Genomic DNA, 57,671 nt, shown 5'->3' with positions numbered 1-57,671 from the left:
ATGCCGTGATTGTGATGGGATTCAAAAAATGCCCCTGCGGACGCAAGGGCAAGTGGGTCAGAACGCCAGTCGTTTACCCAGACCGTCAAAGAGGTGCAGGTGCGACTCTTGTACGGTGAGCGTAAGCGGTGTATCCGGCATGAAGCTAAGCTGTTGAAAAGACTTCAGGCACACGGGGTGGCCGGCCAAATCCAACCACACCAGCGTGGAGTCGCCCTGTAATTCACACAGCCGGGTACGACCTTGCAATGTGAAATCCCCGGTCTGCTGGTACTGCATATGCTCCGGGCGGATGGCGACAAACAGTTTGTCCCCGTCGCTAACGCCTACGGGCTGACGGGTGAGGCGGAAGACGAGGTTATCGGCGATATGCAGTGCGCCTTCACGCCATACCGCTGGCAGAACATTGATTTTCGGCGTGCCGATAAACTCAGCGACGAACAGGTTTGCCGGGGTGTTATACAGCGCCAGCGGCGTGCCCACCTGCTCAATTTTTCCCTTGTAAAGCACCACGATGCGATCGGCCAGCGTCATCGCCTCCACCTGATCGTGCGTTACATAGATCATGGTGTTTTTCAGGGTGTTATGCAGCTGCTGGATCTCCTGGCGCATCCCGACCCGCAACGCGGCATCCAGGTTAGACAGCGGTTCATCAAACAGAAACAGTTCCGGTTGCTGGACAATAGAACGCCCGATCGCCACACGTTGGCGCTGCCCGCCGGACAGATTCTGCGGCAGCCTGTCCAGCATCTCTTCCAGCTTCAGCATGCTGGCGGCGTGAGCTACCCGCTTATCAATCTCGGCGGCGGGCGTATTGATATTACGTAAACCGAATGACAGATTTTCCCTGACGGTCATATGCGGGTAGAGGGCGTAGGACTGAAACACCATCGACAGGTTGCGTTTGCCCGCCGCAAGCCTGGTGACCTCTTTTCCCCCCATCACCAGTTTACCGCCGTCGGGGATTTCCAGTCCGGCGATGATCCGCAGCAGCGTGGATTTCCCGCATCCGGAAGGGCCAACCAGCACAATGAACTCCCCGGAGGCGATCTCCAGCGACAGATTTTCAATGATGGTGTTCTTGCCCCATGCTTTATGAATATTGCTCAGGCTTAGCGTGGTCATAACCTCTCCTTGTCAGAATCCCAGGCTGCAATCAGCGTTAAAAGTTCATCGGTTTTGCGCGTCAGCAGTGCCGTATCCGCGCGGGTTTCCACGTTCAGGCGCAGCAGCGGCTCGGTGTTGGAGGCGCGTAAGTTGAAGCGCCAGTCAACGAAGTCGATGCTCAACCCGTCGCAATCGTCACGCAGGCCGCCGGCTTGCATATAGTGAGAGGCGATGGATTGCATGACCGATTGCGGATCGGCCACCGTCAGATTGATTTCGCCGGAAACCGGAAAGCGTACCTGGGCGTGTTCGATATACGCCGACAGCGGACGGCTGTCGCTGCCGATAATTTGCAGCAGCAATACCAGTGGGATCATCCCGCTGTCGCAATAGCCAAAATCGCGGAAGTAGTGGTGGCCGCTCATTTCTCCACCGTAGACCGCGTCCTCTTCGCGCATCCGCGCTTTGATAAAGGCGTGCCCGGTTTTGCTGATGACCGGGATTCCGCCGCAGCGAGTTACAACGTCCAGCGTATTCCACGTCAGCCGCGGGTCCAGAATGATGTGACTGCCTGCGGAGCGTTGCAGGAAGTGCTCGGCGAACAGGCCAACCAGGTAGTAGCTCTCAATAAAGCGGCCACACTCATCAAAGAAGAAGCAGCGATCGAAATCGCCGTCCCAGGCGATGCCGAAATCAGCCTGATTCTCGATAACCGCCTGCTGGGTGATGAGGCGGTTTTCCGTCAGCATCGGATTGGGCACGCCTGCGGGGAAATGACCGTCCGGCTGATGGTGCAGGCGAATAAACTCAATCTGAACCCCCGCACGGGCCAGTCCGTCGGCGATCGCGTCAAGCGCAGGCCCGACGGTGCCATGTCCGGCGTTGGTCACAATACGTAGCGGGCGAGTCGGCGGATGCTGAAGGAAGCGCAGCAGGCAGGCAATCCAGGCGGGGCGATTATCATAAGGGATGAGGCTGCCACGATGGACAATCGGAGCAAAGTCATTGCGCTCCGCCAGCGCTTTTATCTCCAGCAGGCCGTTGTCGTTACTGATCGGACGCGCCTCTTCGCGCACCAGTTTCATACCATTGTACTGCGCCGGGTTATGGCTGGCGGTAATCTGAATGCCGCCGTCGGCACGCAGTTCCCGGGTGGCGAAATAGATCTCTTCGGTGCCTGACAGACCAATGTCGATAACATCCACGCCGCTGGAAATCAGCCCGTCGGTCACGGCGGATTTTAACGATTCCGAGCTAAGGCGAATGTCGGCGCCGATCACTACCCGGCGCGGATGGCGCCAGGCGGCGTAAGCGCGACCGATGCGAAAGGCGATATCCGGCGTCAGGTTGACGCCAACCTCACCGCGAATGTCGTAGGCTTTAAAACAGGTTAGTTCATCCATAATCTACTCTTCTGTAATTAATGAGTCAGGCTGACTCCCGAATGATGAGCTGGTAAGGCAATTCATAGTGGGTCACCGGTCCTCTGGTGAGCAGCAATTTGACGGCCATTTCCCCTTTCTTTTCCGCGTCTTGCGCGATGGTGGTCAGGCGTATTCCCGCCACCTCAACGGCGAGATTATCGAAACCGGTAACGGCAACCCGCTGCGGAACCGCCAGCTGCTGCCGTTGGCAGTAGTGGATCGCGCCGACGGCGAAGCGATCGGAAAGGCAGATAAGCGCAGTGATCTCCGGATGGGTTTCCAGTAACGCTTTGGCCGCCTGTTCGCCGTGTTCTTCATCGTGTCGGGTTTGATACAGCCAGCACGTATCAAGGGCGAAGCCGCGCTGCTGGAAAACCTCCCGGCAGGCATTCACGCGGGAGAGCATCAGCAGGTTGTCGCCGGTGACGGGGGCGGTCAGATCGCACATTCCCTGCGCCGAGGGCTGTGACGGAAAGGCGATGATGCCGAAATGTCGATGACCTTTATCGGCCAGATAGCGGGCAATATCGCGCATGGCGCAGGCGTTATCGATGGAGACGCTGCTGTGGTCGGGAAACTGAAAATCGAGCGTGACCACCGGACGCCCATGAGCCAGCGCGTGCTGGATCATGGCCGCATTGTTATGCGTGGCGTTGAGAATATAGCCATCAACTAGGGTGTTGAGCGGCGTCTGTTGCCGCTTACGCAAAGGGATCAAGACCAGATTGACGTTTTGTTCTTCACACTGGACGGCGATCCCCCGCATCAGCGCAATGTCGTGGGGATCGATAAACACGTAACTCATAGAGTCGTTGAATATCACGCCGATGGTGTCAGATTTGCCGGTACGCAGCGCGCGCGCCAGCTTGTCCGGTCCCTGAAAGCCAAGCTCGCTGGCATATTGCAAAATTCGCTGGCGCAGCTCCGGAGATAATTTTTCCGGATTATTCCATGCGTTCGACACCGTGGTATGGGAAATACCCATAATCTTGGCCAATGATTTTATCGTAATACGTTTCTTATCTTTATTATCATTAACGTTTATTTTCATGTTTAATATATTTGCTGGGTTTATATATTGACGTGAATTATTTATTTCTATCGTCCATTGCGTTGAACGTTGATGCAAAGTTTAACGTTAAACAAAAATCGTTTTGTGATTTGTTTAACGTTAAACATAAAAAGGGGGTGTTAATTTACGCTCCATTCAATAGCAGGGTAGCGGTAAATCAATACTTATTGAAAGTAAATGGAGAGTTATCGTGAGAGTTGTAAAATTAGCTAAATTAACAGCCTGTGTACTATTCGCATTTTGTATTTCTGGCTGCGGTCCGGATGATAAAAAATCCGCAGAGACAGCAAAAACGCCAATTAAAATGTGGGTGGCACCAAACGAAAATGAAGAAGCCTTCTGGAATACTATGGTTAAAGAATGGAATAAAGACCCGGCGCATACCCCGGTCGAATTTACGCCCATTCCTGCCGCCAGCAGTTCTGAAGAGGCAATAATGAACGCGCTGGCTTCCGGCACGGAACCCGATATTTCCAGTAATATTTTTATCGGTTTTGCCAGCCAGTTGGTGGAAATTGGTCAGCTTGAAGACCTGTCTAAAATGAGCGGTTTTAATGAACTCGTTAATAACCGACAGATGGGCAAAATTATTCCTGCCTGGCAATTAAACGGCGAGCAACATGTTCTGCCAATCTATATTAATCCTATCGTCTGGTGGTGGCGGGGCGATTTACTCAAGCAGTATGGTTTTGACCATGTTCCGACCCGTTATGATGAGCTTTATCAGCTGGCAGAGCGCCGGGCGGCGGATAATAACGGCTATGTTATCCAGATGACAGCCGGGAAAAACTGGTGGGAACGCTGGTTCGATTTTATTCCGCTTTATTATGCGCAAAACGGCGGTAAACCTTACCTCGCGGGTCATCAGGCGACGTTTGCCGATCCTGCCGGACAGGCGGTACTGACCTTTATGGGGAAAGTCTTTAACAGCAAGTGGAGCAGCTACGACTTCACCGCCGCCGACGATCCGTTAGCGACTGGACAGGTGCTGGCGTCCGCGCGCGGTCCGTGGGATATCGCTCGCTATCACAAGCAGTATCCGGAGATCCTCAAAACGCTGCAAATTGGGCCGATGCTCACCGAGAAAGGCGACGCTCACCCGTATACGTTCGGCGACAGCAAAGGGGTGGTGATCTTCAGTTCCAGCAAGCGCAAAGCGCAGGCGTGGGCGTTTATTCAGTGGGTCTTTAACAACGCCGAGCACGACCGGAGCTGGCTGGAGTTGACCGGTATGCCGCCAGCACGCAGTGATTTAATGAGTAATCCGCTGTTTGTGAATTACTTTGAGAAAAACCCGCTGGAGAAGGCGATCGCATCTTACGTGGACGTCGCGCTGCCGCCAGCGGCCACTACGCAAACCACGGAGATTCAGCGCAGCATGACGCAGATGCTGGAGCAGGTCATTTTCAACCACGCCGATCCGGCAGCCACCCTCGATAAATCCGCGCAGGAAATTAACACATTGCTGGCGAAATAAGGGGAAAAAATGGCTGGATATGAATCCCGCACCGGAGGCCTGTTGGCCTCCACGTGGATCGGTTATTCGTTGCTGTTCTGGTTTTATCCGCTGTGCTGGCTGGTCGTGCTCAGCGTGACGAACTGGCAATTTATTGGCACGCCGACGTTTAGCGGATTACAGAATATCATTGGCGTGTTTCATGACGCGTTATTCTGGCAATCGATGTGGAACGTGTGCCGTTTTTTAATGTGGTATATCCCGATTGTCTTTCTTGCCTCGCTGCTGTTTGCCGCGGGATTACGAAAAATTAAGTACGGGAAAAGTTTTATTGCCCTGAGCTTTTTACTGGCGAATATCTCTTCGGGGGTGGCCTATTCCATCGTCTTTGCAAAACTGTTCAGCGAATACGGGCCGGTCAATCAATTTTTACAGGCCAGTTTCGGCATCTCTGTGCCCTGGTTTACCAACCCTGACTGCGCCATGTTATCCATTGCGTTAATTGTTACCTGGAAATTCGTCGGTTATTACGGGCTGATTCTCTATTCCGGGATGGTGGCGATCCCCGCGGATATTTACAGCGCGGCGCAACTGGATAAAACCGGGAAGTTTAAGCAAAGTTGGGCGATTACCCTGCCGATGATGAACGCGCAAATCGTGATGGTGATGGTGCTGGCGATTACCGTGGCGTTCAGCATCTTTACCGAGCCGTATCTTATCACCGGCGGCGGGCCGCTCAACAGCACCACCAGTCCGATGGTGGTGATGTATGAAGTGGCGTTCCAGAAAATGAAGCCAACCTGGGCGGCGACCATGTCGATTATCGTTGCGGCATGCAGTTTCCTCGCCATCTGGGTCTTCCGCAAAGTATTCGAAAAACATATCGAGATTGTGTGAATGAAGAAACTGACTCCCTTAACGCTGCTCATTCACGCCGTGATGTTTTTGCTGGCGCTCACCTGGCTCTATCCTTTTATCTGGATGGTGATCTCCTCGTTGAAACCGACGGCGCAAATCTACACGACCGGGCTGTTTTCCGGTCATCTGACGCTGGAGAATTACGCTTTTCTGTTCGATAACAGCAACCGGGCGGACAAACCTTTTTTGCGCACCCTGGTTAACTCGCTGTTCGTGTCGCTCACCATTACCGTCTGCGTCACGCTGACCTCAATGCTGGTGGGATATGCCGTCGCGAAAACCGAGTTTCGCGGCAAAAATGCGTTTCGCAACCTGTTGATTGTGCAGATGGTTTTCCCGGTCTTTATGTTCATCATTCCACAGTTTGTCCTGATGCGTGAACTGGGGCTGATCAACAGCTACGGGGCGATGATCCTGCCGTATGCGATGAGCGCCTGGGGCATTTTTATGGTTTCGCAGAGCTTTAAAGGCACGCCGAATGATTACCTGTATGCCGCAAGGCTCGATCACGCCAGCCTGTGGGGGATCTTGCGGCATGTGATGATGCCGCTGAATAAATCCATTCTGGCGATTGTCGCACTGTTCACCTTTTCCAGCTCATGGGACAACTTCCTCTGGCCGCTGATCGTGATGCGCGAAGTGGACAAAATGCCGTTTTCGGTGCTGCTCGCCACCTTCAGCAAATCCTACGGCATCTACCTGGGACCGGTGCTGGCGGGGTCGGTGGTGCAGATGCTGCCAATCGTTGTCCTGTTTATTCTGTTCAGAAAATACTTCCTCGAAGGCATGTCGTTATCACTGAAATAAGGAACGTGACGGTGAAAAAGCAACCGTGGTGGCAGGCGTGTACCTGCTATCAAATTTATCTGCCTTCGTTTTGCGACGGCAATAACGACGGGCTGGGCGATTTTCCGGGCCTGATTTCCCGGCTGGATTATTTGCAGGCGCTGGGCATCGGCGCGGTGTGGATCACGCCGTTTTATCCCTCTCCGCTGGTGGATAACGGCTACGATATCAGCGATTACTGCGCCGTTGACGCCCGTTTCGGCACTCTCGACGATTTTCGCCGGGTGGTTGACGGCTGTCACGCCAGAGGCATTCGGGTGATTATCGATCTGGTGGTCAATCACGTCTCCTCAGAACATCCCTGGTTTTGCGATGCGTGGAATAATCCGGGCAGCCGCTATCGTGATTATTTCCTTTTTCGCCGCCAGCCGAATAACTGGCGTTCTTTCTTTTCCGGCAGCGCGTGGACCGCTGAGCCAGACACCGGCGAGTTTTATTACCATAAATTCGCGCCCGGCCAGGTGGATCTCAACTGGGCCAACCCCGCGGTGGAACAGGAAATTTACCGGGTGGTGGATTTCTGGGTTACGCAGGGGGTGGACGGTTTTCGCTTTGACGTCATCAACTTTCTTATTACCGACGGCATTGGGCCTGATAACCCGGAAGAGAACGGCGAGCAGCGCCATGAATTTGACATCAATCAGCCGCGACTCCCTGAAACGCTGCAACGGCTGTGTGCCCATGTTCGGGCGCAGGGGGACTATTTCCTGATTGGCGAAATCGGCAGCGAAGACCCTGACGTGCTCAGCCGCTATCAAAGCCCGCAGCTGATGGACGTGGTGTTTAATTTCAATATCGGTAGCCAGAAAACCTTTGATGTTTCCCGTCTTTTCAGCCAGTTAAAAACCACGCTGGCTGCGCAGTCGGGTTTACCAACGCTGTTTTTCTCCAGCCATGATATGTCGCGGATGATCAGCCGCTTTGGCGAAAACGAGCGCGATACCGGGCGGGCGCTGGCGGTGCTGGCGCTCCAGCTAACGGTGGGCGGCGTGCCGTTTATCTTCCAGGGAGAAGAGCTGGGGGTGACCGACTACCGTCCGCAAACGGCAGAGCAGCTTTTTGATATTCAGGGAAAAACCCATTACCGCACCGCCCTTGCCGCAGGCAGCAGCCCACAGCAGGCGCTGGCGCTGGCTATTGAACATTCGCGGGATGGTTCGCGCGCGCCGCTGCCCTGGCGCGACGCCCCCTTTGGCGGATTTTCCTCCGTCGCACCGTGGATGCCCGTCGGCGGCGATATCGCCCTGATTAACGCGGAGCGCCAGCAGCAGGATGAGACATCGTTCTGGCATCAGTACCGACGGCTTATCGCCCTGCGCCGCCGCGTTGCGGCGCTGCATCAGGGACAGCAGGACTCGCTCGACCTCACTGACGAATGCGTCTGGTTTACCCGTTCGACGGCGGCGGAGCAGGTCTGGGTCGCCATCAACTTTGGTGCGCCCGTTCGCAATCCGTGGCAGGAGATTGAGGCTGAAGTGCTGTACGGAGAGGACGCGCAATGGATTGGCAAGAATCAATGTTTGATCAAAAGGAGAGTACATGGACAGGCACAGTAAAAACCCGTTGATTACCCCGGCGGACGTGACGCCTTCACTGCCCGGCAGGAAGGTCGATTGTGTTTTCAATGCTGGCGTAACGGAGTGTGACGGAGAGATCGTTTTGCTGCTGCGGGTGGCGGAAAGCGTGATCAATTCCGACCCGCAGCAGCGTGTCGTACCGCTGTTGGAAAAAACCGATGCGGGCTGGGTACAGGCCACCGCGAGTTTCGATCGTCGCGATGAACGCTATGATTTCAGCGATCCGCGGGTGATCGTGCTGAAAAGCGATCCGGCGCGGGTGTGGTTGACCTCCATGTCGCATCTGCGTCTGGCGCGCAGTCGCGATGGGGTGAACTTCCGGATTGACAGCCAGCCGTTTATCATCGCCGATACGCAATATGAAGAGTTCGGCTGCGAAGATGCGCGGATCACCCGCATCGATGATACCGCGTACATCAACTACTCGGCGGTGTCGTCGCTGGGGATTTCTACCGCGCTGGCGGTGACCAAAGATTTTGTCACGGTGGAGAAAAAAGGGTTGATCCTCTGCCCGGACAACCGCGACGTCTGCTTTTTCCCGGAAAAGATCGCCGGTAAATATCACGCCCTGACCCGTCCGGCCCCGTGTCACTTCGGTCATCCGGAAATCTGGATCTGCGAGTCGCCGGATATGCTGCACTGGGGCAACCATCGCCACCTGCTGGGACGGTCCGGCGATGCCTGGGACTGCCGTAAATCAGGCGGCGGCGCGCCGGTATTAAAAACCGATCGCGGCTGGCTGGAGATCTACCACGGTGTGGATGCCGATCAGCGCTACTGCCTCGGCGCGCTGCTGCTGGATCTCAACGATCCGACCCAAATTCTGGCGAAATCACCGGTGCCGTTGCTGGAGCCAGATGCGCCCTACGAGCGCGAAGGCTTCTTCGGCAACGTGGTGTTCACCTGTGGGGCGCTGATCCGCGATGAGACGCTGCACGTCTGGTATGGCGCCGCCGATGAGTGTGTGGCGCTGGCGACAATGCCGCTGGACAAACTGTGGCGGCATCTGGGGGTTAAATAAATGCCGCAGAGCGTTCTGGGTTGCTAAACCTCCTTCTGGCAAGGGGTATCGATTCACACGTTGCGGCCGCTGGTGGACGAATCTTTTCTGCAAATAATGAAAATACGCAACAGACTTGCAGGGCAATAAATGCCCTGCAAGTCTGTATATTTAATTTCACATTGTATTTCAGGTGAGCAAGAAAACAGACAGCTCTAATCGTTATTGATATTTTAATTAATATCTGACGCGGGAGCCGCCTCAATAGCTTTTTCTTCTTTGGTTAGCCCTTTGATGTATTTACTGTATTTCCACCAGGCAAAACCGAGGAAAATAACAATCCCCCCGACGTTATAGAAAATAATGGTCATGATGTTACCACCGGTCGGGAAGGTCGAGGCAATAAACCCGATGGTGAAAAGGACAATCAGCATCGATACCACAATAATGCCGGTTTTTTGCGAACCCATACGGAAGTCGCGCGGTAAGTGGTCCAGTTTTGCGCGCAGATTCAGGTAAGCCAGCATAATAAACAGCGGCGGCAGCATCGATGCGGCGGCTGTCATGTTGATGATGGTGTTCATTAAATCCTGCACGGTATTGGAGCCGAGCGTTGGGATAATCATCAGCGGGATAACAATCAGGAACTGAATCCAGGCTGCGCGGGCCGGAACGCCATTTTCATTCAGTTCGACGGTTTTTTTACCGAAAATACCCGCCGGAATTTCAGAGAAGAAAATTTTCACCGGCGTTGCGGTCCACATCAGCAGAGAGCCGAACATCGCGGTAAAGGAGACCAGGCCAACAAAGCGGTTAACGATCAGTTCCGGCAGGCCAAAGTATGCCGCCAGACCGTGGAATACCTGTACCGAACCACCGGTAAATTTCAGCTCTTTGCTGCTCACGAAGACGTTGATCAGTACCGAGGAGATGGAATAGAGCACGCCAATAAAAATCCCGGCAATAATAATAACCTTCACGAACGATTTGGACCCGCCCTTGACGTCGTTGACGTACACTGCCACCGACTCCGCACCGCCTGCCGCCATAAAGATCCAGGTGGTGATACCGAGGAAGGCCCAGTTAAAATTCGGGATCATTGCGTCTACGGTGATAGGGTCAGCAGGCTGTACGCCGCCAACCAGCGCAGTACCCGCCAGCAGGATGTAGGACAGGGTCAGCAGCAGCATCAATGTGGAGGTGACCGAAGTAATTGGTCCTAACATTTTTGCGCCGTTGGTCGAAACCCAGGTGGAGAAGGCAAACAGCACCATACTTAACACAGTGGTTGCGAACGGCGTCAGAATGTATTCGTAGCCTAAAAAAGCATATGAGGCGTAGGCGATAACACGGGGTAACAGCGAGGTAAAAAAGAACAGGTTAACGAACCAATAGGTGTAGGCGGTAATAAATGCCCAACGTCCGCCCAGCGAACTTTTCACCCATGCATAGACACCGGCTTCGGAGTTTTTATTCAGCGAAACAAATTCAGCGATGATTAAGCAGAACGGAATAAAGTAGAAGATCGTCGCGAGGAAAAACATCGGTGCGGATGCCAGACCCAGCTCAATATTATTGTTGATAACGTTATTAAAACTATAAACCGCGGCAAAGGTGAGTGAAAGTAAGCCGAACTTGCCGATGGTATTACGTTTGGTATCAGACATAGCACATCTCCGATTCCTGATTATTATAGGGTACTGGCGGCGCAACGTCGGCGCCGCCTGTGTTTTTATTTATTATGAAAATAACCATCTTCGATGGTGACTTTGAGTACGACTTTCTTCACTGCGTTATTACAAATAAAACGATAGGCTTCATGGTTGTCACAAATAACCATTTGTCCTTCGCGCACTTCTACAGTTTTTCCACAGCCTTTCAGATATTCGCGATCGGTTTCATCGCGATAATATTCAACCACCTGGAGATCCTCTTTGGCGGCATACTCTATTTTTTGCTGTCCTTGCAGGTAGTAATGGATCTCAAAATAACGACGATGACCGGTAAACAGCGCATCGGTTGCGGAGTCTGTCTCCACGCGATAGCTCAGGGAATCACCGATAGAGTGGGCGACGCCTGGTTGAATATTATCAATATTTTCAATCGCTTCGACGCAGCGCTGCCACTTCTTCCCGGATGCGTAAATTTGTTGGAACTGCGCTAAGTTGTCGATGATCCTCATTTTGTATTCTCGCTGTGCAAATTCGTGGAAAAGAACCCGGTACCAAAGACGCGGCTGGCGGCGGTTTGAGCGCTAGATTCGCTACCGGAAACCGGCAACAACGTGAAGCCGTAGCTGAACGAACGGAACCAGACGCGCCAGGAATCAAGCACCTCGCTTCCCCAGGAGTTGGAGCCTAAGCCCAGCACCTGGTGGTCCAGATTCAGGGTGATGTCATCGCTGCGCTGCAGCGCATTACAGTGCTGTGCGGCAAAGATATTTTCTGGCGTATAGCGCCAGGCGCTCAGGTTGACAGGGCGCTGCGGAACCACCAGCAGACCGTTGCCGTGGCGGTTGGTTAGCGTTGCCCAGCGCACGTCCTGACGATTGCCGTTGTTTTGCGGGAACGGATAGTTTTCGAACATCTCATCCACGCTGCTGCGCCAGATATCGATGATGTTGGCCTGCTGGCTATCGGCATAGTTTTCACCGGGACCACGTCCGTAATACGCCACCTGCCCCAAATCGCCGTTGATGCCCATCGTGAAGCCGATGCACGGAATAATGTCCCGGTACTCGCCGTAAGGCTGGCCGGAAAGCTCCACGTTCAACTGACCGTCTGCGGCAATCCGCCAGCGGTAGGTACAGCGCATACCGAAATCAAATACCGGCGGGGCGATAATCGTCTGGCTGGTTATCAACAGCGCGTCATCGGTTTGCTCAATGGCAAAATCGCGCAGATGTTCCTGCATAATCTGTAAATGATTTGGTTGCCAAAGGCCTTCGAACTCTTGTTTGTGGTTATCAATGGTTGGTTTGAAGAAATTAATCTTCGGCTCGCGGGTAATCAGCTCCTCACCGTTAACGGTCCAGCTAATGGGCTTACCGTTCAGTTTTGAGAAGGTCAGATGGAAGTTATAACCGCGTATGGTGCAGCTCTGGCGGCTGTCTTCCAGCGTCAGAGGAATAGCGTTTTTCAGGCTAAACGGTACGGCAGCCGCCGTTCTGGCCTTCAGCGGGAACTGATAAGTCGCGATGTGGTGCCCGGATTCGCTGTATAACGTGCGGGAATCTTTCGTCACGATGACGTTGAGGAACGCTTCGCGCGCATCCAGCTCCGGCAGTGTGCATTGCACGAGGGTATCGCTGTCAGGAGGGACGTCGCGCAGTTTTATCTGCTGAGCAGAAAGCGTATCTCCCTCGGCGCGAACCTCAATATGCAAGGTGTAGTCGTCAAGCGTGGTAAACCACAGTTTGTTTTCTACCCGTAGCTCGCCGCGAGCCAGATCCTGTGCGCGTACTTTTACTGGCGCAATCACCTGCTTGTACTCCTGCAGACCCGGCCCCGGGGTTTGATCGGAGTAAATCAGGCCATCAAGGCAGAAGTTGTAGTTGTTCGGATAGTCGCCGTAGTCGCCGCCATATTTGTACCAGACGTTGCCGTCGTCATCTTTGGCCTGAATCCCGTGATCGCACCACTCCCAGACATAGTGTCCCTGAATGCAATCATGCTGATAAAAGACGTTCTGATATTCCGTCAGCCCGCCGGGACCGTTGCCCATGGCGTGAGCATATTCGCAGATGATGCGCGGCTTAGGATGTGGATATTCGCCAAACTCATTCATCAGCGGCACACGGGTGTACATGGTGGAGATGATATCCACCACTTCGGCGTCACGATCTTCTTCGTAATGGATCAGACGCGTGTCATCCAGCGCTTTCGCGGCGTGATACATGGCGCGGATGTTACAGCCGTATCCGGATTCGTTGCCGAGCGACCAGATGACGATCGACGGGTGGTTTTTTTGTGCATGGATGTGGCGCACGATGCGCTCAACGTAGACGTTTTCCCACAGCGGATCGTCGGTTATCCGGCTGATATCGCCGATATTGGCGAAGCCGTGAGATTCAACGTCGGTTTCGGCCATCACGAACAGACCGTAGATATCGCACAATTCATAGAAGCGCGGATCGTTCGGGTAATGGGCGGTACGCACGGAGTTGATGTTGTGCTGCTTCATTAACAGCAGATCTTTTTCAACGCGATCCATGCCAACCGCACGGCCTTTAAGATGATCGTTATCGTGGCGGTTAACGCCATGCAGCATCACGTAGCGGTTATTGATGTAAAACAGGCCGTCGCGAACTTTGATATCGCGGAATCCGACCCGCTGTGGCACGACCTCAAGGAGATTGCCGTTGGCATCTTTCAGCGTCATCACCAGATGATAAAGATACGGCGATTCCGCTGACCACTGCTGCGGCGCGCTAACCTTGAAATTAAAAGCGGTGCGGGTGTGTTGATCCACTGCCAGATTGTTAATCACGCCGCTATGCAGCGCCTGCTCACCGTCAAACAAGGTGTATTCGAGCGACGCCATCGCTGGCGTGGCAGCCAGGTTTTCCAGCGCAATGTCGCAGGTGAGGGTGGCGTCGCGATAGTCATCATCGAACTCGGTGCGAACGGTAAAATCCTGAATATGGGTCGCCTGTTTGCCTACCAGATAGACGTCGCGGAAAATTCCCGCCGACCACCACATGTCCTGGTCTTCAACGTAAGTGGAATCAGCCCATTGCATTACGCGAACGCACAGCAGGTTGTCACCGGTCTTCACCACCGCGCTGATATCAAATTCAGCCGTCAGGCGGCTGCCTTTGCTGAAACCAACGTACTGACCATTCACGTAAACTTCGAAGTAGGTTTCTACGCCATCAAATTTAATCAGCGTTTGTTTGCCCTGCCAGCCTTCGCTGAGGGAGAAAATGCGCTGGTAGGCTCCGGTGGGGTTATTGGTCGGAACGTAGGGGACATCAATCGGGAAAGGAAAACCTTCGTCGGTATACTGCAGTTTGCCGTGTCCTTCCATCTGCCACATGCCTGGGACGGTGATGCTGCCCCAGTCATTCATAAACTGCGACGTAAAGATTTCCGGCACCTGCAGCGGATGCTCAAAGAACTGAAAATTCCACTGACCGCTTAGCAACTGAAAGAGGCTGCTGGTTTCGCGGGCAAACGAGCGAGCCTGCGCAACGGAGTCATAAGAGAAAAAATATGCGCGTGGCGCCAGTCGATTTTCGTGGGTGAGCTGAATGTTTTCCCAGCGATTCATAAGGCCTCCCGGTGGAGAAAAATCGGAACCATTCATTGTAATGGTGAGTAAGTGTAATTGATGGTGATTTTAGTAAAAGTTTTACTAAAATATAGCGAGTGAGGTGATTTACTTTAACTGGATCACGAAAATAATGGGGGCGCAGAAAATAATGCATGACAATGCGCGCCCGGCATCAGAAGAAACCGGGCGTGTTTACTGGGGATTTTAGCGGGTGGTGCCGCGCAGTTTCAGCTTGCTGGGAACAAAAACCAGCAGAGGAAGCGCACGCCCGTCGCGGGCTTTCTCAAACAGCAGGTTGACGCCCTGACTGCCCATCATTTCTGAATGGATGCGAACGGTGGAAAGCGGAGGAAAGGTGAAGCGCGCTGTCGGGATATCATTAACGCTAATCAGCGAAATGTCCTGCGGAATGTTCAGGCCACGCTCGTGAATGGCGCGCAGAACGCCAATAGCGATCGAGTCTGAAGCCACAAACAGGGCACCGGGATAGTCGGCTTTCGCCAGCATTTTTTTTGCCAGTTCATACCCTGATGAACTGGAGAAACCGCCGCGATAGATGTCCTGTTCAGAAACGACCTGCTGCAGACGACCGTATTCGACAAACGCGGCTTCACGGATATCTGCCTTGCCGGGTTCGTCTTCACCGCCGATGAAGCCAATGCGAGTGACGCCCTGGGCGATGAAGTAGTCGATGCTCTCTTTACTGATGCGGGCCAGATCGATATCGACGGCGTCATATTCGCTGCCGGGTTCATGGAAATCGATAAAGCAGATGTTGTCAGTAAGCGCTGTTGCCGCATTACGCAAAGTCGGAGAAGGCTTGCCGACAATAAGAATGCCGGTAATGTTTTTGCTCTCCGGCAGCCCACTGTGCTCATAGCAGTTGGTCAGTTCGATCCCCAGCTTCTCACACTGGGTTTCTATTCCGTGACGGATCGCGAGATAGTAAGGATCGTTGATTTCCAAATCCTGCTGGTAGCTGTAGAGCGCCAGAATATGCTGGGGGCCGAGCGCGCTGGTCTGGTTTTTACGAGCACTGCTGGTTTTGTACTCCAGTTTTTCCGCGATCTCCAGAATGCGATGCTTGGTCTCTTCTTTTACATTCAGCGTGGGGTCATCGTTTAAAACCCGGGACACTGTCGCCAGGGACACGCCAGCTTCGATTGCGATGTCTTTAAGTGTTGCCATGTTTGCCTTTTCCCTGAGTTACCTGCGCATTGTAAATGAAGTGCTTATCTATTCATCTGTTTTCAGTAAAAAAAGTACGTTTAATTGACATGCCTGGGGTAAAACGGGGCTTTCAGAGTGTGATGACTACGTCATTTTCCCGCTTTTGAGAACCATGCCAAGAAAATACTTTGCTAGTATTTAGTAAAATTTTACCAAAGGAGAACACAATGGATACCGTCGCATTTGCTGATTTTGCCCGAATGGAAATACGTGTTGGAAAAATCGTACAGGTAAAGCGCCATGACAATGCCGATAAGCTGTATATCGTGCAGGTGGATGTGGGAGAGCGTACGCTGCAAACCGTGACCAGCCTGGTGCCTTATTACAGCGAAGAGGAGCTGATGGGGAAAACGGTGGTGGTGCTGTGTAATCTGCAAAAGGCCAAAATGCGCGGGGAAACGTCAGAATGCATGTTGCTCTGCGCTGAGACGGACGATGGCAGCGAAAGCGTGCTGCTGACGCCAGAACGCCTTATGCCTGCGGGTGTGCGGATTGTTTAAGTTGTGCTAATTGCCGGATGGCCGCTACGCTTTTATCCGACCTACATTTGATCCCGTAAGCCTGAGATGCGCAGCGCCATCCGACCTGTATTACACCTGCTCCACGCTCACCCGTAATGCTGCCAGGGCTTTGCGCGTCGATCGCAATACCAGATCGCATTGCTCGATCGTTAACGTTAACGGCGGTTCGATACGGATCGTCTTTGCATTGTTTAGCGTGCCGGCAACCAGTACCCGCTGGCGGAACATCTCACTGGCAAAGTTGTAGCCGATTTCATTATCGACAAACTCAATTGCCATCAGCATGCCTTTACCGCGTACATCATGCACCAGGTCTGGGTACTCCCGCGCAAGCTGGCGGAAACCATCCAGCAACATATCGCCTTTCTGCTCCGCCTGAGCCGGTAAATTTTGCTCCAGCAGGACGTTAATGGTGGCTAACGCAGCCGCACAAGCGAGCGGGTTGCCGCCAAACGTGGTGGTATGCAAGAAGGGATTGTCGAACAGAACGGAAAACACCTCTTCAGTGGCAATAGTTGCGCCAATTGGCATCACGCCGCCGCCCAGCGCCTTGGCCAGACACATAATGTCGGGCTGCACGTTTTCGTGCTCGCAGGCGAACATTTTGCCGGTACGACCCATGCCGGTCTGTACTTCATCAAGGATCATCAGCGCGCCAAACTCATCGCAAAGTTTACGCACGGCGGGCAAATACCCTTGCGGTGGCAGGATCACGCCCCCTTCACCCTGGATAGGTTCGAGGATCACGGCTGCGACGTCGTCACCAGTCTTTTTACACTCGCTGAGCATGGTGCGCATCGCGTTAATATCGCCAAACGGTACATGGCGGAAACCTGGCAGCAGCGGCATAAAGGGTTTGCGGAAGGTTGATTTAGCCGTGGCGGACAGTGCTCCCAATGATTTGCCGTGGAATGCGCCGCTGGTGGCAATGAACGTAAATTTACCGCGCGGCGATTGATACGCTTTCGCCAGCTTCAGAGCGGCTTCAACCGACTCGGTCCCGCTGTTACAGAAAAAACTGTATTTCAGTTTACCTGGTGCCAGCGCGGCGAGGGTTTTTGCCAGCATGGCCCGCAGAGGGTCAAGTAGCTCCTGGCTGTGCAGAGGTTGTTTCGCGAGTTGACTCTGTACGGCGGAAACCACGACTGGATTACGGTGCCCCACGTTGAAAATTCCAAATCCACCCAGGCAATCGACGAACTCCTGCCCCTGGGTGTCGACAAGCGTATTCAGGCTTCCCGCTTGCCACTCTACGGCTCCGTAATCCCCGCCTGCAGTTACAGATTTTCGATACTCTAAGAACCCCGGATTGACATGCTCCTTGAAGTATTCAATCACCTCTCGGTTTAATGATTTCATTTCCTCATGATCAAGCGTGCGCTTTTCGATGAGATTCAGTGCGTGTGCGCTGCAGGCCAGGGCCGATGCGCTGGAAGGTAACCTGTTCAAAATATGCTCCCGGAGCTCGCGTATCACATGATACTGATTTAAGTATTGCAGTGATTGCGCCATTCCGGCGCGCTTAGCAAAAATCGGGATAAACACCAGGAAACATCTCATTCACGCAACATTTAATGCTGATGTTTAACATTTGCTGGCATTTTGTCCAGGTTAAGACCGCGAAAACAGATCGGAAAAGCACTTTTCTGCGCTAAAAGTGAGCAATGTTTGCACTGTGACGGTGCGTTGGTAGAAGTGCAGTTGAATAGTTACTGAATGAAAGTATTTTAAATCAATGGATTAGAATGCGTACAGATTTTGAGGTTTAATCGCAAATTGCGATCTAAATCAAATTTAACAACTAAAGATAAAAAAATTATCGCCGAAATAACATAAGCCGAAAGAGTTAACAACCAGATAACCTGCACAGGACGCAATCATGTCTTCTCATCCCTACGTTAGTCAGCAAAATACACCGCTGGATGATGATATCACCCTCATGTCGACCACCGATTTACAAAGCTATATCACCCACGCGAACGATACTTTTGTCCAGGTCAGTGGCTATCAACTGAATGAATTGCTCGATAAGCCGCACAATCTGGTTCGTCATCCGGATATGCCAAAAGCGGCGTTTGCGGATATGTGGTACACCCTGAAACAGGGCGAGCCATGGAGCGGGATTGTGAAAAACCGGCGTAAGAATGGCGATCACTACTGGGTAAGGGCCAATGCGGTGCCGATGGTACGGGAAGGTCGTGTCACCGGATATATGTCGATTCGTACCCGGGCCACTGACGAGGAGATTGCGGCGGTAGAGCCTTTATATAAAGCGCTGAATGAAGGGCGTTGCAACCGACGTATCCATAAAGGACTGGTGGTACGCAAAGGCTGGCTGGGTAAACTCCCGGCGCTGCCGATTCGCTGGCGAGTGCGCAGCGTAATGGCAATTATGTTTATCGTACTGGCGGCCGCATTACAGCAAATGGGCGCCGAATGGCCGTTACTGCTGATAAGCGCGCTGGTGATGATGTTGGGAACGGCTATTTTCGAATGGCAGATTGTGCGTCCTATTGAGAATGTCGCTCGTCAGGCGCTTAAAGTGGCGACCGGTGAACGAAACAGCGTGTCGCATCTTAACCGCAGTGATGAACTGGGCCTGATGCTGCGAGCGGTTGGGCAACTGGGGCTAATGTGCCGTTGGCTCATCCATGATGTCTCCAGTCAGGTGAGCTGTGTGCGCAGCGACAGCGAAACGCTGGCGAAAGGCAGCGATGATTTAAACAAGCATACGCAGCAGACCGTTGAGAACGTGCAGGAAACGGTGACCACCATGAATCAGATGGCGGCATCGGTGAAGCAAAACTCAGAGACCGCCGCCGCGGCCGACAAGCTCTCCATTGCAGCCAGCAGCGCGGCGACGCACGGCGGCGAGGCGATGGATACCGTCATCAAAACTATGGACGATATCGCCAACAGCACCCAGCGGATCGGCACCATTACCACGCTGATTAACGATATTGCTTTCCAGACTAATATTCTGGCCCTGAACGCCGCTGTTGAAGCCGCACGGGCGGGTGAGCAGGGGAAAGGGTTCGCCGTGGTGGCGGGAGAAGTGCGTCATCTTGCCAGCCGCAGCGCCAGTGCAGCCAATGATATCCGCAAGCTGATTGATGCCAGCGCCGATAAGGTGCAGTCCGGATCCGACCAGGTTCACGCCGCAGGGCGCACGATGGATGATATTGTGGCGCAGGTGCAAAACGTGACGCAGTTGATCGCCCAAATCAGTCACTCAACGCTGGAACAGTCAGATGGTCTTTCGAGCCTGACTCGCGCAGTGAATGAATTAAGCAACATTACGCAGAAAAACGCCGAACTGGTTGAAGAGAGCGCCCAGATTTCCGCGATGGTGAAACATCGCGCTGGTCGTCTGGAAGATGCGGTTACGGTGCTACATTAATATTAACGATAAAGGCGGAACGCAGGGCAAACGCGTTCCGCCTGCTCTGTAGATTAATCCAGTTGAGTAATATCCAGCGCAGCGCGATCGATAATACCGATGATTTTTTTGATCTGCGCATCGCTGGTATCACCATGATTGACCCGTAGGTCCAGCACGGCTTTGAAGTTCTCCAGCGCGCGTTTCATCTGCGGGTTCTTGCGTAATTCAAAACCCACGCAGCGGGCTTTAATACGTTCGTGGATATGTTCCAGATGCTCACGGTTTTCATCCAGCCACTGCTGGCCCTGGGTTGTGATCGCAATCTGTTTACGCCCGCCTTCCTCGTCGCTGATAGTGATCAGCTCTTGATCCTGCAAGAAATCCAGCGTCGGATAGACGACGCCCGGGCTCGGGGTATAGTTGCCCTGAGTCAGGGTTTCAATCGCTTTAATCAGCTCATAGCCGTGGCTGGCGTCGCGGGTCAGGATATCCAGAATGACCAGGCGTAATTCTCCGTGACCGAAGAAGCGCTGGCGACGACCGCCGCCGCGACCGTGGCGGTGTCCACAACCCTGTTCGTGGTGATGTTCTTTGTTGCAGCCTTCATGGCGATGTTCTTCACCTTTGCAGCAACCTGCATGGTGTTCGTTGTGGCGGCCTTCGTGGTGATGTCCTTCACCCTTGCAGCAGCCTTCGTGTTGGTGCTCTGTATGCTTGCAGCAACCTTCATGATGGTTTTGCATCATCGTCTCCTGATGTGTTTTAGATATATCTAATTTATATCTAAATATCATTTTTGCGCAAGGCTATAAAATATTTTTTATTTAACTTTATGATTTTTATCTTTTTTTAAAGGTGTGTGTTAACCGTTTAGTCAGAAGGCGACTATATCAAAAAAGTGCTTGCAATCTTTCTGATTAGCAATCATTATCATTTAAAAATTAATTTAGATATATCGTATTATCTTCCGAAGGCGAAAAAATGACAAAAAACACCTCACGCTACCCGCAGCGCGTTCGCAATGAACTGCGTTTTCGGGAACTTACCGTCCTGCGCGTCGAACGTATTAGCGCGGGCTTTCAGCGCATTGTACTGGGCGGTGACGCTCTGGATGGTTTTAGCTCACACGGCTTTGACGACCATACCAAGGTCTTTTTCCCTGAACCGGGCAGCCACTTTGTGCCGCCGGTTGTCACCGATGAAGGTATTGTCTGGGCTGACGGCGTGCGTCCGATATCCCGTGATTACACGCCGTTGTATGACGAAGCACGCCATGAGCTGGCACTGGATTTCTATATTCATGACGGTGGCGTGGCAAGTACGTGGGCGATGAATGCCCGCGAGGGTGACAAGCTGACGGTAGGCGGACCGCGCGGTTCTTTGGTGGTGCCAGAAGACTACGCGTATCAGCTTTACGTGTGTGATGAATCGGGAATGCCTGCGCTGCGCCGACGCCTGGAGTCGCTCAGCCGTTTAGCGGTACGTCCGAACGTCACGGCGCTGGTAAGTGTGCAGGATGCCGCGTACCAGGACTATTTTGCCCATCTCGACGGATTTACTATTCAGTGGTTTATCGGCCATGACGAACAGGCGGTGAATGAACACTTATCGCAGCTAAGCGTACCTGCAGATGATTATTACATCTGGATTACCGGCGAAGGTAAGGTGGTCAAAAACCTGAGTGCTCGCTTTGAAACCGAGGCGTTCGATCAGCAACTTGTTCGCGCAGCGGCTTACTGGCATCAGCGTCGTTAATCAGTAATTAGATGGCGGCACGCCAAACGCCTGGCGGAATGCGTAGCTAAATGCCGCGGTGCTTGAATACCCTACGTCGAGCGCCACGGCGGTCACGCTTTTATTTTTCTTCAGCATTAATACGGATTCCAGAATACGCATTTTTTGCTTCCAGACGCTGAAAGGCAATCCGGTTTCTTTTTTGAAATGGCGTGAAAAGGTACGGGCAGACATACCCAGATGCTGCGCCCAGTATTCAACCGAATGCTCCAACGCCGGGGATTCTTGTATTGTTCGACAAACTTTAGTTAATTCGCGATCCTGCGGCCAGGGTAATACAAAAGCGACTTCCGGAAGCTGCAGAATAATGTCGACCAGGACGCTAACCAGCTTGCCCTCTTTTGACTGGCTATCATAATGGCCCGAAATTAAATTCGTGGCGTAATGAATAAACTCTCTGGCGAAATCACTGATAGCCACCACTTTACATTCATTGATGCTCTCTTCAAGAAAGCTCGGTTTAATATCCAGATTCTCTAAATGCACATCATCTAATGCCCAAACCGCATGCTCCGTATGATTTGGGATCCAGATGCCATAATGCGCCGGGATTATCCAGCACTTGCCGGCAACATCAATACGCATACTGCCTTTGCGGGCGAAATGAAACTGCATAAAAGAGTGTGAATGCTGTGGAACATGATGATTGGCTTCCAGGACATACGAGCGAAAGTAAACATCCTGCGGCAGTTCCGTCATGGAGTTATCCGGGAAGGAGTTCCACTGTTTTTGCACGAGAGTTTCCATAAATAAATCGTCAATGCTCCCGATGGTGTGTCCGCTGCTCGATAGATCTTGTCCGCGGATCATAATACATACACTCTTTTTTCCATAATAATCTTGCGTAAGAATTTTTAGCCCACCTTTGGTAAATACCATGAACTCGCTTTGTTCAGATGCTGTCATCGTCAATGAAACAAATGATAACTGGACCCGAATGGGAAAAGAGCTGCTTTCGCAAGCGGATATCAGGATTAATGGCTCCCGTGCCTGGGACATTCAACTTCATCATGCCGGTTTCTTTAAACGGGTACTGCAACAAGGCTCGTTAGGGCTTGGCGAAAGCTATATGAAAGGCTGGTGGGACTGCGAGCGGCTCGATATTCTGTTCTGCAAAATCCTGAAAGCAAAACTTGACCAGCAGATGCCGGGTAACCTGAAAGACATTTTACGTATTGCCAGCGCACGCCTGTTTAATTTGCAGTCGCGGAGCCGCGCGTGGATTGTTGGCAAAGAACATTATGATATTGGTAACGATCTCTTTGCGCTGATGCTTGATCCGCATATGCAATATTCCTGCGCTTACTGGAAAGATGCGACCACATTAGACGATGCGCAAAATGCTAAATTAAAAATGATCTGTGAGAAGCTACAACTTAAACCGGGTATGCGTTTACTCGATATTGGTTGTGGCTGGGGTGGGCTGGCGGAATATGCGGCGCGTCATTATGGCGTGGCGGTGGAAGGCGTCACCATTTCTAAAGAGCAGCAAAAAATGGCGCAGCAGCGCTGTGAAGGACTGGACGTTAAGATTCTGCTGCAGGATTATCGCGACCTCGATAAACACTACGATCGCATTGTCTCGGTGGGGATGTTTGAACATGTCGGGCCAAAAAACTACGACACTTATTTCAGCATCGCCGACCGTTGTTTAAAACCGGACGGACTGTTCCTGCTACATACCATTGGTAGCAATAAAAAAGGGATGAGCGTCGATCCGTGGATCAATAAATACATTTTCCCGAACGGCTGCTTACCGGCGATCTCCCATATTGCCGAAGCCAGCGAATCACGGTTTGTGATGGAAGACTGGCATAACTTTGGCAGCGATTACGATAAAACGCTAATGGCGTGGCACGAGCGCTTTAATCAAGCATGGCCGGAGCTGTCATCACGTTATTCCGACACCTTCAGAAGAATGTTTAACTACTATTTATGCGCCTGCGCCGGGGCTTTCCGCGCCAGAGATATTGAACTTTGGCAGGTGCTGTTTAGTCGCGGCGTAGAGGGTGGGATCCGCGTGTATCGTTAACGTTCTGCCTGATAAGCGAAGCGCCATCAGGCAGTAAATACCTGAGAAGCGCTCCTTGTTACATCTTAGCCCAGCTCACTCTTCGCTAGCGCTTTAAACACCATCGCTACGGCGTGCGCGCCGGGGTCCATGTTTCCGAGCAGGCTTTCGCTGCTCAGATACGATGCGCGACCCGCATTGGCTTTGCTCGACAAACAGGTTCGTTCGGCTCCCGCTTGCGCGGCGTCGAATGCGGCCTGCAGATTTTTCGGCTGTGTGAGCAGCGAAGTCAGGGCCGGTTGCAGCGCATCAATCATCGTGCGATCGCCTTCGTCTGCGCCGCCGTAGAACTTCATCTGCGCCAGCCCCGTATTTAGCGCTTCGACAACGTTAGTGCCCTGTTCCAGTTTCTGCCCGGCGGCGGTAAAGAAGATTGACATCAGCACACCGCTGGAACCGCCCATCACCACGGTCAGACGTTCGCCAATCAGCGCGAACAGCGTGGCAAGGTTATCCAGCGGCAGCTGCTGGCGATGCAGCAGGCTGGCAATTTCACGCGCGCCGGCGGCAAAGGTCGAACCGGTATCGCCATCGCCGACTTTGGCGTCCAGCGCATTCAGATGAGTCTCCAGATCGGAAAGGGTTGCGGTGACCAGCTCCACAACCCCGGCCACCAGGACGTTTGCCGAAGGCTGGAATTCCACGCGGGCGCTACGCTGAGATGACGCTACGCAGCTGATTTCACGCGGTGGGACCGGCGTCGGCCAGTTGCTGGTTTCCACTTCGGTGAGCAGTGCTTTTTCGATGCTCTCTTCCAGCACGATGGCCGTCAGTGAGAAGCCTTTCATATCCAGCGCAGTGACCAGCGAGGCCGGGCCAATTAGCCAGTCGATACGCGAGTGCAGCGGGCTGCTGGCGAGTTCGCGGGTGATGATGGCCATTTCGGCCACGGAAACGCCGCCAAGGTTATTAATCATCACCGCCAGACGACCGGTTTCAGGCAGGGCGGCCAGCAGTTTATCCACCATCAGGTTCACCACTTGCGCACTGTTTTGGGTGTCGATAACCGATGCGCCTGGTTCGCCGTGAATGCCCATACCCAGCTCCGCATGACCCGGATGATGACGAGGGGCTGCGTTGGTTTCTTGCGGCAGATGACAGCTGGAAAGGGCTACGCCCAGGCTAAAGGTGTTGCTGGCTGCGTACTGCGCTTCACGCAGAACGGTGGCGAGGTTATAGCCGCGTTCGGCAAAATAGCCTGCGATTTTATGCACCAGGATAGTTCCCGCAATGCCACGTGGGTGTTTGTTATCCGGCAGGGAGATGTCGTCGCCGACAATCAGCATTTCAACGTTATAGCCAAGGCGACGCGCCTTCTCGGCGGCGAGACCGAAATTAAGACGGTCACCGGTGTAGTTTTTCACAATCAACAAACAGCCAGCCTCACCGGTCACCGCCTGAATAGCGGTCAGTACTGCATCCACGCTCGGGGAGGCGAAAACATCGCCGCAGACCGCAGCGGTTAGCATGCCTTTACCGATAAACCCAACGTGCGCGGGTTCGTGTCCCGAACCGCCGCCGGAAATGACCGCTACGTTATTTTTATTAAGGTCACGACGGACCACGATGCGAATGGCCGGATCGCTTTCCAGACGCGCCAGGTTATTCCATGGGCTGGCGATAATCGCCCCGTCGATGACGTCGCTCACGAGATGGGTGCGTTGGTTAAAAAAGAATTGAGACATAACGGCTCCTCGAGGTTGAGTGAAAGACAAACCCCCGAATGTAGGATCATGGTGCGGAGGCAATGAAGAGATTCTGGCGAAGTCAGCGTGGAAAAAAACAACGCTAAAATGAGTTTCATTACGGAACGCTGACGTTGTTTTTTGTTCCGAAATGAAACTTGAAAAGGCGGGGAATGATCATAATGCGAGCTCGCTCGACTTTTTTCTCCTGCGATCAGCGCCGCTCATACGGCGCAGCCAGCCTTTTTTTGCCGGTTTTAATATAACTGCATGAGTAAAAGAGGAACTGAGCTTCGTGTTTGCTGGAGATTTGGGGGTAAATGAACGGATCGGGATCGCAAACCTTATCATTTTTGTGGATAAGTGTTCCAGAATGGAACGTGCGTCGTTTTTATCTGTTTCATATCAGAACAAAATGACGAAAGATTTTTTTGTTCACGCCTCGCCATACAGTTATTGCATCGCTCCGGTACCTCCTGTTTTTGCCGACAGCAACAGGCCAAACAGGTTAACGCCAGGGCTCACCATGTAAAAACATGTACTTATTTGAGGATGAAAGGAATGCTAAAAGTTATTCAATCTCCAGCCAAATATCTCCAGGGCCCTGACGCTTCCACCTTGTTTGGTCAATACGCTAAAAATCTGGCGGACAGCTTTTTCGTGATTGCGGATGACTTCGTGATGAAGCTGGCGGGAGAGAAGGTACTCAATGGCCTGCACAGCCACGACATTAGCTGCCACGCGGAACGCTTCAACGGTGAATGCAGCCATATTGAAATTAATCGCCTGATTGCCATTCTGAAACAGCATGGTTGCCGCGGCGTGGTTGGGATTGGCGGCGGGAAAACGCTGGATACCGCCAAAGCGATTGGTTACTACCAGAAGCTACCGGTGGTGGTGATCCCGACTATCGCCTCTACCGATGCGCCAACCAGCGCGCTGTCGGTCATCTATACCGAAGCCGGTGAGTTTGAAGAGTATCTGATCTACCCGAAAAACCCGGATATGGTGGTTATGGACACCGCAATCATTGCCAAAGCGCCGGTACGCCTGCTGGTGGCCGGGATGGGCGATGCGCTCTCAACCTGGTTTGAAGCGAAAGCCTGTTATGACGCCAGAGCGACCAGCATGGCGGGCGGACAGTCCACCGTAGCGGCGCTGAGCCTGGCGCGCCTGTGCTATGATACCCTGCTGGCGGAAGGCGAAAAGGCACGCTTTGCCGCGCAGGCTGGCGTGGTGACTGATGCGCTGGAGCGTATTGTCGAAGCGAACACTTACCTCAGCGGCATCGGCTTTGAAAGCAGCGGTCTTGCAGGGGCGCATGCTATCCACAACGGTTTTACGATTCTGGAAGAGTGCCACCATTTGTACCACGGTGAAAAAGTCGCCTTTGGTACGCTGGCGCAGCTGGTGCTGCAAAACAGCCCGATGGAAGAGATCGAAACCGTGCTGAATTTCTGTCAGAAAGTAGGCCTGCCGGTAACGTTAGCGGAAATGGGCGTGAAAGACGACATTGACGGCAAGATCATGGCCGTAGCCAAAGCGACCTGCGCAGAAGGTGAAACCATCCACAATATGCCGTTCCCGGTGACGCCTGAGAGCGTACATGCCGCGATACTGACGGCAGACCTGCTGGGACAGCAGTGGCTGGCGCGTTAATCAGTCGTCGGTAAGTTTTTATCCGGCATCTTCTCCCCCCTCTGACAGTCTCTGCCGGAGGGGTTGTCTATGGTAAAACAGCGGAAAGGGATATGACGACGCACACTCAGGACATTGGGAAGGAAGTCTCTTCGGTCATTGCCCAGTCATGGCATCGTTGCAGCAAGTTTATGCAGCGGGAAACCTGGCAGGCGCCGCATCAGGCGCAGGGCCTGACCTTTGAGTCGATCTGTCGTCGCAAAACGGCGCTGCTGACGATTGCTCAGGCCGCGCTGGAAGATGCCTGGGAGTTTATGGACGGCCGTCCGTGCGCGCTGTTAATTCTGGATGAATCGGCCTGTATTCTCAGCCGTTGCGGCGATCCGCAGACGGTGGAGCAACTGGCGGAGCTCGGTTTTCGCGACGGCAGTTACTGTGCGGAAAGCATTATTGGCAGCTGCGCGTTGTCGCTGGCGACGATGCCGGGGCAACCGACAAAAACCTCTGGCGATCAGCACTTTAAACAGGCGTTGCATCCGTGGTCGTTCTGCTCTACGCCAGTATTCGATAACCATGGTCGACTGTTTGGCTCCATCTCGCTGTGCTGTCTGGTAGAGCATGAGTGCGTTTCTGATTTATCCCTGACGCTGGCGATTGCCAGAGAAGTCGGCAACTCATTGCTGACTGACAGCCTGCTGGCTGAATCCAACCGCCATCTGAACCAGATGTACGGGCTGCTGGAGAGTATGGATGATGGCGTGATGGCCTGGAACGAACAGGGCGTATTGCAGTTCCTCAATGCGCGCGCGGCTCTGCTTTTGCATCTCGACGCGCAGGCCAGCCAGGGGAAGAATATTAACGACCTGCTCAATCTCCCCATGCTGCTGCGTCGGGCGATCAAACATGCCCGCGGCCTGAATCATGTCGAAGTCACCTTTGAAAGCCAGCACCAGTTTGTTGATGCCGTCATCACCCTGAAACCGATTGTTGAAGAGCAGGGCAACAGCTTTATCCTGCTGCTGCATCCGGTGGAGCAAATGCGTCAGCTGATGACCAGCCAGCTCGGCAAGGTGAGCCACACCTTTGAGCAGATGTCGACAGACGATCCAGAAACCCGACGTTTGATCCACTTTGGTCGTCAGGCGGCGAGGGGAAGTTTCCCGATCCTGCTGTGCGGGGAAGAGGGCGTCGGTAAAGAGCTACTGAGTCAGGCCATTCACAATGAAAGCGAACGCGCCAGCGGGCCGTATATCGCCGTGAACTGCCAGCTGTATGCCAACAGCGTACTGGGGCAGGATTTTATGGGCAGTGCGCCTACTGATGATGAAAACGGTCGGCTGAGCCGTCTTGAACTGGCGAACGGCGGCACGCTGTTTCTTGAAAAAATTGAATATCTGGCGCCGGAGTTACAATCCGCGCTGCTGCAGGTGATCAAGCAGGGGGTTTTAACCCGCCTGGATGCCCGGCGGCTGATTCCGGTGGATGTCAAAGTGATCGCCACCACTACGGTTGATCTCGCTAATCTGGTGGAGCAAAACCGCTTTAGCCGTCAGTTGTATTACGCGCTGCACTCTTTTGAGATCGTAATCCCGCCGCTGCGGGCGCGGCGTAACAGTATTCCATCGCTGATTTATACGCGGTTGAATAGCCTGAAAAAACGCTTTTCATCCAGCCTGAAGATCGACGACGACGCGTTGGCACAACTGGTGGCCTATTCGTGGCCGGGTAATGATTTTGAGCTGAACAGCATTATTGAAAATATCGCCATCAGCAGTGATAACGGCCATATTCGGCTGAGCAATCTGCCGGATTATCTGTTTGCCGAACGCCCTGGTCTGGAGACGGCATCTTCACTGCTGCCCGCCAGCCTGACCTTTACCGCCATCGAGAAAGAGGCGATTATCCATGCCGCCCGCGTGACCAGTGGGCGTGTTCAGGAAATGTCGCAACTGCTGAATATTGGTCGCACCACCTTGTGGCGTAAGATGAAGCAGTACGACATTGATGCCAGCCAGTTTAAGCGCAAACATCTGGAGTAGTTTCTTCGATTCTGGCCATCGAGAACAGCGCATCCGACAGCCGGTTGATATAACGCCTGGCCTCATCGCGTAACGTCAGCGTTCTGCCCATCGCGATGAGGAGCCGCTCCAGCCGACGCGTCAGGGTTCGCGCAACGTGCAGCTGTGCCGATGCCAGATTTTTCCCCGGAATAACAAACTCTTTGAGCGGGCCGCTTTGCGCCATATTGCGGTCAATAAGCTGCTCCAGCGCCTGAATATCCTCTTCGCCAATACGCTGTTTTAAGCGTGTGAGGCCTTTCTGATCGCTGGCGAGTTCCGCCCCCAGTACGAACAGCATCTTCTGCATAGCGTGCAGTTCCTGGCGTAGCTCGGCCTGGCGCGTGCTGGCATAGCAGACGCCAAGCTGGGAAATCAGTTCATCCACCGTGCCGTAGGCCTCAACGCGGATGTCGTCTTTATCGATACGGCTGCCGCCAAACAGCGCGGTCGTGCCGTTATCGCCGGTTCGGGTATAGATGCGGTACATTTATTTTATCTCGCTGAAGGGAAGAACTTTAACCAGTTGACCGGCATTGGCGCCGAGCGTGCGGATCTGTGCTGTCCCGGCGCGGGTATGCCCGCAGACCAGCGCCCGATCCTCGGGCAACTGGGCATGGGTTAAGGCAATATCTCCGGTGGCGTTGAGACCGAGACCCACGCGCAGCGCCGAACTTTTGGCCGCCAGTTTGCCGAGAGCCAGCGCGCAGTCATGATCGTCGCAACAGATTGCCCGGCAGGGAACGCCTTGCTCTTCCAGTCCCCAGCACAGCTCATCAAGCACGCGAGTACCCTGCCAGCGTGAGTGATAAAACAGATGTACGCCCGGTGATGAAAGTGACATTGCGCCCCCTACGTTATCAGAATGCCTGACGGAAGATCTCGGCAATTTCTTTCTCGTTCCCTTTGCGCGGGTTGGAGAAGGCGTTGCCGTCCTTCAGCGCCATTTCCGCCATATACGGGAAATCGGCTTCTTTGACGCCCAGATCGCGCAGATGCTGCGGAATACCGATGTCGGCGGAGAGGCGGGCAATAGCATGAATGGCCAGCTCGGCGGCATCCATGGTGGAGAGTCCGTCAGTGTTTTCGCCCATAAACTCTGCGATGTCGGCAAATTTTTCCGGGTTAGCGATCAGGTTATAGCGTGCCACGTGCGGCAGCAGTACGGCATTCGCCACGCCGTGCGGCATGTCGTAAAGACCGCCAAGCTGATGCGCCATCGCGTGAACGTAGCCGAGGTTGGCGTTGTTGAAGGCCATACCCGCCAGCAGGGAGGCGTAGGCCATGTTCTCGCGAGCTTTCAGGTTGCTGCCCAGCGCCACGGCCTGGCGCAAGTTACGGGCGATCAGGCGGATCGCCTGGATAGCGGCAGCGTCGGTGACCGGGTTGGCATCTTTGGAAATGTAGGCTTCCACGGCGTGGGTCAGGGCGTCCATCCCGGTGGCCGCAGTCAGTGGGGCTGGCTTGCCGAGCATCAGCAGCGGATCGTTAATGGAGACCGACGGCAGGTTGCGCCAGCTGACAATCACAAACTTCACTTTGGTTTTGGTATTGGTCAGCACGCAGTGGCGGGTGACTTCGCTGGCGGTACCGGCGGTGGTATTCACCGCAACGATCGGCGGCAGCGGGTTGGTCAGGGTTTCAATCCCGGCATAGCTGTAGAGATCCCCTTTGTGAGTCGCGGCGATACCGATGCCTTTACCGCAGTCATGCGGGCTACCGCCGCCAACGGTAACGATGATGTCGCAATGCTCTTTCCGAAAGACCTCCAGGCCGTCGCGCACGTTGGTGTCTTTGGGGTTTGGCTCAACGCCGTCAAAAACCACGACGTCAATACCGGCTTCACGCAGATGTGTGAGGGTTTTATCTACCGCGCCGTCTTTAATCGCCCGCAGACCTTTATCAGTGACCAGCAGCGCTTTTTTACCGCCCAACAGTTTGCAGCGTTCGCCGACCACGGAAATAGCATTGGGGCCAAAGAAGTTCACATTTGGCACCAGGTAATCAAACATACGATAGCTCATAATATACCTTCTTAGATTTAAATTATAATTCAGAGAAACAATTCAATGCGGTTTCTGCTAATAATATGTCTTGTTCGACGGTACCGCCACTTACACCAACGGCACCGATTACTTTGCCGTTTAATATGACAGGTAAACCGCCGCCAAAAATAACAATTCGTTGTTGATTGGTGAGCTGCAAGCCATATAGAGAGGCACCTGGTTGTACCGCGTCGGTAATTTCATGGGTACCCTGTCGCAGGCAGCAGGCGGTATAAGCTTTATTAAGAGAGATATCACAGCTGGTAACAAACGCGTCGTCCATACGTTGCATTAGCAGCGTGTTCCCGCCGTGATCCACCACGGATAAAACCACCGGAACGTTGATTTCAAGCGCTTTAGCCTCGACGGCCTGCGCCATTTTCTTTGCAGCCGCCAGCGTAATGGTGGCGATTTGTTGGCTCTTATTCACAGTCTCTCCTGAAAAGGTTGTAGGGCTGAGGTCACGAAAATATCGCGCAACAGCTATTTTTATCATTGGCTTTATCTTATTTTCTCGCCCTGCGTTATTAAGTCAATAGGGTGGGAATTTCAAAAACATTACCTTCAGTTTCCTGTTGCGGCGTTTATTGATAATGATCATTTAACCTCGTCACAATTCGCGGTGAATATTCCTGAGCCGCGTTTCAATATGAAACGATGGGTTTTTATTACGTACCAAATTGGAACGAAATTAATTTTATTTTTTTATTGTCCTGCTCATTTAGAGTTCGGCTATTGCTGATGAAAGGCGAATGCCGGGTGTTGTGTCCCCGGCAATACGGCCCGGCGTCCCTATTTTTTATCTTTTGAGTCCATAAACTATGAGAAGATCAAAACGATTCGAAGTGCTTGCCCAGCGGCCTGTAAATCAGGATGGGCTAATTGGCGAATGGCCTGAAGAGGGGCTGATCGCAATGGAAAGCCCTTACGATCCGGCTTCGTCGGTGAAGGTGGAAAATGGTCGTATTGTTGAGCTGGACGGCAAGAGCCGCGCCGAGTTCGACATGATTGACCGGTTCATTGCCGATTACGCGATTAACGTGCCCGAGGCCGAGCGCGCCATGCAGCTCGACGCGCTGGAGATCGCCAGAATGCTGGTGGATATCCACGTCAGTCGGGAAGAGATCATTGCCATTACGACTGCCATCACCCCGGCGAAAGCGGTGGAGGTGATGGCGCAAATGAACGTGGTGGAGATGATGATGGCGCTGCAAAAAATGCGCGCCAGACGCACCCCCTCCAATCAGTGCCACGTGACCAACCTGAAAGATAACCCGGTACAGATTGCTGCCGACGCTGCTGAAGCGGGGATCCGTGGCTTTTCCGAACAGGAAACAACGGTCGGGATCGCCCGCTATGCGCCGTTTAACGCCCTGGCGCTGCTGGTGGGGTCCCAATGCGGTCGCCCCGGCGTGCTGACGCAATGCTCCGTTGAAGAGGCCACGGAGCTGGAACTGGGAATGCGCGGGCTAACCAGCTACGCCGAAACGGTGTCGGTATATGGCACGGAGTCGGTGTTTACCGATGGCGATGATACGCCGTGGTCAAAAGCGTTTCTTGCCTCGGCGTATGCTTCTCGTGGTCTGAAGATGCGCTACACCTCCGGCACCGGTTCGGAAGCGCTGATGGGCTATTCCGAAAGTAAATCGATGCTTTATCTGGAGTCGCGTTGCATTTTTATCACCAAAGGCGCGGGCGTACAGGGGTTACAAAACGGCGCGGTCAGCTGTATCGGCATGACCGGCGCTGTGCCGTCGGGGATTCGCGCGGTGCTGGCGGAAAACCTGATTGCCTCGATGCTCGACCTTGAAGTGGCCTCCGCCAATGACCAGACCTTTTCCCACTCCGATATTCGTCGTACTGCCCGCACCCTGATGCAGATGCTGCCGGGCACCGACTTTATCTTCTCCGGCTATAGCGCGGTACCGAACTACGACAACATGTTTGCCGGGTCGAACTTCGACGCTGAAGACTTCGATGATTACAACATTCTGCAACGCGATCTGATGGTTGACGGGGGCCTGCGCCCGGTCACGGAAGAGGAGACAATCGCCATCCGCAATAAGGCCGCGCGCGCCATTCAGGCGGTTTTCCGCGAACTGGGCCTGCCGCTGATTAGCGATGAAGAGGTGGAGGCCGCCACTTACGCTCACGGCAGCAAAGATATGCCCGCGCGCAATGTGGTGGAAGATTTGGCTGCCGTGGAAGAGATGATGAAGCGCAATATCACCGGGCTGGATATCGTCGGCGCGTTGAGTTCCAGCGGCTTCGAAGACATCGCCAGCAATATCCTCAACATGCTGAGGCAGCGTGTTACTGGTGATTACCTGCAAACGTCGGCCATTCTGGATCGTCAGTTCGACGTCGTCAGCGCCGTTAATGACATCAACGATTATCAGGGACCCGGCACCGGCTATCGCATCTCTGCCGAACGTTGGGCGGAAATTAAAAATATTGCGGGCGTGGTTCAGCCCGGCTCGATCGAATAAGGCGGTACACAGTGGAATGCACAACTGAACGTAAGCCGGTTTTCACCTTGCAGGTGAGCGAAGGCGAGGCGGCTAAAGCGGACGAACGCGTGGATGAAGTCGTGATAGGCGTCGGCCCGGCCTTTGATAAGTATCAGCACAAAACACTGATTGATATGCCGCACAAAGCGATTTTGAAAGAGCTGGTTGCCGGCATTGAAGAAGAGGGGCTGCATGCACGGGTGGTGAGGATTCTGCGCACTTCTGATGTTTCATTTATGGCATGGGATGCGGCAAATCTCAGCGGTTCTGGCATCGGGATTGGTATCCAGTCGAAAGGAACCACGGTGATTCATCAGCGCGATCTGCTGCCTCTGAGCAACCTTGAGCTGTTCTCTCAGGCTCCGCTGCTGACGCTGGAAACCTATCGCCAGATTGGTAAAAACGCCGCGCGCTATGCACGTAAAGAGTCGCCTTCGCCAGTGCCAGTGGTTAATGACCAGATGGTACGCCCCAAATTTATGGCCAAGGCCGCGCTGTTTCATATCAAAGAAACCAAACACGTGGTGCAGGATGCTGCGCCTGTCACGCTGCATATTGCACTCGTAAGGGAATGACCATGAACGACAACATCATGACCGCGCAGGATTATCCATTAGCGACTCGCTGCCCGGAGAAAATCCAGACTCCTACCGGCAAACCGCTAACCGAGATTACCCTTGAGAATGTGCTGGCGGGTCGCGTAGGTCCGCAGGATGTGCGTATTTCTCAGCAAACGCTGGAGTACCAGGCGCAGATTGCCGAACAGATGCAGCGTCACGCCGTGGCGCGTAATTTCCGTCGTGCGGCGGAGCTTATAGCAATCCCGGATGCCCGTATTCTTGAAATTTATAACGCGCTGCGGCCGTTTCGTTCTTCGTTCGCCGAGCTTCAGGCCATTGCCGATGAACTGGAACATACCTGGCATGCCACGGTGAACGCCGGGTTTGTCCGCGAGTCGGCAGAGGTGTATCAGCAGAGAAACAAGCTGCGTAAAGGCAGCCAGTGACGGAGGTTGTATGCCGTTAATTGCAGGGATTGATATCGGCAACGCCACCACCGAAGTGGCGTTGGCGCAGCATGGCCGGTTTATCGCCAGCGGGATTGTCGCCACGACCGGTATGAAAGGTACACGGGACAATATTGCCGGGGTGGTGGCCTCCCTGCAGCAGGCGCTGAATAACACCCCGTGGTCGCTTCAGGATGTGGCGAAAATCTGCATCAACGAGGCTGCACCGGTGATTGGCGATGTGGCGATGGAAACCATCACTGAAACCATCATTACCGAATCAACAATGATTGGGCATAACCCGCAAACGCCCGGCGGCGTTGGCGTGGGAATGGGAACTACCATCGCCGTGGAGAAGCTGGCGGCGTTGAGTGAAGATAGGTTTGCCCAGGGCTGGATCCCGCTGGTTGGTGAGGAGAAGGATTTCCTCGAGGCGGTTTGGTTTATCAATGAAGCGCTGGATCGCGGGGTCAACGTGGTGGCGGCGATCCTGAAAAAAGATGATGGCGTGCTGGTGAACAATCGCCTGCGTCGAACAATGCCGGTGGTAGATGAAGTTACCCTGCTGGAGAAGGTGCCGGAAGGTGTGCTGGCGGCGGTGGAAGTGGCGGCCCCAGGACAGGTGGTGCGAGTGCTGTCGAATCCTTACGGCATCGCGACCTTCTTTACCCTGACGCCCGAGGAAACGCAAACTATCGTCCCAATCGCCAGGGCGCTAATTGGCAACCGTTCCGCCGTGGTGCTGAAAACCCCGCAGGGTGATGTGCGCTCAAGGGTGATCCCGGCGGGTAAGATCTTTATCCGCGGCGAAAAGCGCGGCGGTGAAGCCGACGTAGCGCAAGGCGCACAGGCCATTATGCAGGCGATGAGCACCTGTGCGCCCGTGTGCGATATTCGTGGTGAAGCAGGTACGCATGCAGGTGGCATGCTGGAGCGGGTGCGTAAAGTGATGGCCTCGCTGACCGGTCACGACATGAACGCGGTGTATATTCAGGATCTGTTGGCGGTGGATACGTTTATTCCCCGCAAGGTGCAGGGCGGTATTGCCGGGGAGTGTTCAATGGAGAACGCCGTTGGCATTGCGGCGATGGTGAAATCCGATCGCTTACAGATGCAGGCCATCGCCAGTGAGCTGAGCGCCCGTTTAAACATCCCGGTTGAAGTCGGCGGCGTGGAGGCCAACATGGCTGTCGCCGGTGCGTTAACAACGCCCGGATGTGCTGCACCGCTGGCGATCCTCGATTTAGGCGCAGGCTCCACCGATGCCGCCATTATCAATAGCGATGGCGTAGTGAAAGCGGTCCATCTGGCTGGCGCGGGGAATATGGTCAGCTTGTTGATTCAAAGCGAGCTGGGCTTAAGCGATCCGTTTCTGGCGGAGGAAATTAAAAAATACCCGCTGGCAAAAGTGGAGAGCCTGTTCAGCATTCGCCACGAGAACGGCGCGGTGGAGTTTTTTCGCGAACCGCTCAGTCCGTCAGTGTTTGCCAAAGTCGTTTATCTTAAAGACGGCGAGCTGATCCCGGTAGATAACCAGACCTCGCTGGAAAAAATTCGGTTGGTGCGCCGACAGGCCAAAGAGAAGGTTTTTGTGACCAACTGCCTGCGCGCTTTACGCCAGGTGTCACCCGGCGGCTCTATTCGCGATATGACTTTTGTGGTGCTGGTGGGCGGCTCCTCGCTGGATTTCGAAATCCCGCAGATGATAACCGACGCGCTGGCGCATTACGGCGTGGTTGCCGGACAGGGCAACATTCGTGGTACCGAAGGGCCGCGTAATGCGGTAGCGACCGGGCTGGTTTTGGCCGGGATAGCGAATTAATCGTGCAGAAAACAGCCGCCGCAAGCGTTTAGCTGCGGGGTAAATCAAATAAAGGTGATGTTCTCTTTGATATCCCGGCGGAGTTGGGTACATAGTATAAATGTGTCTCTCACGTGGTTAATTTTAAGGATAAGAGCATGCCAACAGCAATTGAGAAAGCATTGGATTTTATTGGTGGTATGAACACTTCGGCGTCAGTACCCCATTCAATGGATGAAAGTACCGCTAAGGGAATCTTAAAGTATTTGCATGACTTAGGTGTGCCAGCAAGTCCAGAAGCTGTGATGGCACGGGGTGAGCAGGAGGGATGGAATCCCGAGTTCACGAAAAAAGTGGCCGGATGGGCAGAAAAAGTGGCCTCCGGTAACCGCATCCTTATCAAGAACCCAGAGTATTTTTCAACTTATATGCAGGAGCAGCTCAAAGAGCTAGTTTGAGCTGACTATCGAATCAAACTCTAACGGACGTTTCCATCTCTGGATGGCGACGTCCAGAGGGGGTTGCCTTTCGCATGTTCTCGCCTTATCACGTGAAACACTTTCCGTCCCTGCCTGACTTGTTTTTCTTGTTACTCATTTCACATTTCGGTGCAAACAGGTAGAGCGCTTTCAGCCTGGTTCAGTTGATTTGGTCTTAGCGAACAAGCTGGACATTATCGACGTGGCTGAAGTGGATGTTAACCACTTAATTTCATGATAAATATAATAAAAATCCAAAAGATGAACAGGTGGGCATTTTTTTATATAAAGTAATTTTTGTGATTTTTTGAGTATGGATTGTGGAGCGTTAAAAGTTACAGGTAATAAAAACGCGCCTAATAACTTCGGCGCGTTTGTGGTGTATTTCCGCTGTGGCCACCTGTCAGGTGGTCATGTTCGAATCACAAGGTAATACGTTGGCAGAGCCTGGACACGTAAACGTCATGTGTTTTCACCCTGTGATTTTTTCCACTTCCTCTGTCTGGCAGCAGCAATAAACCAGATCGCAAACGTAGTGATGGCTATAGCCAGAAAATACAGAATCAGTGAAAATCCGTCATTCCAGTGCGCTTCCTGTATGAATCCGTAGTTTTCCTCATACCACGCCATAAACTCTTCATCAGGGATGAAGTAACAAAGCAGGGTGTAAACCACTGTCAGGGCGAGCAGTTCAGAAAGCCATAAAAAAACATGTGTGGCCGGTTTCATCAGTACACCTGTATTGTGCCGAACGCTTTTAATTGAGCCGTAACCATAACTGATGGTGTGCTTAATAAAGCCTCAAGTAAGATCGCGTAATCTGCATGGCTGGGTAGCGTAATGCAGCCATCACTAATGCCCGATTTACCCGCGGGATGTAAACGGAAGTTACCCCGCTCAACACCGTCTATGAATGAGATATCATCAGTTTGGCTATCCTGGCGATAAAGCGCAAACCATAGATCGCGATCTGAGCCGCTCTCTAAGCCGTGCACCATATCCCGCCATCGGGAGTGAAGCCCGCCTCTTTGGCGCGTCACGATGTAGTAAAGACCGGGCGGCAATGGCCCTTTTTTTACTACTGTAATCGAGGCCGGGTTATTCCTGTGTGGCCCTGCATTTCCTGAGTACGCCGGGAAAAAACCCACGCCCGGGCTACTTAATGTAGATAGCTGCCCGCCATTAAGATGGAAGGTGCACCGGATCATCTTTCATTCCACGCATCAGAAAACTGAATGTTGCCATCGCAGTATTTCCAGGTAATCCGCTCATACCGCATGGCTACGTTTTCAAGATGATTATGTTTTTCGGTCGCCGGGTTTTTGATATCGAGCATATGCGGCGCGGAGCTGACGATCTTCACGTTCTCAAGCAACATGTTGAAGTATTCAACTTCTTGCCCGGCGTCGTTAATTCTGTACCATTTAAATTCTGCGCTTTTAAGTGTCTGCCCGGTGGCAATAGCCTTGTAAAGATACGGGCTGGAAGAGTCGAACTCTTTTTGAAAGTTAAGGGGGGCATGTTTCCTGGTGCCGGTGAGTTTTCCGGTTCTGCTGTCTGTCGGAATATGCAGACCATGACCAAAAGATAGCATCTCTATGCTTCCCTCTCTATCCTGGACATTAACTGAACCTTTGATATCCGCGCCGCCGTCGTCTTTTAAAAATAAATATGCAGGAATAGCCATTACATAAACGCCTTTTAGTTAATGAGGTGACTAAATCCTATAACCTAAGCCGCTAGTATGTCCAAAATAATGTTATTGTAAGCTGGTAAATAACATATGTGTGAATGTGTTATTTGGATTTATATAAAAAATAAATGAAAGGAAAGTATAATGGAGAATATTGAAATCGAGAAACATAAAAAATTCATAAATGCGATAATTTGGAATTAAAAACACTGGAAGAATATAAGTGGTCTTTAAATTCTGAAGCATTTTTCTTTGTCGATCATCATGGATTTTTATGTGGTTCACTTTCTGGTGAGATGCTGGCCGCCAATCGGGAACAGCTCAATGTAATGATAGAATATTTGAGTGGATTGCGCACCGAGATAAACCGATGAAATAATTCAGGGTAATGTAAATTATTTGTTCGATATTGTTTGTTATCTATCGGATATTGATTATCTTCATTTTAGGTTATTTTAATAATTATTAACCTGTTTTATTAATTAACGTGGCACTCAGACGTGAGCCGCCACTGATCGCCCGGTTTCATTTTCCGCTCCTGCGGTTTTCCTTCTCCCGGCGGCGGGTAATCTTCAATTTTTCGGAAGTGGCCCAACGACGCAGACGTGTGTTTGTTGTCGCAAGTGCTCGAGATGATTTCTATCCCGCAGCGGTACTTTTTGAGTTCGACGGCGTGCGCCGGGATATTGCGCCGGGTACTGAGCAAAATATTTTGCCGACGTTACCCGGAGCAGGTAAGTCAAGACGGCACGGAGAAAAAAGACGATGCCAAAGATAAACAAACTGCGAATTCGCAAAAAAAACTACGCAAAAAAACTGCGAATTCGGAGTCGGTAAAACGCGAAAAACTCATCGACGCATACCGTCTGGCGGGTGCAAATGCGAAGGGTTTGCAGCGTTTGTGACCGCCAGCCAGCCCCTAAGAATTCCTAGGGTTTTACGAGCCATTAGCTTGCGCCGGGGCAAGCCAGATGTTAAGAAATGTTAAGGTTCAAAGAGCCATTCTCATGCTTAGAAATGCCAGGGTTACACGGGCCATTCGCTGGCAGCGTGACAAACATCAGAAACGCTATTCATCAGATTGCGCAGTGAAAAACTGGGTACGCAAGGTACGCAAAAAGACGTGCGTACCTTGCGTACCTGCTAAGCTGTAAGCCGTGCCAGCCTTTTTTATATGATGCGGGCGGGCTTATGCGTGGAGTTCGTCCACCAGCTTCACACATCGTCAATGTATGCAAATGTTAACGTTTTGCGAATGGCACTAAGCAAGAAATGCTGTAGATATGGTGGGCGGTCATAAAATAACCATAAATCACCATGGTTACCTTTCTGGAATATCCCCGGCATATCCCCGGAAAAAACAAAAGGGCCGACGATTACTCGCCAGCCCTTGCTGTGTTTGGTGGCCCCTGCTGGACTTGAACCAGCGACCAAGCGATTATGAGTCATAAAATTGGCATGTTTTTAATTGTTCGCCATTGTCTCTATTTGTGTTTTTAATTGTCTATAATCAATCAGTTATGAGGTTGTTTTTGTTTCTGATTGGTTCTCTCATTTCCCCATTGTACTATCCTTACCTGACCCGTTACCTGACCCGAAATGGGCATCGGGTCAGGTAACGCTTATTCTCAGAAAGGTAAACTCATGGCCGCTAATCTTACCGAGACTGCTATACGTGGATTGAAGACAAAAAGCACGGCGTACTACGTGTGGAGCAACAGTGCTCAACGTGGTACTGGCAGGCTTGGCGTTAAGGTTCAGCCTTCGGGCAGCAAAGTTTTTTATTTCCGTTATTACATTGAGAAAGGGAAGAAAGAGAAGTTCATCCAGTTGGGCATCTGGCCTGAGATGAAACTGGTGACGGCCAATGAGCTGGCGAAAAAGTATGGTGCCTGGCTTGTTGAAGGAAAAGAGCCCCAGCAAGAGCTTGAGCAGCAGCGCCTGGCCGAACAGCACATCATGCAGTTGCATCGTTCTCAGGGATCGTTTGAAGAACTGGTGCATGGTTACGTCAATAAGATGAAGCTCGACAACAAACGGACGTGGGCTGATGTATTGAAGCGCATGGAAAGAGAGTGCTACTCGGTTATTCCTCGTGATACCAAAGCGAAGGACGTGACGCCTCTGCAGATCAAAACCATTCTCTCAGGCATTATCCAGCGTGATGCGGTGGTCCATGCGAACCGAATTCGTTCTTACCTGATGGCGGCATTTAACTACGGTCTGAAAGCTGATAACGATCCGATGAATACCAGCGTGGGTGTTACGTTCGGCCTTGAAGTTAACCCGGTATCGGCCATACCGAAACAGTCTTCGGCGGAAAAAGTTGGTGATACGTGGTTAGTGCTGGAAGAGCTTCGTTTTGTCATGGAACATTTCTCCGAGGCAACAGGAGTGGGTCCCTTGATGCAACACTTAATTCGTTTCTGTACTTACGTTGGCGGGCAACGTCCGTTCGAAATGATTGCCAGCCAGTGGAGCGCGATTGACTGGCAGCAAAAGACGTTACTGGTCATTGCCGATGTATCGAAAAACAAGCGTGAGCATCTGATCCCACTGACTGAATCGGCATTACAGGAATTAGCCTCAGTGAAAGAGCTGACTAAGGAAAGTAACAGTCCCTATATTTTCCCGCTATCAACCAACGGTGAGCGCCCGGTACGTACCGATAGCCTGGCCCGTTCCATCATGTATTTCCGTGCTTTTAATCCTGAGTTTAAAGTTTTCACGGCGCGAGATTTACGCCGGACCTGTAAAACGCTGATGGGGGAGGCGGGGATCAGTAAAGAGATCCGTGACCGTATTCAGAATCACGCTTTAAATGATGTCAGCTCGAAACACTATGACCGCTATGATTATCTGACTGAAAAGCGCAGGGCGCTTGAGATCTGGGAAGTTCGGGTTAATAACTATCAACGGCAGCAGGAAAACAACGTTGTTAACTTGTTTGGGCGGAGGTAAGAGCTTGTCAAAATATGAGCTTAATTCAGCGGAAGAACGGTATCAGCCGGGCTCTGGAGACTTGGTGCTGGCTAATAAGCTGGGAATCATTGATGAACAGGAAATGGATACACTGGAGTCTGGCTTGCTGCTGATGCTGTATGAGCAGCTATTTATTGAGAGCCAGCCGCCTGAGGCGCTGGCTTTTGAGCACATCAGTAGGTGGCATCGTCAATGGCTGGGGAATGTGTACGACTGGGCGGGGAGGTTGCGTAATGCCAACCTGACAAAAGACGGCTTCCAGTTTGCCGCTGCCGACAGGATTCCGCTTCTTCTTGATGGTTTCGAGAAGCAGTTTCTTTCCCGGTCTGGTGAACTGAAATTCTTAGCTCGTCCGGAGCTGGTTCGTTATCTGGCTGAATGCCATGTGGAATTTATTTTGATCCATCCATTCAGAGAAGGTAACGGGCGTCTGTCGAGACTGCTTTGCGATGTGTTGTCGGTTCTGGCGGGGAAGGGCTTACTGGACTACAGCCTGTGGGATGAGCACAAGCCATTTTATTTCAAGGCAATACAGGCAGGCGTATCAGGGAACTACAGCCCCATGATGCAACTGGTGAGCGATATATTGCCAGATTAACGGGCGAGGCCAACAGCTTTCGCCTGTGCCTGGTTTTGTTTGAGTTGCTGCTCAATTTTTTGCACAGAAACACCCGTTTCGATCGCGGTTGAGCTGGCAACGGAACGGTAGATTTGAGTTTTAGTGATCTGGCTGTGTGCTGTTTTTTTTGTCATTTTGAAGCCCTCGTTTTGCTGCACTGATTTTAGTTCGGATAGGGGCGCCCTACAAGCGGGCTGAAGGATAATGAACAATAGGTCAACGTTATGCCAGCATAAGCTAAGTAATCCGTGCCATTTAATTGTTGAAACTAAATAGCTGTGCGGAATAGTAATCCGCTTTCGACCAGCCCTTGCAGGGCAAGGTATTAGGGCTGTTTCCTATGTCTAACCATGTTGCATCGGGCTTGAAATATGTTTCCCATACGCAACATGTCGCCCATCATAAAACGGCAGGTGTAGCGGTATTAGGCGGACCTATTTAGGTGTTGCTTTTTTAGGTGTTGCTTTATTTGAGTTTAATTAAGTTTAAAATTTAAACAGAAAAATGAGTTCTTCACATCACCAAATCTATAAATAAGTACTTATTTTTTTATTCGGTTATGTGTAAAATGAGCATTTACACCTTGGATTTCAGGTAAGTGGTGCTATGGCAAGATCATATTATTCATTGAAAAAGTTTTCTGCACTTTTTGGTGTAGAAGTTGATGAACTTGTTCAGGCATGGCTTGATGATAAACTTCATCTGTACGTTAATTTCGGGAACGAAATTTTCCCATGCATACTTAGACGTTGCGTTTCTCCAAATATACATAAAAATACAATTCATGATATAAATTATGGTCGTGATTTCTATCAGAGCAAAGATAGTCCTGCTTATAGTACATTATCATTTATTCCAGAAATTCCATTAAATCCTCATTTAGATATACAGAAGCGGTTTGACACTGGTGGAATAGATGTTCCAGTCTCTGGGGAGTACTATGAATATAGATATCGAGGGTATGCCTATGGTTATTGGATTGCTAGACCAACTAAAGTAGCTCGTTTCAGCAGTGGAAAATACTTACTTACAGATAAAGACTCGGTGGAACAGAAAAAATCCCCACCCGGGGATGTGATGATTTTTTCCCATAATTCCTTCGATTTTCTTATTTTTCCTGAATCAACATATATAGATGAATCTTTTTTATCAATTAGAGAAGATCATGCATCTCTTTTTTTGAATGGCCTGAATATTGAAAAAACAAAAGTAAATAATATCAATGTTTCTTTCCTTGTACCTGAAGAGTATGTTGCATTATATATATTGATGCATGAATGTTGCAGAAGAACATATGGGAAGTTAGATGTTTCTAGCGTTTTTAAACCACTCAATAAACTTTATTCAGGAGACTTTAGTTTTGATACTCTAAAACGGTATGCAAAAAAACCTGAATTAAACCGTACTAAAGCATATCGTGTAAGTGAAAAACAGAAGAGGGCTTTATGTTATCTTATAACTGAGTTTTGCAAAAAATATGAAATTGAGCAGACAGTTTCTTCTGTAGTGAATAAATTAACAGCAGTTACACAATTAGAGCCTCACTCATTAAACTTTTCTTTTAGTGAGAGTAAGGTAAAGGAATGGATGGATATCTCAAAAGGAAAATGATTTTTGGTATATCGCATAATATCAGAAATCCCCGTGGTAGTAATGTGTATTACTATCCTTGTTAACTGTTTGTGTTTAAATATTTAATAATGGTATTGTAATGCACCAACGGATTTAAAAGTATATTAGCTAACAATATTCCATGTTGAATTCAGGGCATGACACAGATTTAGTGATAATGATGGATACCAGCCGATGACCAGCGTGGATTACCCTTAGGCCGCACGTAAGATAATTGTTCATCGACTTCACAGCGATGACGACCTCTGCGACCGGCTCATCGTTTTGTGCAACCTAGGATGGTGCAAGTTTTTAGATGACGGAGAACGGCATTGAGGCTTATTTTCAGTACTCTTGCCGTATCACGGCATCCAGAGCCGTTCATCTCTATATCAACAATGGTCTGATGGGTTTCGGTTTAGCGCCGTTGTAGCGATAGCTGAAAAGTTTTCAGGCAGTATTTACAGCGATAAAGTTGCGCACCTGAGCCAGAATGGCCGTTTCGGATCACCCCATTCGTTTCAGAGCAACGGGGACAAACCACATCAATATTTACCATCAGTAGACCAAAAAGACGAAAGAATACATCAACACTAATCAGCGTCACGACCTAGATTCAAAAGACTAAAACATCTAACTCTTCATTAGTATTCAATTCAACTCATTGTTGTATTGAGATTTACAAATGATACCTGATCGTTTTTTGACCTGTTTGCTTATTAAGATTTTCGAATGCTTAATAAGAACGCTTCGCATTTTTTGATTGCACAGTTTGATGCATGATGCCTTCACCGAAACAAAGGAGGCAACATGAAAACAACATTCAACTATCCAACACCACAAGAACGTTTACAGGTCCTGCGCAACTATGGCGAACCCCATGATCGCCTAGTACGTGAAAAGGAGCGTCAGTACATCACATCGGTATCTCGTTCAACGGCCTGGAAACTGGAGCAAGTCGGTCAGTTTCCGTTGCGTAAGTCTATTGGGTTGAAGTCCTGTGGCTGGTTGTTAAGCGATCTACTTTGCTGGATTAACGAACGTTAGCACCCAGAGATTTTGTGCATTTATTTTTTGTTTTTTTTCTGAGTACCCGTGTTCATCCTGCTATTTCTGCAATTAATAGCGGAATAGCAACTTGCGCGGAACTTTTTAACGTGAATTTTATTAGAGGTGTTGTATGTTTAACGGTAGTCCTTTCCCTGTAGATGCATTTCCTCAGATTATCAGAAATGCCATTTATGAAGTGGAACAGCATACGCAAGCCCCACAAGCTTTGATCGCAGCTTCTGCTCTGGGAGTTATTTCTCTTGCCTGTCAAAACCGGATTGATGTTTGCCGGCTGAAAAATCTGCGAGGCCCAGTATCACTTTTCTTACTTACACTGGCAGAATCTGGTGAACGGAAAAGTACGGTTGATAAATTGCTGATGGAGCCATTATATCAACTGGAGGAAAATTTATTTGAAAAGTACACCCATGATCTTACCGTCTGGCGAAATGATGAAGCAATTTTTAATATTGAAAAAAAATCTCTGATGTCAAAACTCAAGTCAGAAATTAGACGTAACAAAGATCATTTGCCAACAAATGAAAAGCTTAAAGCGCTGCTGGCATCGCATCCTAAATCACCGGTGAGATTCAAGCAGATATTTAGCGACGCCACACCAGCGGCCATTAAAGATTACCTCTGTGGCTACTGGCGATCTGTCGGCATTATGTCTGATGAGGCTGGCACTATTTTTAATGGTTACACGCTGAACGAACTACCTTTCATCAATAAGATGTGGGATGGTGCAATGTTTCCTGTAGAAAGGAAAAGTGAGCCTGAAAAATTAATCAGAGATGCCAGAATGACACTGTCACTGATGGTCCAGCCTGATATTTTTAAGGGTTATATTAAACGGAAAGGTGATATGGCAAAGGGAATAGGTTTCTTCGCACGATGCCTAATCTGCCAGCCTGGTTCAACACAAGGCAATAGACAAATTACTAGCCCGGTTGTTTCAACCGAATATCTACCAATATTTCATCAAAGACTTATGAAGATCGTTAACGAAAGTATTGCTGGAAATAATGAAAATGATCGTCTTTGCCTCCGATTCACTGTAGAAGCAGAAAAACGCTGGATCGCATTTTCTAATAATGTCGAGTATGAAATGGGGATTCTTGGAAGACTGTCAAACTTTAAAGATTATGCATCAAAAATGGCAGAAAATATGGCAAGAATAGCCGCACTATTGCACCATTTTAATGGTGATGAGGGTGATATCTCACTTTTAACAGTTGAGGCCGCAGTAGAGATAAGTACCTGGTATGTTCGCGAGTACGTACGCTTGTTTTCTAAACCCCAGGAATTCACGCTGGCAATCTCGGAGGCGGATGAACTTTATTGGTGGATAAATAATTATTGTATTCGACTCAAGGCATCTTGGATTACTAAAAATACAGTGCTCCAATACGGCCCTAATAAATTCAGGAATCGTAGCAAAGCAAATGAGTTGCTTAATACGCTATATTCTCAAAATAGAATACTCGCAGAAAAGAGAGGTAAGACAGTATTTATAGCCATAGCAGGCTCAATATTCTGACGCTCTACTGTTGAACAGATATTTAATTCAAGAGTAAAAATATAAACTGAGCCTATTACCAGTAAGGGCTTGTTATCTTGATAGGTAATATATCTGTAGTCCATTCAATACCTCAATATTACTTGGTAGGATACTATATGACATACGACAGTGAGTTTGGTTCACATGTAACCCTGTATAAGAATAGGATTAAACAGGTCATTGATGAAGCACTGAAAGAGCATCCTAATACAATGATTATACGTGTTGATTTACATGACCCAATAGATACGGAAAATCTGGATAATCCGTTCTTTCAACCCAGAATAGACTCTGGTGCAATATCTCGTTTTACCAGTGCATTAAAAGCAAAGCTTGAACACGATAAGCATATTAAAACTCAACGGAAAGACTGGCCTGATACTCGACATTCAATCTTACGTTACGCATGGGTCCGAGAATATACCAAAAATGGAAAGCGGCATTACCATTTGATACTGTGTTTCAATCAGGATGCTTATTATCATTTAGGTGATTACGACTTAAACCGTAACACGTTACGTACAATGATAACGACAGCTTGGTACAGTGCACTTGGCATCCCTATAGATAGCTCGGGGAAGTTAGTTAATTACCCGCCAAATGGCAAATACCTTCTCAATCGTAAAAGGGACAACTTTGAGCAGACTTATAGCGATTTGATGAACAGGGTGGATTACATGACCAAAGTAAGAACTAAAATAGTCGGTGATGGGGACCGTAATTTCGGCTGCAGTCGCGGGTAATTTATTTTTTACAACGATGGCCTTTCTTATGGATGGAAAGGCCAAACCCATCAGTTAAAGATGGTTGTTTTACTATAATCCAACGTCCTCATCCCCGATATTAGTCAAAATCATTAATTCTTTAATCTCTCGTTGTGCCAACTGTAATTCAAACTGCTCTTGAATTAACATCCACTTCGACCAACTTCCACCGACTACATGCGATAACCGGAGTGCCATAGCTTTCGTCAGTGAAACTGAACCGTTCAACAATTCAACTATCTCTTGCTCGCGACATCCCATGTAAACCGAAAATTTATTCAGTCCTATATTTGATACCGCTAGTATTTCGGCCAGTTTAATGCCGGGATGATCAGGAAGTAAGGTCATGCCGTATTCATCCTGATAAATTCCATAAATAGAACAGCCAGTTTCTCTCAGTTCTCGTAAATTCTTCCCTGCAAACTTCAGCTCGTGTGAAAGCCCGAGAAACTCACCAGTAAATTCATATTCTGCTTCAGGCCTATGGTGGCATTTGATCAATGCAAATGCCGCCCCTACTTTTTCAACTGTTACAGTAACCGACATTGAACCACCTCCGTCAAGATAATCGATGAACGTTTTAGACTGTCCAGCTGTTCGACACCACTTCTGCCTGCTTCAAAATCAGTTCCACGGCGCCCGGCGTTTTGTCCGGCGGATACTTATACTTACGCAGCGTCTGGCGCACCAGAATACGCAATCGGGCACGCACGCTTTCACGCACCTGCCAGTCCACGGTGGTGGACTGCCGCAATTTCAATGTCACTTCGATGGCCAGCTTTCTCAGCGTATCATCGCCCAGTTCACGCACTGCACTTTCATTTTCAGCCAGCGCATCATAGAAGGCGATTTCATCCGGGGTCAGCCCTAACGCATCATCACGCGCCATCGCCTCCTGGAACGCTTTCGCCATCTGGATCAGCTCTTCAATCACCTGCGCGGTCTCAATGGCGCGGTTATTGTATTTGAGCAGCACCGCTTTCAGTCGGTCGGAGTATTTCTTCTGCTGCACCACGTTATTGCCCGAACGGGCATGAATGCCGTCATTGAGCAGTTTTTCCAGCAGTTCCACTGCCAGATTACGCTGCGGCATTTCCCGCACTTCTTCCAAAAACTCATCGGACAGCAAACCTATGTTCGGTTTATCCAGCCCGGCGAGTGCGAAGACATCCTCAACCCCGGTCGCGACAACCGCGTTATCGAGGATCTTGCTCAGCAGAGAGTTTTTTTCTGACTGGCTAAACTTTGCCTTCGGATCGAGCTTGATAAGCCCCACCCTGACCGCCGAAAGAAACGCGAACTCCTCCTGTAAGGGTTTCGCCTCATCCAGCGTATTACACAGTGACCAGGCTTTACTCATCGCCAGCGAAACATCGAGGTAGCGTTTTTTACCATCATCCAGCCCCAGAATATAGTTCACCGCATCGCGTAAGAACGCTAACGGGTCGCGAGAAAAACCTGCGTAACTGAAGCCGGGTTTTCCTGCCGAGGGCGCAAACATCCCATGAATAATGTCGATTTTTTCCAGCAGAATGGCAAAGGCTTCCCGGGCATCGACCGTGGACTGCCCTTTGCCTTTTGAGTCGGTATAGGTTTTCAGCGCCTGCTTCAGCTCGTTGGCAATGCCGATGTAATCGACCACCAGCCCGCCGGGCTTATCGCGGAACACGCGGTTAACACGCGCAATGGCCTGCATCAGGTTGTGGCCACGCATCGGCTTGTCGATATACATGGTGTGGCAGCACGGCGCGTCAAACCCGGTCAGCCACATATCACGGACTATAACCAATTTGAGCGGATCGTTTAAATCTTTAAACCGAGTTTCAAGGCGCTTTTTAGTCTGCTTGTTGTAGATGTGTGGCTGGAGATGGTCTTTATCCGATGCCGAGCCGGTCATAATGACTTTAATAGCCCCTTGTTCGACATCCGTGCTGTGCCAGTCTGGGCGGATCTCGGTGATGGCATTGTAGAGCTTCACACAGATATCACGGCTCATGGCGACTATCATCGCCTTGCCATTCATCGCCGCATTGCGTGTTTCAAAGTGCTGAACCAGATCGGCCGCGACCTGTTTGATGCGTGGCTCAGAACCTACCAGCTTTTCCAGACGGCTCCAGTCACCTTTGGTTTTCTCCTGCTGGCCGGTCTCTTCATCTTCCACCAGCTCATCCACCTGATCGGAGAGCGTTTCCAGCTCCTCATGGTTCAGGTCGAGCTTTGCCAAGCGGGATTCGTAGTAAATCGGCACCGTCGCGCCGTCATCCACCGCATCCTGAATATCGTAGATCGAGACATAATCACCGAACACGGCACGGGTATCTTTATCTTCAGACGCAATCGGTGTACCGGTAAAGCCCATAAACGACGCATTCGGTAGCGCATCGCGCATATGCTTGGCGTAGCCGTATTTATAGGCCCCGGTTTGCCGGTCCAGCGTGGCGCTCAGGCCATATTGGCTGCGGTGCGCTTCATCGGAAATCACCACGATGTTGCTGCGGACGTTAAGTGCCGGATGGCTCTGTTCACTGTCCAGCGGCGCAAACTTCTGCACGGTGGTAAAGATAATGCCGCCGGATTCACGGGCGTTGAGCAGCTCGCGCAGTTCGTCGCGGTCGTTGGCCTGTAACGGCGTTTGCTTGAGTAAATCATGCGCCTGGCAAAACGTGGCGTAGAGCTGCCCGTCAAGATCGTTACGGTCGGTCACCACGACGATGGTCGGATTATTCATCTCTGTTTGTTGCAGCAGCTTTCCGGCGTAACAGCACATGGAGATACTTTTGCCGGAGCCCTGGGTATGCCACACCACGCCCGCTTTTTTACTGCCGGGGGTAATGTTGCTGCGCAGCGGAAGATGTTTACCGGTAGAGGCCACAATCGTTGCCGCAACCGCTTCACGCACCGCGTGGAACTGATGGTAAGCGGCAATCTTTTTGATAAGCCGTTTGCCATCGTTTTCAAACAGCACAAAGAAACGAATGTAATCGAGCAGCAGTTCGCTATTAAAGAAGCCCTGCACTACCGTTTTAAGCTGCCAGTGAAACTGCGGTTTATCATCTTCGTTCGCCACCGTTTTCCACGGCAGAAAACGCTCTTCATCAGCGGTCAGAGAGCCGATACGCGCATTTTGCCCGTCGCTCACCACCAGCGCTTCATTGCAGATAAACAGGTCGCTCAGTTCGTTTTTATAGGTCTGCAATTGGTTAAACGCCGCCCAGATATCGGCACTGGCATCAATCGGGCTTTTCAGCTCAAGCACCGCCACCGGCAGGCCGTTGATATAGCCAATCACATCCGGGCGACGTACCTGTTTTATGCCCTGAATCGCCACCTGATTGACCACCATAAAGCGGTTATTGGCGGTGCGGTTAAAATCCATCAGCAGCGCTTTATCGTGGATAACCTTGTCTTCCTGCTTGTACTCAACGGGCACACCGTCGAGCAGCAGATGATGGAAGGCTTTGTTGCTGACGACCAAGTCCGGGCTTTGAGCATGGACGATACGCAGTATCACCTCTTCCAGCACGACAACAGGGAGATGGGGGTTGATGGTTTGCAGCTGCTCCAGCATCACCGGGCGCAGAAACACATCATGAAAGGAGGCACGCAGCGGGTTGTCGCCATCCGGCGCTATATCTAGCCCATGCAGCACTTCCCACCCCTGTTCAGCAAACCATTGCAGGCACTGCTGTTCTAAATCGTCTTCGCTCAGCATCAGGCTTCCTCTGTCGCAGGCTCTTCCACTTCTTCCGGCGCGTTTGAAATCTCTTTCAGTGCCATATTCAGTGGGGCGATAAAAGGATCGAGCGCTTTTTCAAACGCCGTCAGGTTGACCAGCAGCCAGTCGATCATCGCTGGCCAGTTGCTTTCATCGAGGCTGGTAGCAGGTGTGGCAAAGGAGATTCGGCAGGATTTTTTGCCTGGCAGCGGTTCCCACTTCAGCGCATGACCAAATGTCTCTTCAATCGCCGCTTTACGCTCATACAGCCAGTTAAAGGCAAAGGTGTTGCTCTCCGCTGAGGATTTGGCAATCCAGAACTCAACGCGGGTTTCTTTCTTACTAAAAATCATATTGTAAGAAAGTGCGCTGATACCCGAACCGGCGCTAAGCCAGTGGTCTGTTGACGGGCTGATATTCTTGTACAGCGTGCAGGAACTGGCTTTCAGACGCTCCAGCATTTTAGTCCAGAAAGCTTTGCGCAGCAGATGGCGGGTTTTCAGCTCGCCGCTGGTGGACTGCTCTTCGGCTTCCTTCTGCGCCATGCCGATCATGAAAGATTCCGCTTCCGGCGTCGGGATCACCTGCCGGATATCAACGAACACATCGTCATTGAATTTGTATGGTTTCACCTTAAAGCACTGCACACGCAGGCCAAACTGCATCAACCATAGCGCGGTATTGGTGACCTCTTTGCGGAAGCTCGCCGCCACCATCATCACCCTCTGGGTGCGGCTCTGGTTAATTTGCACTTCATCCAGGCTTTCACACTCCAGAAACTCCGCCATCACGTCCGCCGCCGGTCGGGTCTCTTCCGGTTCGTATTTATCGAGATAGAGCTGGAAGATGTCGAGGATCTGCTCTTTACGCAGATTGGCGCAGTAACCTGCATATTTCAGCGCCTGCCATACCACATCGCGCCCGGAGTCATCGAGCTTGTTTTCGATGATCACCAGGTTGCGCTGTTTATCGATAGCCAGCAGGTCGAGCCGCTCTTTGGTGTCGTCAAAACCGGCGAATTCTTTCTGAATAATTAGCAGTTCGTCGTCATTATCGCGGGTCAGTGCTTGGGGTTTTTTTGCCAGCCACTCCTGCAGGTGATAGCGCTCGGTATAACCGAGGCTGCTAAACGACACCTCTTGCAAAGAGTGCAAGCTATTGGTCGGCTTATCGACTTTATACATTTGCCACCTCGCTTACCGCCTGCTCGGCGTCCGGCAGGGTGATTTCGCCCGAGAGGAGTTTTGGGAGCAGGGTGTCGCGGAGTTGGGTTAGGGAAGGTGCGAATAAGCAGGTCATTTCTTCCCAAGCTGACTCGCTGATTAAAATTTCGCGGATCTGGGCCGATTTTTTTCCCGCAAACACATCGAATCAGCCTATTTAGGCTATTTTTTCCACCATTTCTGGCGTTATTTCCGGTTTTTACTGAGATCTCTCCCACTGACGTATCATTTGGTCCACCCGAAACAGGTTGGCCAGGGTGAATAACATCGCCAGTTGGTTATCGTTTTTCAGCAGCCCCTTGTATCTGGCTTTCACGAAGCCGAACTGCCGCTTGATGATGCGAAACGGGTGCTCCACCCTGGCACGGATGCTGGCTTTCATGTATTCGATGTTGATGGCCGTTTTGTTCTTGCGCGGATGCTGCTTCAAGGTTTTTACCTTGCCGGGACGCTCGGCGATCAGCCAGTCCACATCCACCTCGGCCAGCTCCTCGCGCTGTGGCGCTCCTTGGTAGCCGGCATCGGCTGAGACAAATTGCTCCTCTCCATGAAGCAGATTACCCAGCTGATTGAGGTCATGCTCGTTGGCCGCGGTGGTGACTAGGCTGTGGGTCAGGCCACTCTTGGCATCGACACCAATGTGGGCCTTCATGCCAAAGTGCCACTGATTGCCTTTCTTGGTCTGATGCATCTCCGGATCGCGTTGCTGCTCTTTGTTCTTGGTAGAGCTGGGTGCCTCAATGATGGTGGCATCCACCAAAGTGCCTTGGGTCATCATGACGCCTGCTTCGGCCAGCCAGCGACTGATAGTCTTGAACAATTGACGGGCCAGTTGATGCTGCTCGAGCAGGTGGCGGAAATTCATGATGGTGGTGCGATCCGGCAGGGCGCTATCCAGGGATAATCGGGCAAACAGGCGCATGGAGGCGATTTCGTACAGGGCATCTTCCATGGCACCGTCGCTCAGGTTGTACCAATGCTGCATGCAGTGAATACGCAGCATGGTCTCCAGCGGATAGGGCCGTCGGCCATTGCCCGCCTTGGGATAAAACGGCTCGATGACAGCGGTCATATTCTGCCATGGCAAAATCTGCTCCATGCGGGAGAGGAAAATCTCTTTTCGGGTCTGACGGCGCTTAGTGCTGAATTCACTATCGGCGAAGGTGAGTTGATGGCTCATGATGTCCCTCTGGGATGCGCTCCGGATGAATATGATGATCTCATATCAGGAACTTGTTCGCACCTTCCTTAGCGACTGTGTAAAACTGGCTTGTGAGGCTCTCGCCTGGAAATCAATGTAATCACTCAATCTTGAGCTATCGCTGGCGATAATGAGCGGAACAGACGCTTCAAGATTTAGATTGAATACAGGTGAAAGGTTGTACGATGGCGCACTATTGGTACTGGTTAGGGATGATGTAGCAGAATCACGAAGCGCTCCCGCTTGCAGAGAATCACCATTCAGGCTGTATTGTTCTACCGCTGTCCCTGTATGAATGAGCCTGTTTACCATTCTGTGTAAATGCCTTTCTCAGAAGTGACCGTCAAGGCGGTCACCGAACTCGATAATAAAGCGACTCATGGCTATCCGCCAGTCCTGAAGTGGCATCGTCCATTTCTGTGAGGCTGACTGGATAGCCAGCCTCATCACTTTTTTCACCGATTCATCTATCGGGAACACTTTCCGTTTCTTTATCGCATGTCTGATGACGCTATTCAGCGATTCGATTGCGTTAGTGGTGTAGATAACCTTGCGGATCGCCTCCGAATACACGAAGAAGGTGGCAACATTCGGCCAGTTTGCCCGCCAGCTGCGACTTATCTGCGGGTACCGTGCATCCCATTCCTTCCCGAACGCATCCAGCGCCTGCAACGCGCCTTCTTCCGTGGCTGCGCGGTAAACCTGTTTCAGGTCACGGGTTACCGCTTTATAGTCTTTCCACGCCAAGAACCGCAGGCTGTTGCGTGCCATGTGTACTATGCACAACTGGATCTGCGTCTCCGGGTAGACGGCATTAATCGCTTCCGGGAAGCCTTTCAGGCCGTCCACACAGGCGATAAGGATATCGTTCAGCCCGCGATTTTTCAGTTCCGTCAGTACATTCAGCCAGAACTTTGCACCTTCATTTTCGGCCAGCCACATACCTGGCAGCTCTTTCTGACCATCAAGGTTAATACCCAGAGCCAGGAACACCGCTCTGTTGATAACCCGGCTGTCCTGCCGTACTTTCAGGACAATACATTCAAGATAAACAATGGGATAAATCGCATCCAGAGGACGGTTTTGCCATTCTACAACCTGGTCGATTGCGGCATCGGTGACTTTCGATATCAGCGCCGGAGAGACGTCTGCATCGTACATTTCTTTGAAGACTGAGGTAATTTCGCGGGTAGTCATCCCTCTGGCATACAGCGCCAGGATCTGGTTGTCCATGCCGGTAATGCGGGTCTGATTTTTCTTCACCAGTTGTGGTTCGAAGGAACCATCACGATCACGTGGAGTACGTAATTCCATCGGCCCGTCGGTAGTGGTGACGGTTTTCGTGGAATAGCCATTACGGGAGTTGGTTCCCGATTTGGGCTGATTTTTATCATGTCCCAGATGGTGAGTCAGTTCAGCGTTGAGAGCAGCCTCAACACTGATTTTCTTGAGCAGGCGATCGAACTGACTGAGATCTTCAGGGGTTTTGAGATTTTTGGCCAGTTCGTTAGCCAGAGCCTGCAATTGTTTGTCGTCCATAATTTAACCTTCATTTGATGTTGAATTGAACATATCAAAATCAGGCAATTACACAAATATATGTACAGGCTCGCACCTGGGCTTGCCTGACTGACCGCAGGCCGGCGACGACAAGGTGGAAAAGTTCGGCGTGTGGCTCTGGCGGCAACGATCCCGCGAAGGGCGGACGGTGCTTGAGCTGTTGAACGTAAGCATGCGGGCAAACCATCTTGCGCGACTATGCCGGATGCCACCTATGCGGCAGCAGCTCTGCAATCTCACTAGCTCGCTGCGTCGGCAACCGTCTCAGCACATCCTTGAGATAGGCATACGGATCGTGCCCATTATTACGGGCCGACTGGATCAAACTCATGATCGCAGCAGCGCGCTTGAGCATGCGAACCCGCGCCGAGCATTTGAGAAGGCAACGGGATGAACGCTGGCTGGATAGCCGTGGTTTTCTGGGTAAGCAGGCGAATCCATTTGTGGACGAGGTTGGCATTGAGGCTGTAGCCCAAGGCGATGTTTGCGATGGAGGCACCGGGTTCAGAACACTCCTGAATGACCTGGGCCTTGAAAGATTTGCTGTAGGTACGGCGCTGAGGGCGCATGGAAAATCCGCTTGATGGGCCATGGCCTTCGGCGGCGGTGTCGGGAAGGTGTGTTGGCCGGACGGATACTGTTGAACTACGTTGTCTGGGGCAACGGAAGTGTTTCGGCCCGACTCTGGAACGCGATCCGCAGCGACGACTGGGCAATTCCGCACGTTGGCCTGAGCAGCCTCGGGGAAATCGTCGTCTGGGCGCGCCCAGACGAGTTTCCGCCAAGGAACATGCAGACAAGCAAGGGGCTGCGGGCACTCGGCTACAACGTGAGGATCGGTGTTTGATCGAGGCACCTGTGGCACACGCAGGCTGAGGAGCCAGGCGCTGTCCATTGCCTGATCAGGCCGCCCCCCTGTGCCTTGCCTGAGCAGTTGACCTGCATCAATGGGGCGGGAGAACGCTGCACATTGACTCTTGACTCTTGAAGTTTTTCATGGTAGGCCTAGTATTACAAAGTATTGCAAGGATTTCCTTGGCCGGAACCGCAAAGCGACGCGATTGGAGAGGGTGAGATGAAAGCGCACCTACAGGTGATTTTCACGCTCGATGAATTGGCTGCGTACTTGAAAGTCGGCAAGCGGACGCTTTATCGGCTCGCCGCACACGGGGAAATTCCGGCTTTCAAGGTGGGCGGGACGTGGCGGCTTCGTCAAAGTGAAATCGATCAGTGCATCAATGATCAGACCCGAGCCGGAGCAAAGAAGGAGGTGATGCGCAAGCGTGAACAGCAGAAGTCATCCGAGCAGCCCGTGTCGCCTGGGCGCACTGCCCGTCGCAGCAGGCAAAGGGCTTGAGTAACTCGTTTTCCAATTTTTCTGGAGGTATGACATGGACATCGATTTCAAGAAGTTGGCTCCCTGGAACTGGTTCAAGAACGAGCAGCAAGAGCAGCAGACCGCCTCTTCCCTGCCGGTGCAGCGCAATGACCTGCCAGCGGCGAGCGGGCCAGTCAGCCCGATCCTGCAACTGCATCGGGAAATCGACCGGCTGTTCGATGACGCATTCCGGGGCTTCGGTTTTCCGGCGTTGAACATGCCGCAGTGGCCATCCGATTGGTCGGGCATGCTGAAGCCGGCCCTGGACATCCAGGAAACCGACAAGCAGTACAAGATTGCCCTGGAAGTGCCCGGTGTCGAGGAGAAGGACATCCAGATCACCCTCGACAACGACGTGCTGATGGTGCGTGGCGAGAAGCGCCAGGAACAGGAGAAGAAGGAAGGTGGCTTCCACCGTGTGGAGCGCTCCTACGGCAGCTTTCAGCGTGCCTTGAACCTGCCTGACGACGCCAACCAGGATTCGATCAAGGCATCGTTCAAGAACGGGGTGCTCACGGTCACGATCGACAAGCGCGAGGTCAGTGCGCCGAAGCAGGGACGCTCGATCCCGATCAACGGCTGACGTCGCCGGCTCGTTCGTCACAAGAAAAACCCGGCCCGAGACGAGGTGTCGCGGCTCGCGATGCCTCGTCGCCTCAACCTTTTCAACCTTCTAAGGAGCATCAGCATGGCCAGAAAACAATGCCAGGTCTGCGGCCAACCCGCCACCGTGCGGGTGGAAGCCAATCTCAACGGTCGTCACAGCACCATGCTGTTGTGCGACGACCATTACCGGCAATTAGTGCGCCAGCAAAAGCGCACCGTTTCGCCGCTGGAAGCCTTGTTCGGTTCGCGCAGCGGCCTGTTCGAGGACTTCCTCGGCAGTGACTTCTTCCGCATCGGCGACGACGCGACGCCAGTTGCCGCCGATACCGATGACGTGGTCGATGCCTCGTTTGGCGAGCCCGCCGCCGCAGGTTCGGGTGCACCGCGCCGTCGCGGCAGTGGGCTGGCCAGCCGCATCAGCGAACAGTCGGAAGCCTTGTTGCAGGAGGCCGCCAAACACGCTGCCGAATTTGGCCGCTCCGAGGTGGATACCGAACATCTGCTGCTGGCGCTGGCCGACAGCGACGTGGTCAAGACCATCCTGGGTCAGTTCAAGATCAAGGTCGATGACCTCAAGCGGCAGATCGAGTCTGAGGCCAAGCGCGGGGACAAGCCCTTCGAGGGCGAGATCGGCGTGTCGCCGCGCGTGAAGGATGCGCTCAGCCGCGCCTTCGTGGCCTCCAATGAACTCGGCCATTCTTATGTCGGTCCAGAGCATTTCCTGATCGGTCTGGCCGAGGAAGGCGAAGGGCTGGCCGCCAACCTGCTGCGCCGCTACGGCCTGACGCCGCAGGCGCTGCGCCAACAGGTCAGCA

At 51.7% G+C, this 57,671-nt stretch carries 51 protein-coding genes and 3 pseudogenes (1 of these 54 cut by a window edge); 26 read left to right on the top strand and 28 right to left on the bottom strand.

The window, feature by feature from the left end; translation table 11 throughout:
• Positions 1 to 57: 57 nt before the first annotated feature.
• Genes WC7_RS05255 through WC7_RS05265 form a run of 3 tightly spaced genes read right to left on the bottom strand, consistent with a single transcriptional unit; the run spans position 58 to position 3,582 of the window.
• Positions 58 to 1,125 (bottom strand): ABC transporter ATP-binding protein, encoded by a 1,068-nt coding sequence (locus WC7_RS05255; protein ID WP_016154606.1) that lies wholly within the window; start codon positions 1,123 to 1,125, stop codon positions 58 to 60.
• Positions 1,122 to 2,510, bottom strand: coding sequence for a phosphohexomutase domain-containing protein (locus tag WC7_RS05260; RefSeq protein WP_016154605.1), 1,389 nt, complete (start codon positions 2,508 to 2,510; stop codon positions 1,122 to 1,124). Before WC7_RS05260 ends, WC7_RS05255 begins: the two co-directional genes overlap by 4 nt.
• 25 nt (positions 2,511 to 2,535) lie before the next feature.
• Entirely contained in the window at positions 2,536 to 3,582 is a 1,047-nt protein-coding gene (locus WC7_RS05265) for a LacI family DNA-binding transcriptional regulator (protein WP_016154604.1), read from the bottom strand.
• 211 nt (positions 3,583 to 3,793) lie between these two features.
• On the opposite strand from WC7_RS05265, the gene WC7_RS05270 reads away from it, so the two are divergent.
• The 5 genes from WC7_RS05270 to WC7_RS05290 are packed head-to-tail and all read left to right on the top strand — an operon-like array spanning position 3,794 to position 9,421.
• Positions 3,794 to 5,080 carry an ABC transporter substrate-binding protein gene (locus WC7_RS05270; RefSeq protein ID WP_016154603.1) on the top strand — a complete coding sequence of 429 codons (1,287 nt, stop codon included), beginning with the start codon at positions 3,794 to 3,796 and terminating at the stop codon, positions 5,078 to 5,080.
• Positions 5,081 to 5,089: 9 nt separating this feature from the next.
• Positions 5,090 to 5,956, top strand: coding sequence for a carbohydrate ABC transporter permease (locus tag WC7_RS05275; protein WP_016154602.1), 867 nt, complete (start codon positions 5,090 to 5,092; stop codon positions 5,954 to 5,956).
• Complete coding sequence (locus WC7_RS05280) at positions 5,957 to 6,784, top strand: carbohydrate ABC transporter permease (protein ID WP_016154601.1); 828 nt, start codon at positions 5,957 to 5,959, stop codon at positions 6,782 to 6,784.
• Positions 6,785 to 6,795: 11 nt separating this feature from the next.
• On the top strand, positions 6,796 to 8,379 hold the full coding sequence (locus WC7_RS05285) for an alpha-glucosidase (RefSeq protein WP_016154600.1): 1,584 nt from the start codon (positions 6,796 to 6,798) through the stop codon (positions 8,377 to 8,379).
• A complete protein-coding gene (locus tag WC7_RS05290; RefSeq protein WP_016154599.1) occupies positions 8,363 to 9,421 on the top strand; it encodes a glycoside hydrolase family 130 protein in 1,059 nt (352 codons plus the stop codon). Before WC7_RS05285 ends, WC7_RS05290 begins: the two co-directional genes overlap by 17 nt.
• A 212-nt stretch (positions 9,422 to 9,633) precedes the next feature.
• Here the strand turns inward: WC7_RS05290 and WC7_RS05295 are convergent, their stop codons facing one another.
• The 4 genes from WC7_RS05295 to ebgR form a co-directional block, all read right to left on the bottom strand.
• On the bottom strand, positions 9,634 to 11,067 hold the full coding sequence (locus WC7_RS05295) for an amino acid permease (protein ID WP_016154598.1): 1,434 nt from the start codon (positions 11,065 to 11,067) through the stop codon (positions 9,634 to 9,636).
• Between the two features lie 65 nt (positions 11,068 to 11,132).
• Positions 11,133 to 11,582: a beta-galactosidase subunit beta gene (locus WC7_RS05300; RefSeq protein WP_016154597.1), complete on the bottom strand. Its 450-nt coding sequence runs from the start codon at positions 11,580 to 11,582 to the stop codon at positions 11,133 to 11,135.
• Positions 11,579 to 14,671, bottom strand: a complete 3,093-nt coding sequence (ebgA, locus tag WC7_RS05305; RefSeq protein ID WP_016154596.1) for a beta-galactosidase subunit alpha — start codon at positions 14,669 to 14,671, stop codon at positions 11,579 to 11,581. Before ebgA ends, WC7_RS05300 begins: the two co-directional genes overlap by 4 nt.
• Before the next feature lie 207 nt (positions 14,672 to 14,878).
• On the bottom strand, positions 14,879 to 15,862 hold the full coding sequence (gene ebgR / locus WC7_RS05310; protein ID WP_016154595.1) for a transcriptional regulator EbgR: 984 nt from the start codon (positions 15,860 to 15,862) through the stop codon (positions 14,879 to 14,881).
• 209 nt (positions 15,863 to 16,071) lie between these two features.
• Here ebgR and WC7_RS05315 point away from each other — a divergent pair, with 209 nt between their 5' ends.
• Positions 16,072 to 16,404: a tRNA-binding protein gene (locus WC7_RS05315; RefSeq protein WP_016154594.1), complete on the top strand. Its 333-nt coding sequence runs from the start codon at positions 16,072 to 16,074 to the stop codon at positions 16,402 to 16,404.
• A gap of 90 nt (positions 16,405 to 16,494) precedes the next feature.
• Here the strand turns inward: WC7_RS05315 and ygjG are convergent, their stop codons facing one another.
• A complete protein-coding gene (gene ygjG, locus WC7_RS05320) occupies positions 16,495 to 17,874 on the bottom strand; it encodes a putrescine aminotransferase (protein WP_196808011.1) in 1,380 nt (459 codons plus the stop codon).
• A gap of 430 nt (positions 17,875 to 18,304) precedes the next feature.
• Here ygjG and WC7_RS05325 point away from each other — a divergent pair, with 430 nt between their 5' ends.
• On the top strand, positions 18,305 to 19,825 hold the full coding sequence (locus WC7_RS05325) for a methyl-accepting chemotaxis protein (RefSeq protein WP_016154592.1): 1,521 nt from the start codon (positions 18,305 to 18,307) through the stop codon (positions 19,823 to 19,825).
• Between the two features lie 53 nt (positions 19,826 to 19,878).
• Here WC7_RS05325 and WC7_RS05330 read toward each other — a convergent pair whose 3' ends face one another.
• A complete protein-coding gene (locus WC7_RS05330; RefSeq protein ID WP_161623113.1) occupies positions 19,879 to 20,553 on the bottom strand; it encodes a PadR family transcriptional regulator in 675 nt (224 codons plus the stop codon).
• Positions 20,554 to 20,788: 235 nt separating this feature from the next.
• Here WC7_RS05330 and WC7_RS05335 point away from each other — a divergent pair, with 235 nt between their 5' ends.
• Positions 20,789 to 21,562 (top strand): siderophore-interacting protein, encoded by a 774-nt coding sequence (locus WC7_RS05335; protein ID WP_016154590.1) that lies wholly within the window; start codon positions 20,789 to 20,791, stop codon positions 21,560 to 21,562.
• Here WC7_RS05335 and WC7_RS05340 read toward each other — a convergent pair whose 3' ends face one another.
• Positions 21,563 to 22,411, bottom strand: coding sequence for a helix-turn-helix domain-containing protein (locus WC7_RS05340; RefSeq protein ID WP_016154589.1), 849 nt, complete (start codon positions 22,409 to 22,411; stop codon positions 21,563 to 21,565).
• A gap of 67 nt (positions 22,412 to 22,478) precedes the next feature.
• Between WC7_RS05340 and cfa the strand changes: the two genes are divergently transcribed.
• Entirely contained in the window at positions 22,479 to 23,633 is a 1,155-nt protein-coding gene (gene cfa, locus WC7_RS05345; protein ID WP_032947179.1) for a cyclopropane fatty acyl phospholipid synthase, read from the top strand.
• Positions 23,634 to 23,698: 65 nt separating this feature from the next.
• On the opposite strand, the gene WC7_RS05350 is transcribed toward cfa, so the two are convergent.
• Entirely contained in the window at positions 23,699 to 25,357 is a 1,659-nt protein-coding gene (locus tag WC7_RS05350) for a glycerone kinase (protein ID WP_016154587.1), read from the bottom strand.
• Positions 25,358 to 25,918: 561 nt separating this feature from the next.
• Here WC7_RS05350 and WC7_RS05355 point away from each other — a divergent pair.
• Together WC7_RS05355 and dhaR are read left to right on the top strand one after the other, a co-directional pair.
• The gene (locus WC7_RS05355) at positions 25,919 to 27,016 is read left to right on the top strand and encodes a glycerol dehydrogenase (RefSeq protein WP_016154586.1); all 1,098 of its coding nucleotides are present in this window, start codon (positions 25,919 to 25,921) and stop codon (positions 27,014 to 27,016) included.
• A gap of 92 nt (positions 27,017 to 27,108) precedes the next feature.
• Positions 27,109 to 29,034, top strand: a complete 1,926-nt coding sequence (gene dhaR, locus WC7_RS05360) for a dihydroxyacetone kinase operon transcriptional regulator DhaR (protein ID WP_016154585.1) — start codon at positions 27,109 to 27,111, stop codon at positions 29,032 to 29,034.
• Here the strand turns inward: dhaR and WC7_RS05365 are convergent.
• From WC7_RS05365 to WC7_RS05380, 4 genes are read right to left on the bottom strand one after another with little or no spacing between them, the layout of a single operon-like run.
• Positions 29,012 to 29,542, bottom strand: coding sequence for a cob(I)yrinic acid a,c-diamide adenosyltransferase (locus WC7_RS05365; protein ID WP_016154584.1), 531 nt, complete (start codon positions 29,540 to 29,542; stop codon positions 29,012 to 29,014). The two genes, dhaR and WC7_RS05365, sit on opposite strands and share 23 nt — an antisense overlap.
• Positions 29,543 to 29,896, bottom strand: coding sequence for a glycerol dehydratase reactivase beta/small subunit family protein (locus tag WC7_RS05370; RefSeq protein WP_016154583.1), 354 nt, complete (start codon positions 29,894 to 29,896; stop codon positions 29,543 to 29,545).
• A gap of 16 nt (positions 29,897 to 29,912) precedes the next feature.
• Positions 29,913 to 31,076, bottom strand: coding sequence for a 1,3-propanediol dehydrogenase (dhaT, locus tag WC7_RS05375; protein ID WP_016154582.1), 1,164 nt, complete (start codon positions 31,074 to 31,076; stop codon positions 29,913 to 29,915).
• Between the two features lie 22 nt (positions 31,077 to 31,098).
• Positions 31,099 to 31,527 (bottom strand): GlcG/HbpS family heme-binding protein, encoded by a 429-nt coding sequence (locus tag WC7_RS05380; protein WP_016154581.1) that lies wholly within the window; start codon positions 31,525 to 31,527, stop codon positions 31,099 to 31,101.
• A 391-nt stretch (positions 31,528 to 31,918) separates the two neighbouring features.
• Here WC7_RS05380 and WC7_RS05385 point away from each other — a divergent pair, with 391 nt between their 5' ends.
• The 5 genes from WC7_RS05385 (at position 31,919) to WC7_RS05405 (ending at position 36,872) form a co-directional block, all read left to right on the top strand.
• The gene (locus tag WC7_RS05385) at positions 31,919 to 33,586 is read left to right on the top strand and encodes a propanediol/glycerol family dehydratase large subunit (protein WP_016154580.1); all 1,668 of its coding nucleotides are present in this window, start codon (positions 31,919 to 31,921) and stop codon (positions 33,584 to 33,586) included.
• Positions 33,587 to 33,597: 11 nt separating this feature from the next.
• Entirely contained in the window at positions 33,598 to 34,182 is a 585-nt protein-coding gene (locus WC7_RS05390) for a propanediol/glycerol family dehydratase medium subunit (RefSeq protein WP_016154579.1), read from the top strand.
• Between the two features lie 2 nt (positions 34,183 to 34,184).
• Positions 34,185 to 34,613 carry a diol dehydratase small subunit gene (locus tag WC7_RS05395; protein WP_016154578.1) on the top strand — a complete coding sequence of 143 codons (429 nt, stop codon included), beginning with the start codon at positions 34,185 to 34,187 and terminating at the stop codon, positions 34,611 to 34,613.
• Positions 34,614 to 34,623: 10 nt separating this feature from the next.
• Entirely contained in the window at positions 34,624 to 36,435 is a 1,812-nt protein-coding gene (locus WC7_RS05400) for a diol dehydratase reactivase subunit alpha (protein ID WP_016154577.1), read from the top strand.
• 113 nt (positions 36,436 to 36,548) lie between these two features.
• Positions 36,549 to 36,872 (top strand): DUF1889 family protein, encoded by a 324-nt coding sequence (locus WC7_RS05405; RefSeq protein ID WP_071524484.1) that lies wholly within the window; start codon positions 36,549 to 36,551, stop codon positions 36,870 to 36,872.
• Between the two features lie 483 nt (positions 36,873 to 37,355).
• On the opposite strand, the gene WC7_RS05410 is transcribed toward WC7_RS05405, so the two are convergent.
• From WC7_RS05410 to WC7_RS05420, 3 genes are read right to left on the bottom strand one after another with little or no spacing between them, the layout of a single operon-like run.
• Positions 37,356 to 37,622 (bottom strand): hypothetical protein, encoded by a 267-nt coding sequence (locus WC7_RS05410; RefSeq protein ID WP_016154576.1) that lies wholly within the window; start codon positions 37,620 to 37,622, stop codon positions 37,356 to 37,358.
• Positions 37,622 to 38,101: a DUF2778 domain-containing protein gene (locus WC7_RS05415; RefSeq protein WP_016154575.1), complete on the bottom strand. Its 480-nt coding sequence runs from the start codon at positions 38,099 to 38,101 to the stop codon at positions 37,622 to 37,624. The genes WC7_RS05410 and WC7_RS05415 overlap by 1 nt, the downstream gene beginning before the upstream one ends.
• Positions 38,098 to 38,580 (bottom strand): Hcp family type VI secretion system effector, encoded by a 483-nt coding sequence (locus WC7_RS05420; RefSeq protein WP_016154574.1) that lies wholly within the window; start codon positions 38,578 to 38,580, stop codon positions 38,098 to 38,100. Before WC7_RS05420 ends, WC7_RS05415 begins: the two co-directional genes overlap by 4 nt.
• 1,650 nt (positions 38,581 to 40,230) lie before the next feature.
• Here WC7_RS05420 and WC7_RS05425 point away from each other — a divergent pair.
• Positions 40,231 to 41,547 carry a tyrosine-type recombinase/integrase gene (locus WC7_RS05425; RefSeq protein WP_016154573.1) on the top strand — a complete coding sequence of 439 codons (1,317 nt, stop codon included), beginning with the start codon at positions 40,231 to 40,233 and terminating at the stop codon, positions 41,545 to 41,547.
• Positions 41,548 to 41,551: 4 nt separating this feature from the next.
• Positions 41,552 to 42,166, top strand: coding sequence for a Fic/DOC family protein (locus tag WC7_RS05430; protein WP_024176618.1), 615 nt, complete (start codon positions 41,552 to 41,554; stop codon positions 42,164 to 42,166).
• Here WC7_RS05430 and WC7_RS26845 read toward each other — a convergent pair.
• Positions 42,163 to 42,321: a hypothetical protein gene (locus WC7_RS26845; protein ID WP_016154571.1), complete on the bottom strand. Its 159-nt coding sequence runs from the start codon at positions 42,319 to 42,321 to the stop codon at positions 42,163 to 42,165. The two genes, WC7_RS05430 and WC7_RS26845, sit on opposite strands and share 4 nt — an antisense overlap.
• 472 nt (positions 42,322 to 42,793) lie before the next feature.
• On the opposite strand from WC7_RS26845, the gene WC7_RS05435 reads away from it, so the two are divergent.
• Positions 42,794 to 43,798, top strand: a complete 1,005-nt coding sequence (locus WC7_RS05435) for a hypothetical protein (protein ID WP_016154570.1) — start codon at positions 42,794 to 42,796, stop codon at positions 43,796 to 43,798.
• 199 nt (positions 43,799 to 43,997) lie between these two features.
• Here WC7_RS05435 and WC7_RS27195 read toward each other — a convergent pair.
• Positions 43,998 to 44,357: pseudogene (locus WC7_RS27195) on the bottom strand (IS1-like element transposase); the annotation flags it as partial.
• Between the two features lie 251 nt (positions 44,358 to 44,608).
• On the opposite strand from WC7_RS27195, the gene WC7_RS05440 reads away from it, so the two are divergent.
• The 3 genes from WC7_RS05440 to WC7_RS05450 all read left to right on the top strand — a co-directional run bounded on the left by WC7_RS05440 (position 44,609) and on the right by WC7_RS05450 (position 47,152).
• Positions 44,609 to 44,845 carry a helix-turn-helix transcriptional regulator gene (locus WC7_RS05440; protein WP_006812027.1) on the top strand — a complete coding sequence of 79 codons (237 nt, stop codon included), beginning with the start codon at positions 44,609 to 44,611 and terminating at the stop codon, positions 44,843 to 44,845.
• Positions 44,846 to 44,978: 133 nt separating this feature from the next.
• Positions 44,979 to 46,388 carry a YfjI family protein gene (locus WC7_RS05445; RefSeq protein WP_016154569.1) on the top strand — a complete coding sequence of 470 codons (1,410 nt, stop codon included), beginning with the start codon at positions 44,979 to 44,981 and terminating at the stop codon, positions 46,386 to 46,388.
• A gap of 137 nt (positions 46,389 to 46,525) precedes the next feature.
• A complete protein-coding gene (locus tag WC7_RS05450) occupies positions 46,526 to 47,152 on the top strand; it encodes an inovirus Gp2 family protein (RefSeq protein ID WP_016154567.1) in 627 nt (208 codons plus the stop codon).
• Between the two features lie 72 nt (positions 47,153 to 47,224).
• On the opposite strand, the gene WC7_RS05455 is transcribed toward WC7_RS05450, so the two are convergent.
• The 8 genes and pseudogenes from WC7_RS05455 to WC7_RS26835 all read right to left on the bottom strand — a co-directional run bounded on the left by WC7_RS05455 (position 47,225) and on the right by WC7_RS26835 (position 55,441).
• Positions 47,225 to 47,719 (bottom strand): helix-turn-helix transcriptional regulator, encoded by a 495-nt coding sequence (locus tag WC7_RS05455; RefSeq protein WP_016154566.1) that lies wholly within the window; start codon positions 47,717 to 47,719, stop codon positions 47,225 to 47,227.
• 34 nt (positions 47,720 to 47,753) lie between these two features.
• A complete protein-coding gene (locus tag WC7_RS05460; RefSeq protein ID WP_016154565.1) occupies positions 47,754 to 50,885 on the bottom strand; it encodes a type I restriction endonuclease subunit R in 3,132 nt (1,043 codons plus the stop codon).
• Entirely contained in the window at positions 50,885 to 52,072 is a 1,188-nt protein-coding gene (locus tag WC7_RS05465; protein WP_016154564.1) for a DUF4268 domain-containing protein, read from the bottom strand. The genes WC7_RS05460 and WC7_RS05465 overlap by 1 nt, the downstream gene beginning before the upstream one ends.
• Positions 52,073 to 52,310: 238 nt before the next feature.
• Entirely contained in the window at positions 52,311 to 53,291 is a 981-nt protein-coding gene (locus WC7_RS05475; protein WP_016154089.1) for an IS5-like element ISKpn26 family transposase, read from the bottom strand.
• Positions 53,292 to 53,336: 45 nt separating this feature from the next.
• A pseudogene (locus WC7_RS27370) lies at positions 53,337 to 53,546 on the bottom strand (hypothetical protein); the annotation flags it as partial.
• 96 nt (positions 53,547 to 53,642) lie between these two features.
• Positions 53,643 to 54,851 (bottom strand): IS256 family transposase, encoded by a 1,209-nt coding sequence (locus WC7_RS05480; RefSeq protein WP_016154562.1) that lies wholly within the window; start codon positions 54,849 to 54,851, stop codon positions 53,643 to 53,645.
• 217 nt (positions 54,852 to 55,068) lie between these two features.
• Positions 55,069 to 55,233: pseudogene (locus WC7_RS26840) on the bottom strand (transposase domain-containing protein); the annotation flags it as partial.
• On the bottom strand, positions 55,178 to 55,441 hold the full coding sequence (locus WC7_RS26835; protein ID WP_001247776.1) for a transposase: 264 nt from the start codon (positions 55,439 to 55,441) through the stop codon (positions 55,178 to 55,180). The gene WC7_RS26835 and the pseudogene WC7_RS26840, both read right to left, overlap by 56 nt.
• A 14-nt stretch (positions 55,442 to 55,455) precedes the next feature.
• Here WC7_RS26835 and WC7_RS26830 point away from each other — a divergent pair, with 14 nt between their 5' ends.
• The 4 genes from WC7_RS26830 to clpK all read left to right on the top strand — a co-directional run.
• A complete protein-coding gene (locus WC7_RS26830; RefSeq protein WP_001295708.1) occupies positions 55,456 to 55,719 on the top strand; it encodes a hypothetical protein in 264 nt (87 codons plus the stop codon).
• A gap of 228 nt (positions 55,720 to 55,947) precedes the next feature.
• Entirely contained in the window at positions 55,948 to 56,229 is a 282-nt protein-coding gene (locus WC7_RS05490) for a helix-turn-helix domain-containing protein (RefSeq protein WP_000643630.1), read from the top strand.
• A gap of 34 nt (positions 56,230 to 56,263) precedes the next feature.
• Positions 56,264 to 56,833, top strand: coding sequence for a small heat shock protein sHSP20 (gene hsp20, locus WC7_RS05495; RefSeq protein ID WP_000350435.1), 570 nt, complete (start codon positions 56,264 to 56,266; stop codon positions 56,831 to 56,833).
• A gap of 105 nt (positions 56,834 to 56,938) precedes the next feature.
• On the top strand, positions 56,939 to 57,671 hold the beginning of the coding sequence (gene clpK / locus WC7_RS05500; RefSeq protein ID WP_016154561.1) for a heat shock survival AAA family ATPase ClpK. The gene runs 2,117 nt beyond the window's last position; the window shows 733 of its 2,850 coding nt (coding positions 1-733); it begins with the start codon at positions 56,939 to 56,941; its stop codon lies beyond the right edge, outside the window.

The sequence above is a fragment of the Citrobacter sp. KTE151 genome, assembly GCF_000398845.1.
Classification (GTDB): domain Bacteria; phylum Pseudomonadota; class Gammaproteobacteria; order Enterobacterales; family Enterobacteriaceae; genus Citrobacter; species Citrobacter braakii.
This window is presented reverse-complemented; position numbering and strand designations above follow the sequence as displayed.

Excerpts from the sequence above, each read along its gene's own strand:
- ebgA (WP_016154596.1), bottom strand. The coding sequence starts at position 14,671 with ATGAATCGCTGGGAAAACATTCAGCTCACCCACGAAAATCGACTGGCG.
- WC7_RS05330 (WP_161623113.1), bottom strand. The coding sequence starts at position 20,553 with ATGATGCAAAACCATCATGAAGGTTGCTGCAAGCATACAGAGCACCAA.
- WC7_RS05265 (WP_016154604.1), bottom strand. The coding sequence starts at position 3,582 with ATGAAAATAAACGTTAATGATAATAAAGATAAGAAACGTATTACGATA.
- ebgR (WP_016154595.1), bottom strand. The coding sequence starts at position 15,862 with ATGGCAACACTTAAAGACATCGCAATCGAAGCTGGCGTGTCCCTGGCG.
- WC7_RS05365 (WP_016154584.1), bottom strand. The coding sequence starts at position 29,542 with ATGTACCGCATCTATACCCGAACCGGCGATAACGGCACGACCGCGCTG.
- WC7_RS05465 (WP_016154564.1), bottom strand. The coding sequence starts at position 52,072 with ATGTATAAAGTCGATAAGCCGACCAATAGCTTGCACTCTTTGCAAGAG.
- WC7_RS05325 (WP_016154592.1), top strand. The coding sequence starts at position 18,305 with ATGTCTTCTCATCCCTACGTTAGTCAGCAAAATACACCGCTGGATGAT.
- hsp20 (WP_000350435.1), top strand. The coding sequence starts at position 56,264 with ATGGACATCGATTTCAAGAAGTTGGCTCCCTGGAACTGGTTCAAGAAC.
- WC7_RS05440 (WP_006812027.1), top strand. The coding sequence starts at position 44,609 with ATGAAAACAACATTCAACTATCCAACACCACAAGAACGTTTACAGGTC.
- WC7_RS05350 (WP_016154587.1), bottom strand. The coding sequence starts at position 25,357 with ATGTCTCAATTCTTTTTTAACCAACGCACCCATCTCGTGAGCGACGTC.
- WC7_RS05275 (WP_016154602.1), top strand. The coding sequence starts at position 5,090 with ATGGCTGGATATGAATCCCGCACCGGAGGCCTGTTGGCCTCCACGTGG.
- cfa (WP_032947179.1), top strand. The coding sequence starts at position 22,479 with ATGAACTCGCTTTGTTCAGATGCTGTCATCGTCAATGAAACAAATGAT.
- WC7_RS05445 (WP_016154569.1), top strand. The coding sequence starts at position 44,979 with ATGTTTAACGGTAGTCCTTTCCCTGTAGATGCATTTCCTCAGATTATC.
- WC7_RS05425 (WP_016154573.1), top strand. The coding sequence starts at position 40,231 with ATGGCCGCTAATCTTACCGAGACTGCTATACGTGGATTGAAGACAAAA.
- WC7_RS05385 (WP_016154580.1), top strand. The coding sequence starts at position 31,919 with ATGAGAAGATCAAAACGATTCGAAGTGCTTGCCCAGCGGCCTGTAAAT.
- WC7_RS05370 (WP_016154583.1), bottom strand. The coding sequence starts at position 29,896 with ATGTCACTTTCATCACCGGGCGTACATCTGTTTTATCACTCACGCTGG.
- WC7_RS05260 (WP_016154605.1), bottom strand. The coding sequence starts at position 2,510 with ATGGATGAACTAACCTGTTTTAAAGCCTACGACATTCGCGGTGAGGTT.
- dhaR (WP_016154585.1), top strand. The coding sequence starts at position 27,109 with ATGACGACGCACACTCAGGACATTGGGAAGGAAGTCTCTTCGGTCATT.
- WC7_RS05400 (WP_016154577.1), top strand. The coding sequence starts at position 34,624 with ATGCCGTTAATTGCAGGGATTGATATCGGCAACGCCACCACCGAAGTG.
- WC7_RS05395 (WP_016154578.1), top strand. The coding sequence starts at position 34,185 with ATGAACGACAACATCATGACCGCGCAGGATTATCCATTAGCGACTCGC.
- WC7_RS05420 (WP_016154574.1), bottom strand. The coding sequence starts at position 38,580 with ATGGCTATTCCTGCATATTTATTTTTAAAAGACGACGGCGGCGCGGAT.
- WC7_RS05300 (WP_016154597.1), bottom strand. The coding sequence starts at position 11,582 with ATGAGGATCATCGACAACTTAGCGCAGTTCCAACAAATTTACGCATCC.
- dhaT (WP_016154582.1), bottom strand. The coding sequence starts at position 31,076 with ATGAGCTATCGTATGTTTGATTACCTGGTGCCAAATGTGAACTTCTTT.
- WC7_RS05480 (WP_016154562.1), bottom strand. The coding sequence starts at position 54,851 with ATGGACGACAAACAATTGCAGGCTCTGGCTAACGAACTGGCCAAAAAT.
- WC7_RS05335 (WP_016154590.1), top strand. The coding sequence starts at position 20,789 with ATGACAAAAAACACCTCACGCTACCCGCAGCGCGTTCGCAATGAACTG.
- WC7_RS05460 (WP_016154565.1), bottom strand. The coding sequence starts at position 50,885 with ATGCTGAGCGAAGACGATTTAGAACAGCAGTGCCTGCAATGGTTTGCT.
- WC7_RS05435 (WP_016154570.1), top strand. The coding sequence starts at position 42,794 with ATGGCAAGATCATATTATTCATTGAAAAAGTTTTCTGCACTTTTTGGT.
- WC7_RS05315 (WP_016154594.1), top strand. The coding sequence starts at position 16,072 with ATGGATACCGTCGCATTTGCTGATTTTGCCCGAATGGAAATACGTGTT.
- WC7_RS05475 (WP_016154089.1), bottom strand. The coding sequence starts at position 53,291 with ATGAGCCATCAACTCACCTTCGCCGATAGTGAATTCAGCACTAAGCGC.
- WC7_RS05450 (WP_016154567.1), top strand. The coding sequence starts at position 46,526 with ATGACATACGACAGTGAGTTTGGTTCACATGTAACCCTGTATAAGAAT.
- WC7_RS05490 (WP_000643630.1), top strand. The coding sequence starts at position 55,948 with ATGAAAGCGCACCTACAGGTGATTTTCACGCTCGATGAATTGGCTGCG.
- WC7_RS05280 (WP_016154601.1), top strand. The coding sequence starts at position 5,957 with ATGAAGAAACTGACTCCCTTAACGCTGCTCATTCACGCCGTGATGTTT.
- WC7_RS26845 (WP_016154571.1), bottom strand. The coding sequence starts at position 42,321 with ATGACAAAAAAAACAGCACACAGCCAGATCACTAAAACTCAAATCTAC.
- WC7_RS05295 (WP_016154598.1), bottom strand. The coding sequence starts at position 11,067 with ATGTCTGATACCAAACGTAATACCATCGGCAAGTTCGGCTTACTTTCA.
- WC7_RS05455 (WP_016154566.1), bottom strand. The coding sequence starts at position 47,719 with ATGTCGGTTACTGTAACAGTTGAAAAAGTAGGGGCGGCATTTGCATTG.
- WC7_RS05410 (WP_016154576.1), bottom strand. The coding sequence starts at position 37,622 with ATGAAACCGGCCACACATGTTTTTTTATGGCTTTCTGAACTGCTCGCC.
- WC7_RS05255 (WP_016154606.1), bottom strand. The coding sequence starts at position 1,125 with ATGACCACGCTAAGCCTGAGCAATATTCATAAAGCATGGGGCAAGAAC.
- WC7_RS05415 (WP_016154575.1), bottom strand. The coding sequence starts at position 38,101 with ATGATCCGGTGCACCTTCCATCTTAATGGCGGGCAGCTATCTACATTA.
- WC7_RS26835 (WP_001247776.1), bottom strand. The coding sequence starts at position 55,441 with ATGCGCCCTCAGCGCCGTACCTACAGCAAATCTTTCAAGGCCCAGGTC.
- WC7_RS05290 (WP_016154599.1), top strand. The coding sequence starts at position 8,363 with ATGGACAGGCACAGTAAAAACCCGTTGATTACCCCGGCGGACGTGACG.
- WC7_RS05340 (WP_016154589.1), bottom strand. The coding sequence starts at position 22,411 with ATGATCCGCGGACAAGATCTATCGAGCAGCGGACACACCATCGGGAGC.
- WC7_RS05355 (WP_016154586.1), top strand. The coding sequence starts at position 25,919 with ATGCTAAAAGTTATTCAATCTCCAGCCAAATATCTCCAGGGCCCTGAC.
- WC7_RS26830 (WP_001295708.1), top strand. The coding sequence starts at position 55,456 with ATGGGCCATGGCCTTCGGCGGCGGTGTCGGGAAGGTGTGTTGGCCGGA.